The following is a 57256-nucleotide window of genomic DNA, read 5'->3' on the forward strand; positions in this document are numbered from 1 at the left end:
GCCGCCACTGTACGGCTGCGCACGGAAAGGTGGCGCCTGGCCCTCTAGGATGGGGTTTTAGTCACCCATCAAGGACATACCATGACCGCAGACCGCCACCACGCAGCCGCGCTCGCCGACCGGATCGGCTCGATGCGCTTCGCCATGTTCACCTTCCGCGACCAGTACGACCACCTGGTCAGCCAGCCGATGACCAAGCAGGACGTCGATGCCGAAGGCGGCATCTGGTTCTTCGTCAACTCGACCACCGAGCTGTGGGACAGCATCGCGCACCAGCCGGAAGTCAATGTCAGCTTCGCCGACAACGACAATAGCACCTATGTCTCGGTCAGCGGCCGCGCCGAGCGTGTCGTCGACCGCGCGCAGGTCGAGGCGCGTTGGAACCCGATGGTCCAGGCCTGGTTCCCGGCCGGGCCGGGAGACCAGCACGCGGTGCTGGTGCGGGTCGACCCGCACGCCGCCGAATACTGGGACTCGAACGACAGCAAGATGGTGCGCCTGTTCGCCATGGCCAAGGCGGCCGTGACCGGCACCCAGCCTGACGTGGACGGCGAGCACGGGACCATCAAGCTGTAATTCTTGCAGTAGGGCACGTACGTGCCTTACAGTAGCGCTCCCGAATCCTGGAGCGCACATCATGACCAGCCCGCTCGAACTGGCGGCCAACGCCTTCACGGCCGCCGCCATCCTGCTGGCCGGCCGCAACAACGTCCACACCTGGTGGACCGGCATCGTCGGCTGCACGCTGTTCGGCGTGTTGTTCGCCCAGAACCGCTTGTATGCGGACGTCGTGCTGCAGATGTTCTTCGTCGGTACCGGGGCGCTGGGCTGGTGGCGCTGGCTGCACGGAAATAACGGGGCGCCGCTGCCGATCACCCACGCCGGCTGGCGCAGCCTCGCATGGATGATCCCGGCCGGCATCGCCGCCACGGCCGCCTACGGCGCCTTGCTCCATTTCTATACGAATGCCTACGCGCCCTTCATCGATTCGGCGGTGCTGGTGTTCAGCGTCATCGCCCAGCTCCTGATGATGCAGCGGCGTATCGAGAACTGGCCGGTCTGGCTACTGGTCAATACCATCGCCGTGCCGCTGTACTACAGCCGCGGGCTGCACCTCACGGCCTTCCTGTACCTGTGCTTCTGGGTCAATGCGATCGTGTCCTGGGTCTGGTGGACCAGGCTGGCCAGGCGCGAGCGCGCAGGCACCTGATTACCGTTGGACCGGCGGCAGATCCCGCTCGTCCTGGTTGCCGCCCGTCTCAGGCGTACCGAGGCCGGTGTCCCGCACACCGGCCTGGCCGGACCGGGTGTCCTGGGCGCCGGGATTGGCATGGGTCATGGCTGCGTCGACCGATTCGGTCCGCGGCGCGGCATCGGTAGCGCCAGCGCCCTCGGTACCGTCCGGCGCATTGACGTAGGGGCCGGACTGGTTACGGGTCAGTCCCGGGCCGCCGTTGCCGCCGGTTTCAGTCTGGCTCTCGTGGCTCGGGGTGGCGTCTTGCTGGCCGCTGGTCTGGCCGCCGACGCCTACGGTGACGCTGTCGTCCTTGCCTGAGCCTGGATTGGATGTGGTAGTCATCGGGGTCTCCTCGAAGTATGAAATGGTGGAATCGATACCGCATTGTCGGGCAGGCTCGGCGCGCTCACTATCGGCCTGCAGGGCGGGCGGCTGTAGGACTCGACCGCCCACAAGGCCGATATTCGAGCAGCCTCAAGCATGATGCTTCCGCAATCGGCAGGGCCGATGCTATACTGTATATCCATACAGTTCTTGCCACTTCGTCCCATGCCCGCCTTCCTGCCGATCGACCTCGAGCCACTGCCCACCGAACATCCGGACCGGGCGGCGGCGAGTCGCCCGGACGCTGGCATCTTCTCCGGCGTGCACGACGAACCGGTCACCTCGGCCCGCAACGACGCCGAACTGGCGCGCGAATACATCTCGCACGGCGAGCTGAGCCCCAAGTCGATCGCCAACCTGCAGAAGGAGCTCTACCGCTTCCTGACCTGGTGCCGCGAAGAAGCGAAAAAGACCTTCCAGCAGATGAACGTGGCCGACCTGAACGCCTACAAGGAATTCATCCGTAACCCACCGCCGGAATGGGTATGCACGACCAAGTGGCCGCGCAACGATCCACGCTATCGCCCATTCTCCGGCCCGCTGTCCGACACCAGCCGGCGCCAGTCCATGATTGCCATCAAGGGCTTGTTGGCCTTCGCCGAGCACACCGGCTATCTGCGCCGCAACCCGGCGCGCCTGGTGCGCAATGTGCGGGCGCCGCATGCCGGCCGTATCACGCGCTACCTGACGCCGGCCGCGCTGGCCTATGCACTGGCGGCGGCCGAGGCGCGCGACGCCGATTCCGAAGCCGCGGCGCGCCAGCGCGCCCGCGATCGCTTCCTGCTGATCGCCTTCGCCCAGACCGGCGCCCGCCTCAACGAAATCGTCAGCGCGCGCATGGGTTCGATCTACAGCGAGGGCGACGGCCGCTGGTGGCTGGACGTCCTGGGCAAGGGCAATAAGCCGCGCCGGTTGCCGGTGCCGCCGGCCACGCTGGCCGCATACCGCGACTACCGGCGCGCCTTCGGCCTGCTGGAGCAGACCAGCCGCGGCGACCACATGCCGCTGGTGCTGTCGAGCCGCACGCGCGACCATGTGCGCGTCACCGACGAGGCGGCCTCCGAAGCACTGAAGGCGATCTTCCAGCAGGCCGCCGGCGAGGCGGCGGCCCGGGGCGATGGCGACAGTGCGTCCATGCTGCGCCAGGCGTCGCCGCACTGGCTACGCCACAGCATGCTGACCAACCACGCCAATAGCGGGGTGCAGCTCAAGACCCTGCAGGACACGGCCGGCCACGCCAATATCGCCACCACCGCCGGCTATCTGCACAAGACCGACAAGGAACGCCACGACGAAATCCTTGGCTCGGACGGCAAGGGCATCCTGTAATGTCAGACCGGGATCGACGAAGTCCCGCCATCCGAGCTGCCGTAATTCTGCAACTCGTCGAGTGACAGACGGCGCTCATTCAGCGCCGTCACGATCGAGCCCAGTTGCTCGTCGTCGGGCTGGATATAGATGATGCGCTGCTCGAGCAAGTTGTCCCAGTAGGGCGTGTAGGGCACGGCGGTCTCGGTCATCACCTTCGCCTTGAAGCTGCCATCGTGCAGCTCGCCGACCAGGGTAATGCGCGCGGTATCGGGGACGGTATTCTGGACCGTGATGTTCATGCTCATCCTTTGAATGATCAGTTCGTGTGAGTCCATTGTCACGCAGCCAAGGATCGCGTGCAAACCACGCACGGTCTGCCGTGCGCACCCCTGGGCCCAAGCTGGGTCGAACGGTCGATGGATTCGAACGCCATCGTCAAAATTATCCGCTTTTCAACATTGGCGATGGCGACCGATACTGGTCGCTGTCCAACCAACAGGGAATCAAGCAATGAACAAACTCACCTTCGCACTGCTCGCCGCAGGTTTAGTGTCCGCCGCGACCGCCCAGGCCCAGGCCGACCTGATCATCACCAACGGCAAGATCGCCACCATGGCCGGCGAGGGTGAGTTCGTCCAGGCGCTGGCGGTCAAGGACGGCAAGATCGCCGCCACCGGCAGCAACGAGCGAGTATTGCGCCTCAAGCAGAAGGACACCCGGGTCGTCGACGTTGGCGGGCGCACCGTGATCCCGGGCCTGAACGATTCCCACACCCACGTGATCCGCGCGGGCCTCAACTACAATATGGAAGTGCGCTGGGATGGCGTGCGCAGCCTGAAGCGGGCGATGGAAATGCTCAAGGAGCAGGCCGCGCGCACGCCCGAGGGCCAGTGGGTCAAGGTCGTGGGCGGCTGGAGCGAACACCAGTTCGAAGAGAAGCGCATGCCCACCCTGGCCGAGATCAATGCCGCGGTGCCCGACAAGCCGGTCTTCATCCTCTATTTATATGGCAAGGCGTTCCTGAACCGGAAGGGCATCGAGACGCTCGGCTATACCAGGGAGACAAAATACCTCGACGGCGAGCTGGAACTGGACGCCGCCGGCAAGCCGACCGGCCTGTTGCTGGCCAAGCCGAACGCCATGATCCTGTACTCGACCCTGGCCAAGACCAACAAGCTCGATCGCGCCGACCAGCGCAACTCGACCTTGCACTTCTACCGCGACCTGAACCGCCTGGGGATGACCAGCGCCGTCGACGCCGGCGGTGGCGGCCAGGCCTATCCGGACGATTATGGCGTGACGATCGAACTGGCGAAAGAGGGCAAGCTCAGTGTGCGCACCGCCTATTACCTGTTCGCCCAGAAGGCCGGCAAGGAGCTCGAAGACTACCAGCGCTGGATCGCGATGACCAAGCCGAACCGCAACGACCACCTGTTCTACGCCAACGGTTTTACCACTGAAGGCGCGGGCGAGAACTTGGTCTCGAGCGCGGCCGACTTCGAGAACTTCCTGGAGCCGCGTCCCGACCTGCCGCACCATATGGAAGACGAACTCGAACGCGTGGTCACCCTGCTGGTGAAGAACCGTTGGCCGTTCCGCATCCACGCCACCTATGGCGAAAGCATCGAGCGCGACCTGGCCGTGATCGAAAAGGTCAACCGCAGCACACCCCTGGCCGGCCTGCGCTGGATCGTCGACCACGCCGAGACGGTGACCGACGACCAGCTCAAGCGCATCAAGGCGCTGGGCGGCGGCGTGGCGGTGCAGAATCGCATGTACTTCCAGGGCGAAGCCTACCGCGAGCGCTACGGCGCCCAGACCCGGCAACTGCCGCCGATCCGCAAGATGCTCGAGCTCGGCCTGCCGGTGGGCCTGGGCACCGACGGCACGCGGGTGAGCAGCTACGGCCCCTGGCCGTCGATCTACTGGGCGGTCACCGGCAAGACGGCCGGCGGCCTGGCGACCTGGCAGGCGAAAGATGTGCTGTCGCGCCACGAAGCCCTCCAGCTCATGACCCGCGGCAGTGCCTGGATGAGCGGCGAAGAAGACGTGAAGGGCCGGCTGGTCGAAGGTCAATACGCCGACTTCGCCGTGCTGCCGCAGGATTACTTCACGATGGACGTCGAGAAGATCAAGGACCTGGAAAGCGTGCTGACGGTGGTGAACGGCCAGGTCGTGTACGGCGCCGGCCAGTTTGAAAAGCTGTCCCCGGCGCTGCCCGCGGTGTCGCCGGCCTGGAGTCCGGTGCGCCAGTTCGGCGGCTATCAGAACCGCTGACCCTGCTTGTATCAGGAGGAGGGGGGCTGAGGTTATCAACGTCTGGCCCTTGGCATTGATGTCGACCTTGGGAAAGGCGTCCGGGGCCAGCGGGACGATGCGATAGAGAACATTGGCCGGTAGGGGAAAAGGACCGGCGTTCAGCGGCGAGCGCCGGCTAGAGGGGACGTACCGGATCAGCGCAGGACGTTCGACGCGACTGCCCCTGGCCAATACCAATTGCCGTGCTCCTGGGCGCAAGCCTGGTGGAGAAGCGGTCGATGCAATGAGGGAGATGACGTCCGACGCGGATCTGCCGGTGGAGGAAGCCGGACCCGGACGACCGGATAAGTCGCGGTATCGACCGCTGTTAAAGCATGAGCTTCAATCGACATTAGCATATATATTGTCGAGTTCGATGCGGGATAGGGTCGCTACGCTTGTCTTGCGCTCCCGGCACGGGTAGAGTCCCCGACAGATCAAGAACAGGCCACACCCGATGAAAATCGCGCATATCTCTGCAGGAGCAACATCACACCGTAATGATGACCATGTGGCCGTCTTCGAGCATGCCGGCGCCACCGACATCCTGGTGATCGATGGCGGCACCTCGGTGGCCGAGCGCGACTTTCTCGATCCTGTTCAGGGCGACGTCGCGTGGTTCGTACACGCCTTCACGGATGCGCTGAAGCAGGAAGTAGCGCCCGGGCGCGGCCAGCAGGAATGCGTACATGCCGCGATCGGAGTGGTCCGCGCCGGGTTCGAGCAGATGGCTGGACCTGGCGCGATGCCGCTGCATGCATGGCCGATCGCGGCGATGACCTGGCTGCGCGTCGACCAGCAGGACAGCTCCCGGCGCGCAGCGTTATACAGCCTGGGCGACTGCACGAGTCTGCTGCGCACGGCGGCCGGCGGCTGTGTCGACCTCGATCCATTCGTGAATCCGCAGGACGCCGTACTGCAGGCCGCGATCGCGACACTGCGCGCAGAAGGTGTCAACGTCCCCGAGCAACGGCGCGAACGCATGCTGCCGATGCTGCGTGCGCGACGCGAGTTCCAGAATACACAGCCCGCGCCGACAGTACTATGCCTGGGTCCGAACGGTGCATTCCAGGCGCGCATGCAGAGCATCGACCTGGAGCCAAGAGCGAGCCTGCTGATCATGACCGACGGTTTCTACCGGCTGGTGGATCCTTATGGCCGTTACACGGATGGCGCGCTGATGGAGGCTTGTCTCGAACGGGGTTTGCCGGCGATGCTGGACGAGCTGCGCACGTATGAAGCGGTCGCCGGCGGCACGGGGGCACGCGCAGTCAAAGCGGCGGACGATGCGTCGGCGGTGATCTGGCGTGTGTAGCCGGATGGCGGTGTTGAGCCAGTCGGGGCGTGGGCGTTCGTGTTGGCGCCCCGGCTTTTGATGCACTGTAATCCTGGTGGCCAGAAAGCTTATTTGACATAATATAGATTATGCGAAGTTAGGCGTCGTCGAGGCCGGCGCTTGTCAGACCTACGCAAACGCAGCTTTTGGACGTAATTTTGATACTACCGTGGAACTAAATCTGTTAGCAATCTTCAACGGCTCCGTAATGACGGCAGACCCGTTCGCTGGCAATCCCGCAGAATCACGGTGCTTTGGTCGCGGACTCGTCTGAATCCTCGCTCCACTCCAGGTGCGCCTCCGGGTCGCGCCCCGTCGGATCGATCAGCAAGGAATTCTCGGAATCATGATCGTCGTGCTGGCAACAAGCCCAGGTGCTGCCCGCGATCGGGAACGCGTTCTTTTTCCCGGCCAGGATTTCCATGACCGCGTCCAGGTCGCGCTGCGTCATGCCTGCGTTTGCCACATGCTTGTAACGCTCGCGATTGCAGTCAACGCACGCCGGCAGCGAATTGTCCCGATTGGCCGCGAACCACCAGTCACTGCCGTGCGTTACGTCTACCTTGACCCCGCCCTTTGGGCGATAGTGCTCGATGTCAACCGGCCCGAAGGCGCCGAAGCGCCCTTCGCAGTACGCGGACTTCTTGTAAAACAGGTCACGCAAAGCATCGTCATGGCTTCGGCAAGAATCTGACGGTCGATGCTGTCGCCAATAACCGGGAGCCCGTCGAAGCTGCCGAGCAGGCGGTCCCGCTCGGCGCGTTCATCACGGCTCAGTTGCGCCACGCTGTGCACGGCTAGCTCGGCAAGACGCATCAGGATCAGTTCCTGACTAATGCGAGCGCGATCTCACGGCACAGGCCAAACAGGTACAAGGTCACCGCCCCGCGTATTCGGCTTCCTCGGACATCGCCCTGTCCAGCATGTCGTCGATCTACCTGTCCGTATAGGACTGATTTGCGCCATACGGCTATCGATCGCCGCGTTTCGCAAATTCCGCCAGTTGCTTGGAAGCGGGCCCTCCGATCTCCTTCATATAACGTCCATGCGCAGTTTCGAGCCAACCTGGGAGGGCCTCCGGAAGCGCCGTGAAAGAGTAGTCCCACGTGGAGGGATTGCCGGATGTTTGCATCGACGCACCTCTGAAGGTCAATTTGACGCCCGCCTGGTCGTAGACCTGGATGTCTCTCTGGCCTTCTAAATAAGAAGTCGCCTGGGTCGCTCCTAGCTTGAAAAGGTCAGGCAATGTTGGGAAAAGCTTCATTGTGGCGATCTGAACCCCGGAAAGGAGAACGGGTTTACCTGCCCATTCACTGCCGGCACGGGCATTGTCGGCACCAGAACGCATTTCCACGAGCGCTGTTCGCGTGTCATACATGTCAATCGGAATCCAACCCTTTGGCGTCAGGACCTCAATAAACTCGGGCAATACAGGTTTGTCTGTATTCAATGCATTGCCGTCCATAAAGTCGGCCCCTTCAATTACATTGGACTTTCCTATTGCCGCGTCGATATGGAAGCGAAGCATGAGTGGCTTGAGCGCCATCGGCGCACCCGATACCATTTGCCTTCGATCTTCATACTGGTTGATGTAGGGCCGGAAGGTGCTTGGAACCTTGGCAAAGGCCACCATGTTTGCCGAAGTCTTGACTGAGCCTTCCTTCTGATCCGCCGTGCTCATCGCAACTGAACCTCGATCAGATGCACCCATGTGTGGCTGTAGGCCAGATTCGCGAATGCCGGGAATATTGTTCAACTTGGTGACGTGATAACCATATATCGCGTGCTTACCGCCTACCCCGTCTTCTACGCGCATATCGCGGTCCTGGAGCTTGAAAACCGCGTGATAAGCGTCCGTGATCCGGGCATGAAATGCGATGGCGGGTTTGCGCAGTTCAGCGGGATCACCCCGACTACCTTGCCGCTTCAGGTGACTGCACGTTTCCTTCAATCGTTTAAAATCTATACTGACCGGGCGAAGAAGATCCTGGTCAGAAATCTCTCCTTCCAACGACCTGGCCTCTGCAAGAGCCCATTCCAATACTTGGCTGGCAAGCGATGAATGCGATGACATCTGGATGCGGAACAGTGCGGTGTTCACGATCTGGGGGGGAAGTCCGCTGCGAGCAACTGCATCGGCCACATCTTCAGGGTCATGCGCCAAGGCCAAGGAATCATGATCATTTGCAAAATTATACCTGGCGGTGGCAGTGTCCCAGTCAGGGAAACGGGCAATAATCTCTGGATCTGTCCCGAGACCGACCAGATTCTCGACAGACGATTCCGTTGCACCGAGCGCTTTGGACGCTCGCTCACGAATAATGTTTGCATCTTCGAATTCAACAGCGTCGATCACCAACATTCGCTGTGCGATGGGATGGCCGGGTAACGATACTGCGGGCGTTCGCGCGCGTGACATTGACACTGTGTTACGTGCGACATGGGCGCCCTCGAACTGCGCGGCTTTCGCGCCCATAATGTCGGCCTCTTTCTCCAGTGAAGGATCATCGTTGACTGCGCCCGCCTTCATCTGCAACGTAGGTCGAACCCGCCCCTGAGCTTGCTGTACTACATGCCAAAGCTCGTGCGGCAAATGCCTTTCCTGGCCCGTCGCAAGATGAATCTCACTGCCTTGCGCATAGGCATGTGCATTCAATTGCGCAGGTTGCGCAGAGTTATAATGCACCCTGACATGATCCATGCTCATGCCAGACAGCGATTCGATAGCGGATTTGAGGTTCTCCGGCAACCCTGAATTATTGGGCTTCGGCGTTACTGTTGCGGCTGCCACTGCTTCTTGCGGCACCGCTTCACTAATCAGTCTACCTTGCAGTGGCGCCTCTTGTTCCACACGCTGCATTTCGGGTCGTACCGCAGGTGGATTCATCATGGTGCTCATGGCTCTGAGCTGCATAGAGCGCCCGCTGTTTTGTGCGATCTGCTGAAAGGCCTTGAGTTGCCTGCTTTGTGCGCTTTTGTCGGCAGCTTCTTGCAACTGGCATCGCGCGCTTGCCTGAGGGCGTAAGTCGGTAAATTCGTTTTGGGTATTGCTAGTGTATGTTCGACTGCTTTGAGTCGCCGATAGGCCAGTGGGTAGCGCAGATCTTGGTTCCACTTCGGATTTTGCCGGTTGCAGTGGTGCGGCTGAACTCATGAAAGGTCTCACAAAGTAAAATGCAATCGGAAGATGCAAGTATTTTAACGATATAACTTAGGGAAAAAAACTATTCAAAAAATTTCAGACACCTCCGATACACAAATCGCACCTCCAGGAGTGGCGTTACCACGTTTCTATTGCAACCTCATCAACACGCGCTCAATGAGATATCTAGCAGCAGATCAGCTACTGATCAAGAACCTCATGCCCACTGGTTATGCAATGCGCATTTCGCTTAGCCAAGCACCCGGCGCCACTAGTCTCGCCAATTTCCTCCGGCTCCTGATCCGCGTCGCCGAAAGGAATTCTTTTCTACTTGGAATAATCCTCGAACTATACTCGCCAACGAAATGCGTTGAAGCCTTGCCTACGTCGTTTCGTCTCCGGTACTAAAAATTCGGGCTTGGATTTCCGGCATTTCGCAATTGCTCGCCTTAGCGTGCTATCACGGATACGAGCAAAGGTTCCCAGCGTCCTCTTCCTACCGCGAACCGTCCTGTTGACCCAGTTCTTAGCTCGTGACCGGGTCCTTGAATTATTTGGCAGTTATTGCCGAGTTGAGCGGCCGCCTTTGCTTCCGTCGATGCCAAAGACCTCGACCGCCGGCTTGCTCATAATGTTATGCACCATAGGTATGTTCCTTGACGGTCCCAGTAACGTGCCCTCGCCCGCAACTGCTCATCGTTAACCGCGAAGCTATTTTCTTAGCAAAAGAAATTTATATATGGAAATTATTTCCTGTGAGTATTAATATGTAGACTTAACCAACTTTCACCAATAATAATATGCGGAAAGTAAACTACCTCATTCCTGCCCTGCTCGTCAGTGCCAGCCTGCTCAGCGCTTGCGGCGGCGATACCAACCCGGTCAACGCCCCATTACAGCAACAGGAGATGCGTACTACGAGCCGAGCGGAGGCGCCGTCCAACCATGACGACGTGGTGCAACGCTTGTATGTCGGCTATTTCGGCCGCGCCGCCGATCCGGGAGGCCTGGCGTACTATGCCAAGCTTTACCGCGACGCCGGCGCGCCGACTACCGTGGTCGGCATGAATGAGGCCTATGGCAGCAGCTCAAAGATCCGCGCCCTGGTGGACAGTTTTGGCACCAGTGCCGAGTCAGCCGAACTCTATCCTGGGGACAATGCCACCTTCATCGCCGCGATCTACCGTAATATCTTCAATCGCGCCCCGGATCAGGCTGGCGCCGCCTACTGGACCGACTTGCTGGATCGCAAGCTGCTCACCCGCGCGAGCGCTGCGCTGGCCCTCATGTCCAGCGCTCGAGGCTCGGACGTTGAAGCCCTCAGCAAAAAGGCCATTGCGGCCCAGATCCTTACCGACGCACTCGCCAAAGACAGCCAGGGCACCAGCTACAGCAATGAAAAGATAACAGCCGTAGTGCGCCAGCTGATGAGCAACGTCTCCGATCGTTCGGACATGGACGCCTTCCGGGGCACCGTCGGCGCTACCCTCACCGTCATGCTGAAGAACGATTTCAGTTGCGCAGGCAACCCGGCTGCCGCCACGATCGGGCCTTTCCAGACCTATACGGGCGACTGTCTGGTCAGCTACCAGCTCTCCGCCGCTGAGATGAAATCCCTGGCAGACTACGACGGCAGCAGTTCCGCCTACAGCAAGGTTAATGCCATCGAAGACGCTGTGTCGGCGCAAGTCAAGGCGCAGTTCCAGGATAACTTCGACACCATTTTTTATATCTGGGATCTGGAGACCAAGCCGGCCAACGCACCCTACGGCTACTACCAGCCAACGGGGCAATGCACGCGGACGCCTTGCCCGAGATTACAAGGTACGATGACCATTCCGTTCTGGAACGATGCCTTGCGCGACAGCCCGCTGCTGCACGAGATCCTGCATCGCTACGCCAACAAGGCCCTCCCCAGCACTGACACCTCTCACTGGGGCTTCTCCTCGGTCGGTGGTCAACTGGGAGGCTGGGATGCCAGCCGTTTCCAGGCACTTGGGGATAACCAGTACCACGCGGCAGCGCCTCTGGTCTTTGTGCCGGGCACTCCAAAAGCCACCATCGACTACATCTATTCCATGCTTAACGCCTTCAGCGAATACACCTCCGGCGGCAATAGCGTGCCTTATGCACCACTGGAGTTGTACAGCATGGGCCTGATTCCTGCGTCGGAAGTGCCCGATGTCCAGATCGCCCAGTCGCCCGTCTGGGTGGATCGCGCCAAAGGCAACTTCTCGGCGACCGGCTTTACCAGTTATTCGGCCGATGCCTACGGCGACCTGATGGCCGCAGCCGGCCTGGCCAAGCCCGACCCCGCGAAGGCGATCCGCAACTACCGGGCCCTGGTGGTGGTGCTGACAGACAAGACCCAATTGACCAGCGACGTGGCCACCAAGCTCACCTCCAGCATCACCCAATTCACGATGCCGTCGGTGGCGGATAGTAGCTGGAGCCACAACGGCGTACTCCTGCTGCATAACTTCTGGATGGCGACGGGGGGCCGCGCTACCTATGCGATGAACCAGGCCAGCAGCTGGCGCAAGCAGGAAGCACCCACCTGCCAGATCACGGCAGACTACGGCACGGTCGCACCCGGCACCAATGTCCAGCTCAGCGCAAGCTGCGCGCCCACTGCCAGCGACTACATCTGGAGCCACCAAGGCTCCGGCATTAGCCAGAACGCCGCCGTGACGGTGAGCCCAACGCAGAGCACCATCTACACGATGAAAGGCGTCAACAGCTTTGGCCAGGGCGCGGCGGCTTCAGTGCGGGTGCAGGTGGTGCCGGGCTTGCCAAAAAATTTGCCTGGTGGGTACGTCTGGTATAACAACCGCGCCTGGGCGCCAGTGGCCCTTGGCGCGGCCAGGCTGAGCTACGCAAATGCCCTCGCCTATTGCAGCACGACGGCGCTGAACGATCAGACCGGCTGGCGCTTGCCTACCCGTGACGAGCTGGAAGGCTTGCTCAAGGCCGGCGTCACGCCGCCCTCGAGCGCGCAACCGATCGCCTGGACAAGCACGCCGTACTCCCCAACGGAGCAATATGTGCTGGATCTGGATTCGCATATCCTTTACCGCAGCCCTACCGCCAGTTTATCGGCGGCGATGTGCGTACGCTAAATATGCTCAGAGTGCTAGTGGGTAACTAGCACTCCTAGAGTTGCGGAATCGACGACCCATGCCGCCTTGCGCACGCCGATTGTCGATTCCGCATCTTCAGGAGTGGCGATAGGTGGCTTTCCGCCACTCCTGAAGATGCGATACGGCGTCGATTGACACTCCAGTGGTGGCGACTTGACCTGTGCGTCCGAGCTACGGGCCCAAGTATGCCTGTCAGGCGATCGCGGCTGGGATGAAAGCCGACAGCCTCACCTGACCAAACTCCCGCAGCAAGGCGCCCGCCGCCTGCGCCATTGCCACTTCGAGCGCACCGTTGATCGCCTGCTCCTGAGCACAGCCAGGATGATCGACGTTCGCACCGATAGCGAAGATCACCGGTTCCTCGAGCGCTTCGTACACATCCAGCACCGTTACGCTGTCGGGATCGACGGCTAGTACCCATCCCCCATTTCGCCCAGCCGTCGAACGTACGTAGCCGGCCTCCCGTAGCCCGCCCATCATGCGTCGCACCAGCACAGGATTTGTGTCGAGCACTACGGCCAATTCCTCGGAACTGGTCGTGCCCTTGCGTCCGTATATATGGACCAGCGCGTGCAACATGCGCGCCAGTCGAAAATCCGCTCTCATCGTTAATCCTCCTGCCCCAAGAATACCGCAACTCCGAAAGTTTCGGAATGTCGAATAATTTATTGCTACTCGAGAAGTATCATTTAAGCGACGACGACGTGAAACATTGCCCCTCCCGCCACTGTCAGCCGCTCTGCACCGACAGGCAGTACGAGCCCGCAAGCTTCAGCGACCCGTGCCGCATGAAATCGCACACACATCTCAATTCCATTCCCAGCGCATTGACGCTCGTCAGACGTATATGAGATTTTCAATAAATACCTTAAGCGGGAAACGGTCATGCTTGCGAACAAATTCAAGTCTGGTTTGACGTATGCGCTGATACTGGCGGCCGGCCTCGGAATCGGGCTGATCGCGCCACAACTCTTCAAGGCCTTCAAGCCCGCATACCGCACCGGTGACTATTCGGCCTACTACCCTGACGCGAACACCAGGGTCGTGGTCTACGGCACTGAAACCTGCCCCTATTGCATCCAGGCACGCGCCTATCTGCGCGAACGTGCCATTCCATTCATCGATCGGGACGTCGACAACTCGGACCAGGGACAGCGCGATTTCGCCGTGCTCGGAAAGCGCGTCGTGCCCGTCATCCTCGTTGGTGACCGTCTTCTGACGGGCTTTAACAAAAAGCATCTTGACGCCGCCCTCGTTAAGGCCGGCCATCCGGACGCCCGATAGGGCCCAGGACGCAGCGCTGTCGTTTTGTCGGAACGGCCGCGACCGACGGCGCGCCATTCTGCAGCAATCCCCGTCAATGCTTCAACCTTCATAGGGAGAAATGGATGAACAAGAAATTGGCTACCTTGATGTTTGCAGTTGGGCTCGGCGCCAGCACTTCGGTCTTTGCCTGGCAGGACGTCGACGCGTGCGTGCGTGGCTGCGGCCAGGTCCTGACCCGCTGCCTGGAATTCAGCACTAACGCCGCGGAGTCGGCTCAATGCCTGCAAGAGTTCAATGAGTGCCGGGACTGGTGCGGCTTCTAAAGTCACCTATCGAGACATGCCGCCCACAGGGGCGGCATTTTCTGACCACATGATGGTCGACCCATTTAGCAGTGGCTGGCAAGAGAACTACCCGGATCCTGTCAAGCAGATTCCGGTGGAATGAAAGCCGACAGCTTCACCTAACTGAACTCCCGCAGCAAGGCGCCCGCCGGCTGCGCCACCTCGAGCGCACCATTGATCGCCTGCCAATGCCCTTCTTGGCTAATCGCTTCGATGGTTGACTACTATCCCTTGGTTGCTATTGTGCATATTGTTATTTCATTCGCAGTCAGCGGTTTCGAATATATTTTTTGTTTCGATTTCAAGAGTTGGTTAGTTACGTTTTAAGGCAAGAGATAAGTGTCACAGCGGACGCAGCAGGATCTTGGTCGTCCTTCCCCACGCAAAGATTATTGCAGTCCGATATTTATTGAACGACAATGATTGCGCAATCAATTTATGGTAATGCTGTTCCCCGTCCTACTTGCCGCAACCGCGCGGGTTCACTTTTTCAAGGTCTTCATGATTTCTCTACGTACCCTTGCAGGCATCGCATCGTTAGCCGGACTGGCAGCCTGCTCGACCACTGACAGCCAAACCGCCGTCGGCAGCGCACCGGCAGGCCCCGGCCTCTTCGAGCGCTTCAGCTACGAAGGACGATCGCAGGAAACCGCAACGCCAACCGCCACCCAATACCGCAACCCGATCCTGTCCGGCTACTACCCTGACCCTTCCGTGCTGCGCGTAGAGGACGACTATTACCTGATCAACTCGTCGTTCACCAACTTCCCCGGCCTGCCGCTATTCCATTCGCGCGACCTGAGCACCTGGACGCAGATCGCCAACGTGATCACCCGCCCCTCGCAGGCGAACTTCCAGGGTCTGGGCTCGTCGCGCGGCATCTACGCCCCCGACATCTCGCACCACAAGGGCGTCTTCTACGTGGTCACCACCTGCGTCGATTGCGGCGGCAATATGGTCATGACGGCGACCAGGCCCGAAGGCCCGTGGTCCGAACCCGTCAAGCTGGCCTTCGGCGGCATCGATCCTTCGCTGTTCTGGGATACGGACGGCAAGGTTTACCTGGTCGGCAACGACGCGCCCGCCGAGAAGCCGCGCTACGACGGCCACCGCGCCATCTGGGTCCAGGAATTCGACCCGGCCGCGCTGGCAGTCAAGGGCGAACGCACGCTGCTGGTCAACGGCGGCGTCGACATCGCGGCCGAACCGAGCTGGATCGAAGGCCCCCATATCTTCCGCCGCGGCGCCTACTATTACCTGATCGCGGCCGAGGGTGGCACCGGCGACAACCACTCGCAGGTCGTATTCCGCTCGAACAGCGTGCGCGGCCCGTTCACGCCCTACGCGCACAATCCGATCCTCAGCCAGCGCAAGCTCGATCCGGCGCGCCCGAATCCGGTGACCTCGGCCGGCCACGCCAAGTTCGTCCAGGCCCCGAATGGGCAATGGTGGGCGACCTTCCTGGCCACCCGCCCCTACCGCGACGGCATGTACAACATCGGCCGCGAAACCTTCCTGCTGCCGGTCACCTGGAAAGACGACTGGCCGACGGTACTCGAGGACGGCAAGCCGATTCCCTTCGTCGCCGACCGGCCGGCGCTGCCGGCGCAGGCGCGCCCGGCCCTGCCGCTCTCCGGTGACTTCGCCTATGTCGACGAGTTCGACGGCGCGCGCCTGTCCGGCGCCTGGATCGGCGTGCGCACGCCGGCGGCGCCGTTCCACCGGCTGGAGGCGGGCCGCCTGGTGCTGGAGCCGCGCGGCCGGCTCGGTGACCTGGACGCCACGCCGGCCTTCCTCGCACGCCGCCAGCAGCACCATGTCGCCACGGTCAGCACCAGCCTGCGCTTCCGCCCGACCCGCGAAGGCGACCGCGCCGGACTGGTGGCCTACCAGAGCGACGCGTCGCACCTGTTCTACGGAGTGACCCGGGTCGGCCAGCGCGACGTTCTGGCCCTGACCGTGCGCGCCAAGTCCGACACCGACCGCGTGCTGGCCAGCGTACCGTTGGACGGCGAAGCGATCGACCTCGAGATCCGCGCCGACGGTGGCCGCATGGACTTCTTCTACACTGTCGGCGGCGTGCGGCGCGAGCTTCGCGCCGTGGTCGATGCAACCTTCCTGTCGACCAGCAAGGCCGGCGGATTCACCGGCACGATCATCGGCCCCTACGTCTGGCGCGCCGGCGCGAAGGGCGCGGCTTCGCCGTATTGACGAGGTCGCGGTCTCGTGGCCGCGGCTTGACGCGCGGCCAAAGTTATTCCTAACAAATTTGTTATGCGCTACCATTTTAAGTTAAGCAATGGTACGCTTACCGAACAACGTGTCTGAAGCATAACAATATCGATAGGAGGAGACTTGGAACAACATCCGCCAACAATCATGGCAGGCAGTCCCGCGCCCCGCGCGTTGACGACTGCCTGCCTGCTGGCCGCTGCGCTAGGCGCAACGCTGGCGACGGCGCCGGCTGCCGCGCAGCAGGCGACTCAAGCATCCGCACCCGCAGCGCAATCCGAAGGCCGCCAGCGCATCGACTTCAACGACGGCTGGCGCTTCACCCTGGGCGACCCGGGCGGCGACTCGACGCCCTACCTGTACGATGTACGCCCCGAGGTCAAGAAGTCGGCCGACGGCAAGGACGCCGATGCCAGGCCCGACCAGGCGGTACAGGTCGAGCGTAGCGGCGTGGCCCTGCTCAAGCCATGGATACTCCCGAGCGGCAATGCCTTCATCAAGGATCCGGCGCGCCGCCATGCCCGACCGGCCTCCGATCCATCCATCGATGCACCATTCGCGCGCCTGGGCTTCGACGACAGCGCCTGGACCCAGGTGCGCCTGCCGCACGATTGGGCGATCGCCGGCCCCTTCCTGGAAACCGGGCCGTATGGCGGCATGGGCCGCCTCAAGACCTGGGGCCCGGCGTGGTACCGCAAGACGCTCGAGCTGAGCGCGGCCGACCGCGGCAAGCAGATCTACCTCGACATCGACGGCGCCATGGCCTATGCCAGCGTCTGGGTCAACGGCCGCCTGGCCGGCGGCTGGCCGTATGGCTACAACTCCTTCCGCATCGACCTCACCCCTTACGTGACGCCGGGGGCCAGCAACCAGGTGGCGATCCGCCTCGACAACACGGCCGAATCGGCGCGCTGGTATCCGGGCGCGGGCCTGTACCGCAACGTCTGGATCACCAAGACGGCGCCGCTGCACGTCGGCCAGTGGGGCGTGCAGGTCACGACGCCGCAGGTGTCGAAGGAATCGGCCCAGGTGGCCTGGCGCGTCACCCTCGACAACAAGGGCGCCGCACCGGTCAAGGCCGACGTCGTCACCGAGCTGCTCGTGCTCGACGCCCAGGGCAAGCCGACCGGCAAGCCGGTGGCAACCGTGACGTCTGCTCCAGCGACCGTCGCGCCGGGCGCCAGCGCCAGCGTGGACGGCACGGCGACGCTGGCCCAGCCGCGCCTGTGGGGTCCATTGCCCACCCAGCAACCCCACCGCTACCTGGCCGTGACCACGGTGCGCCAGGATGGCCGCATCGTTGACCGCGTCGAGACGCCGTTCGGCATCCGCACGCTGCGCTTCGACGGCAAGGAGGGCGTGTTCGTCAACGGCGAGAAGATCGTCCTGCGCGGCGTAAACAACCACCACGACCTCGGCGCGCTCGGCGCAGCGTTCAATGTGCGCGCGGCCGAACGTCAGCTCGAACTGCTGCAGGTGATGGGGACCAACGCCCTGCGCATGGCCCATAATCCGCCCGACCCGCAGCTCCTGGCCCTGACCGACCGCATGGGCATCCTGGTGGTGAACGAGGTGTTCGACTCCTGGCAGCGCAAGAAGACGCCGCTCGACTTCCACCTGATCTTCGACGACTGGCACGAGCAAGATTTACGCTCGATGATCCGGCGCGACCGCAACCACCCGTCGATCATCATGTGGAGCATCGGCAACGAGGTCGGCGAGCAATACACCGACAAGGAAGGCGCTGCGCTCGCGCGCCGCCTGCACGGCATCTCGCGCGATGAAGACCCGACCCGCCCGACCACCCTGTCCATGAACTACGCCAAGCCGCACATGCCGCTGCCGGCCGAGGTGGACATCATCAGCCTGAACTACCAGGGCGAAGGCATCCGCCAGGATCCGGAGTTCGAGGGCACCGACCGCATCCGCACGCCGCCGCAGTATCCGGGCTTTCATCAGGCGTTCCCGGACAAGGTGATCCTCACCAGCGAATCGGCGTCGGCCTTCAGTAGCCGCGGCGTCTATTTCTTCCCTGTCCATCCCACCGACAGCTCGATCGTGCGCGACGGTCGCGGCGGCGACTCGAAGCTGCAGCAAGTGAGTTCGTACGAGCTGTATGCCGTCGATTTCGGTTCGTCGGCCGACAAGGTATTCGCCTCGCTCGACCGCCATCCCTATGTGGCCGGCGAATTCGTCTGGACCGGCTTCGACTACCTGGGCGAACCGACCCCATACTACGGCGCGCGCAGCTCCTACACCGGCATCCTCGACCTGGCCGGCTTCAAGAAGGACCGCTTCTGGCTGTACCAGTCGCGCTGGCGTCCGGACCTCAAGATGGCCCACATCCTGCCGCACTGGACCTGGCCGGAACGGGTTGGCCAGGTCACGCCGGTGCACGTGTTCACCTCGGGCGACGAGGCCGAGCTGTTCGTCAACGGTAAATCGCAGGGCCGCAAGAAGAAGGCGCCGTTCACCTATCGCCTGCGCTGGGACGACGTGAAATACGAGCCGGGCGAGGTCCGCGTGGTCAGCTACAAGGCCGGCAAGGAATGGGCGCGTGCCTCGGTGAAAACGGCAGGCGAAGCGGCGTCGCTGCAGGCCAGCGCCGACCGCGCGACGATCGATGGCGATGGCCGCGACCTGTCCTTCGTCACCGTGCGCATCGCCGACAAGGCAGGCGTCGATGTGCCGCGCAGCATGCAGCGGGTGCGCTTCACGGTCGAAGGCCCGGGCGAGCTGGTGGCCACCGACAACGGCGACCCGACCAGCTTCGAGCCGTTCCCCTCGGCCGAACGCGCCGCCTTCAACGGCATGGTGCTCGCCATCGTGCGCGCCAAGCCGGGCGCCAGCGGTCCGATCACGGTGCGGGCCACGGCCGCTGGTCTGGCGCCGGCGTCGGTGACGCTACAAGCAAGGCCGGCGGACAAGGCGATCACGACCCACCAGCGGCCGTAATCGCCGTCCTGGCGTCAACCCGCTTTGGCGTCGACCGGCAACGGTGCGTCGGGCGCCACCAGCCCTTCTTCTCGCAGCGCATGCCAGAAGGCGGGCGGGATGGCGGCCTGCAGCGCCAGCTGGTCTTCGGCCACCCGCTCTGGGCGGCTGGCGCCCGGGATCACCGCCGCCACCGCCGGATTGGCCAGCGCGAACTGCAGCCCGGCCGCCTTGATCGGCACCCCATGGCGCTCGGCCACTGCCTGCAGCCGCGCCACCCGGGCCAGGATCTCGGGTGAGGCCGGCTGGTATTCGAAATGCGTGCCGCCCACCAGCACACCCGAGCTGTACGGACCGCCGACCACGATTTCCACTCCGCGTTTCAGCGCCGCCGGCATCAGGCGCTGCAAGGCGCGTGCGTGGTCCAGCAGCGTATAGCGTCCGGCCAGCAGGAAGCCGTCCGGGCGTGCCTCTTCGAGATCGAGCGTCAGCTCGCACGGCTCGACCCGGTTCACGCCCAGGCCCCAGGCCTTGATCACGCCCTCGTCGCGCAGCCGGTCCAGGACCCGGAAGGCACCGGTGCGGGCCTGCTCGAAGTGCGACAGCCAGGCGTCGCCGTAGAAATCCTGGGCGATGTCGTGGACCCAGACGATCTCGAGCCTGTCGGTGCGCAGCCGCTTGAGGCTATCCTCGATCGAGCGCAGCGTGGCGTCGGCCGAGTAATCGTTGACGATGCGGTTCGGCCGGCCGTGCTCGAACAGGCCGCCCTTGTCGCCCAGTTCGCGCGAAGCCGGGTCCTCGACTTCGTCCAGGATCAGGCGCCCCACCTTGGTACTCAGCACGTACTCGTCGCGCGGGTACTTCGCCAGCAGCTCGCCCAGGCGGATCTCGGACAGGCCGGCCCCGTAGAACGGCGCCGTATCGAAATAGCGCGTACCTTCGCGCCAGGCAGCGTCAATGGTGTCGGCCGCCTCCTGCTCGGGGATCTTGCGGAACATATTGCCAAGCGGGGCCGTGCCGAAACCCAGCGGATTGCTTGGCAGCTTGTCTTTCAGGCTCATGATTGCTCCTCGTTGTCGTCGATGCTCCGGTGGATGATGGCAAGGTCCGGCCGCTGAGTCTAGTAAATGGTGGTCAATTCGGATGGTCAAATCGTTCAGGCCGCAGAACGGGTCCGCTTACGGAACTCGGCCGCCTTATGCCGGTTGCCGCACAGCGCCATGCTGCACCAACGCCGGCGATGCGATTTGGTGCGGTCATAGAACCACAGCACGCAATCGGGGTGCTCGCACTGGCGCACATACTCGAACTGCCCGTTGGCCAGCAGGTCCGCTACCGACTCGGCCACCTGGCCCAGCGCCTGTTGCGGCGACGGCGCGGGAAGCCGGCGCTCGAGCCGGGGGCCGTCCTCGTTCCACTCGAGCACTGGCGTCGACTGCATCATCGCCAGGTAACGGTTGATCCGCTCCGGATTACCCCGCTCGCCCTGCTTGCGCCGCTCGACCAGCTCGCGTGCGATCCTCCTCAGCTCCTTGGCGTCCTGCAACAGGGCATCCCCTGCCGTCCGGTCGCTCGCTGGGCCGACATCGATGCCACAGCGCGCCAGCCAGCGCAGCACATCATCCCCGCTGCGCCAGAAATCGACGTACAGCTCGCCGCTGCCTGCTTCGGTATTGAGCAGGTCGAGCGCCGGATGATCGGCCACCAGCAGCGGTTCGGTCAGGGCGGCTTCCTGTGTGTTCTCAAGCATGGTCTTCCTTTCGCAATAACCATCAACATTATACTTGAACGGTTACTGAAAGCGTGCCATACTGGACTCATAACCACTTACAAGCATTATTAAGGGTTACTTCATAAGCCAATACTTCATACTGGGAGTTCATCATGAAAAGCATTCTGAAACCAATCCTCATGGCGGCCGCGATCGGGAGCGCAGGCTCGGTCCAGGCTGTGGAACAGCCGCCCGCCGTGCGCTACGACACGGTCCAGGTCAAGGGCGTCGACGTGTTCTACCGCGAAGCAGGCCCGAAGGACGCGCCCGCCGTCCTGCTCCTGCACGGCTTCGGCGCCTCGTCGCACATGTTCCGCGACCTGATCCCGCAACTGGCCACCGGCTACCGTGTGATCGCACCCGACCTGCCGGGCTTCGGCCTGACGCGCGCCGACCAGTCGTTCAAGTACACCTTCGACAACCTGGCGGACGTAATCGATGCCTTCACCACCGCCAAAGGCCTGCAGCGCTATGCGATCTATGTGTTCGACTACGGCGCGCCGGTCGGCTGGCGCCTGGCGGTGCGCCACCCTGAAAAGATCACGGCGATCGTGAGCCAGAACGGCAATGCCTACGAAGAAGGCCTGAGCCCCGGCTGGGCGCCGATGCGGGCCGCCTGGGCCGACCCGACTCCGGCCAACCGGGAAGCCCTGCGCAAATTCAATACCCTGGACATGCTCAAGTGGCAATACGTCGAGGGCGTGAAGGACACGTCAACCGTCGCGCCCGACGGCTACCTGCTGGCCCACGAGGCGATCGAGCGCATCGGCGTCGATCCGCAAATGGACCTGCTGGTGGACTACGGCCAGAACATCAAGCAGTACGGCCAGCTGCACGCCTTCTTCCGCCAGTACCAGCCGCCGACGCTTGCCATCTGGGGCAAGAACGATCCCTTCTTTTTGCCGCCCGGCGCCGAGGCCTTCAAACGCGACAATCCGAAGGCGGAGGTGCGCTTCCTGGACACCGGCCACTTCGCGATCGAGACCCACGGCCCCGAGATTGCGCAAGCGATGCGCAGCTTCCTGGATCGCCACCTGGGCGCGCGCAAGTAGATCTAGGCACCGGCTTCGCCAAGATACTGGTGAATCTGGGCGACGACGGCCGCCCCTTCCCCCACCGCGGCCGCCACCCGCTTGGTCGAGCCGGCGCGCACGTCGCCGATCGCGAACACCCCGGGCATGCTGGTTTCCAGCATCTTGCGCGGTTTATCTGCAGCGACGGTAACGTCGCTGCCGGTACAGATAAACCCGTTGCGGTCGACCTCGATGTCGCTGCCATGCAGCCAGCCGGTGTTCGGATCGGCGCCGATGAACAGGAATACGTGGCGGATGTCATATTCTGTCTCCAGCCCGCTGCGCAGGTCGCGCACCTGCACCCGCTCGAGGCCTTTGTCGGTATCGACCAGCCCCGCGATCTCGGCGCAGGTATGCAGCGAAATATTGGGGGTGGCCGCGATGCGCTCGATCAGGTAGTTCGACATCGTCGCCGCCAGGCCGTCGCGCCGCACCAGCACGTGCACCCGGGCCGCATGCCCGGCCAGGAACACCGCCGCCTGGCCGGCCGAGTTGCCGCCGCCCACCAGGATCACCTCATGCCCCTTGCACAGGCGCGTCTCGAGCGACGAGGCCCAGTAATACACACCGCGTCCCTCGAGCCGCTTCAGGTTGGCCAGCGAGGGCCTCCGGTATCGCGCGCCGCAGGCCAGCACCACGCTACGCGCACGCACCGTGCCAAGGCCCTCGCACAAGGTCATGCGCAGCTGGTCTGAATCCCGATCCAGGCAGGTCGCCGACGCCGGAATCGCCACCTCGACGCCGAACTTCTCGGCCTGCACATAGGCGCGACCGGTCAGCGCCCCGCCCGAGATCCCGGTCGGAAAACCCAGGTAGTTCTCGATGCGGGCACTGGCTGCCGCCTGGCCGCCATACGAGAAAGTCTCGAGCACCACTACCGATAGACCTTCCGATGCCGCATACACGGCGGTGGCCAGGCCGGCCGGTCCGCCGCCGACCACCGCCACGTCCCAGACTTTTCCGGGATCGCATTCCTGCAGCAGGCCGATGCAGCGGCCCAGCTCGGCCAGCGAGGGGTTGCGTTTGGGTTCGCTGCCAGGGCAGAACACCAGCGGCCAGTCGTCCGGCCCCGGCCGCAGCCCTTCGGCCAGCGCCGCGGCGGCCGGGTCGTGCTCAGGATCGTGCAGGCTGTAGGGATGGGCGTTGGACGACAGGAAGCGCTCGAGGTCACGGATGCCGGGGTGGCCATGCGGCGCAACGATCACCGGCCCGCCCGAGTTCCTCTGCATCAGGATCACGCGGCGCAAGATGAGGGAGCGCACAATGCGCTCGCCCAGCTCGGCCTGCGCAACCAGCAACATGCGCAGCGACTCGGACGATAGCGCCAGCGTCTCGAGTTCGCCCACGGCCCAGCCGTCTTCCATCGCCGGACGCCCGGCCAGTTGTCCCTCCTCGCCGCTGAACTGGCCGGGGCCCAGCAGCGCCATCGCCTCGTTCACGCCGAGCCCGTCATGGCGCCGCAGCAGCAGCTGGCCACGCAGGATGAACAGGATGGCGGGCCTGGCCTGGCCGGCCGCGAACACGGCTGCGCCGTCGCGGTAGCGCTGCTGCGTGCCGAACTGGCGCACGTGCTCCAGGTCGGCCTCGTCCAGCACGGGATAGATCTGGTGGCGCCGCTTCTCCAGGTTCGGGGTGGGCAGCGGCGCCAGGATGGGCGTAGCGCTCATGGCGTGGCCCGCGGCACGGCGATGCCGTCGTTCGCGCGCAGGCCGATGCGCGCGGGGCGGCCGGGGATGCCGCCGGACCTGGCCAGCAGCGGCGGACTGGCGCCAACCCGAACATCGTCCAGCGCGGATTCCAGCCGGGCCAGGCGCCGGCGCATCTCCGGCGCTTCGCCATCGGCCTCCAGCTTGTCGAGCGCATAGGCGCGGGTGGCGCCGAACAGGCGGTACAGCACCACCGCCCCGTGCGGGTCGGCCGCCAGCAGCGACTTCTCGACCAGGTTCGCCACGCCGTCGACGACCTGGCAGCCAGTGAGCGCGCCGCCGGCCATCAGCATCGTCGCGGCGTCCAGGGTGAAGGGGCCCGAGAAGACCGACAGCGCGCGCAGGATCAGGCGTTCGTCCTCGGGCAGGAAGTCATAGCTCCAGTCGAGCGCCGCCGCCAGGGTGCGGTGGCGCCGCAGCAGGGTGTGGCGTCCGCGCGCCAGCAGGCGGTAGCGCTCGTCGAGCCGGGCCGCCAGTTCGCGCGCACCGAGCGCATCCAGGCGCGTGGCCGCCAGCTCGATCGCCAGCGCCAGGCCTTCCAGGCGGCGGCAGATCTCGGCCACTGCCGGCGCATCGGCATCGTCGAGGCGATAGCCGCCCCGGCATTCGGCCGCGCGCTCGACGAACAGCCGCACTGCCCCGAACGCCAGCGCCTGGCTGGCCGACAGGGACGCCGCGCCCGGCGCGCTCGCCGGAGGACAGGCGAGCGGCGCCAGCCGGTGCACGCCCTCGCCGCCGACACGCAGCGGCTCGCGGCTGGTCGCGAGCACGCTCACACCGGGCGCGTGCGCCGCGATCAGCTCGGCCAGCAGCGCGCTCGCTTCCAGCACGTGTTCACAGCTGTCCAGCACCAGCAGCAGGTGCTCGCCCGCCAGGCCGGCCAGCAGCGCCGGCACCGGGTCGCCGGGACCGAGTTCCAGGCCCAGGGCCGCCGCCAGCGCCTGCGCCACGCATTGCGCATCGCGCGCCGGCGCCAGATCGACGAAACAGATGCGGCGTCCCTGGCGCTGCAGCGCCGCCTCGGCGACGGCCAGCGCCACGGTCGTCTTGCCGATGCCGCCCGGACCGACGACGGTCACGATGCGGCGCTGCCCCAGGGCGCCGAGCAGGCTGGTCACGGCGTCGGCGCGGCCGATGGCGCGCGTACCCGTCGCCGGCAGATTGTGCATGGGGACGCCTGTGCACCGCGGTCGCGGCTGATGCTGCGGCGCATGCAGGGCCAGGCTGACCGGGGCCACGAAGCGGTAGCCCCGCCCGGTGACGGTGGCCACGTAGTCGGTGGCCGGTTCGCCGCATGCGCGCTGGCCCTGGTCCAGGGCCCGGCGCAGCGCCGACAGCTGGACCTTGAGATTGCTGTCCTCGACCACGCTCCGGGGCCATGCGCGGGCGATCAGTTCCTGCTTGGTGACCACCTCTCCGGCCCGCTCGGTCAGCACCGCGAGGATCTCCAGCGCCCGGCTGCCGACCCGCACCGGCGTGTCGCCGCATGTCAGCCGCTGGCGCGCCGGCACGAAGCGGAAAGGTCCAAACAGGTATTCGCGCTCGATGTCGTTAGGCGCCGCGCCCGGCATTCCGTGATTGGGTTCCATATCCATAAGAGACTCCGGAGTGACCATGCCTGTCCAGTAAGTTTGCGTCTTTTCCGGTAAAAGTCACACCATTTTTTTACCTTTTCCGCTTGACCACAATTTACTTTTTTACCATATATGCGGCTGCTAGGCTGGAACACGTCTGCGCTTGATCAGCTGGCCGGCCTGGTCGAGGAACGCGCCGAGGAGCTGGCGCGCATCCTGGTCAAGGAGATGGGCAAGCGCATCTCGGAAGCGCGGGCCGAGGTGCAGATCACCGCCGCCATCGCCCGCTACTACGCCGAGAATGGCGAAAAATTCCTGGCCTCGCACAAGCTCGACACGTCCAAGGGCGACACCTGGATCGAATACCACGCGCTGGGCGTGATCGTCGCCGTCGAGCAGCCGGACGACGTCGACATCAATGAGATCGTGCTGCGGCCGACAGCCCAGGAATTCTGAACGCGCAGTTCCCTCCTGGCTGGCCTTGCGCGCCGGCCAATCTTTCTCCTATCCCGCAGTCGCCCCACAGCCGTCCAGCACCTTCAGCTGTTGCGCGCGCATGAAGCTGCAGCAGATCAGGATCTCCCGCATCAAATAGACGAAGGCGACGATCAGCGCCAGCATGCCGCCCACGAAGCACAGGGCGATGTACTGGTCGAGCGGCAGGTCGGTGGTGTCTCCCAGGAAAAGCATAGCGATCACGACGCAGATCAGCAGCCCGCAAGCGGTGCTGGCCGTGATGCCGACGTTGATCAGGCGCGCACGGTAGTACAGGCTGAGCAGCTCGCCCACGCATTCGTTTTCGGGATTGACCTTCAGGCGGTCTTCCAGCACCCGGCTGCGGTCGATCAGGCGGCCCAGGCGGTTGGTCAGCACGATCAGCATCGTGCCCACCCCGGCCAGCAGGAACACCGGCGCGATCGCGAGCTGGATGGCTTCACCGATGTCGCTGAGCTGGAGGTTCATGGGAACGACGTGAGGACAGACATGCTGCAAGTGTAGCAGCAGAGCATGCGAGGTCGCGCTTCGCCTCTTCCTTATGGCGGAGCAGGCATGCCAACCATCGTTATCGCAACTCCAGGAATATCATTTCCCCGCGCACGCTTGAGCACCTGCCGGACGAGCTAACTCTTATGCAAATGATAAGATGAAATTTTTGTAAGACAGTTGCCATGTACTCCGAAATGTCCTCCACTCGGGAGCCCCTCGTGGCGCTCCTGCGCACCGCGCTGTCCTCCCTGCAGGATGCGGCGCCAGCGACCGCATTGAAGCGGCTCGCCGCACTTCGCCTGGACCGCCTGCCCCTGCCCGGCCACGGCGCCACGCTCGATCGCTGGCGCGCGCTGGCCGCCGTCGGCGCCCACGACCTGGCGCTCGCCAAGCTGTTCGAAGGACATACCGACGCCCTGGCCATCCTCCATGAGGCGGGAGTCCACGGCGGCGCCGACGACGCGCTTTGGGCCACCTGGTGCGCCGAGCCGCCCGATGCGCGCCTGGCGCTGTCGCCCGGCAGCGATGGTGGGATGCGCCTGGACGGGCGCAAAGCCTGGTGCTCGGGGGCGCGCGACGTGACTCACGCGGTGGTGAGCTGCTGGCGTCCGGACGGCGCTGCGATGCTGGCGGCGGTCGACCTGCGCCAGGCCGGCGTCACGGTCACCGATGACGGCTGGAACGCCGTCGGCATGGCGGCCAGCGGCAGCGTCGACGTACGCTTCGATAGCGTCCAGGCCCGGGGGCTGGGCGGCCCGGGCTTTTATGTCGAACGCGCCGGTTTCTGGCATGGCGGCGCGGGCGTCGCAGCCTGCTGGTTCGGCGCCGCGACCCGTCTCGCCGAGGCTTTGCGCAAACGCGTGGCCGGACGCGGCGATCCCCACCGCCTCGCGCAACTGGGCGGGGCGGCGGTGGCGCTGCAGGGGAGCGCGGCGCTGATGCGCGAAGCCGCGGCGCGGATCGACGGCTCGCCGCAAATCAAGGCCATGGGCGATGCGCTGTCGGTACGCCTGAGCGTCGAGGCCAGTGCCGGCGTGGTGCTGGCCGCGGCCGGACGCGCGCTGGGCGCCGGTCCGCTGTGCAAGGACGCGGCGCTGGCGCGGCTTTACGCCGACCTGCCGGTCTTCATGCGCCAGAGCCACGCCGAACGCGACCTGGAAGCGCTCGGGCGCCTGGTGAGCGAATCAGACAATGAGTCGGGAGCAGCGCCATGGACACTGTAGCGCGCTCGCGCCATATCGCCGGCGCCGGCACCACGGCCGCGGCCTGGCGCCTCGCTTCGGAGCTGGCGACGGCGCCGTCCACGGCCCTCGATCTGCTCGTACCGCCCGGCACGCGGGTCGTCGTGGTCGCGCCGCATCCGGACGACGAGATCCTCGCCTGCGGCGCCTTGCTGTACATGCTGGCGCAGCGGGGCGACGCGCCGCTGGTGGTCGCCGTTACCGATGGCGAAGCGAGCCACCCCGGCTCGCGCGACTGGCCGCCGGCGCGCCTGCGCGCGCAGCGCAGTCACGAGACCGTGGCCGCGCTGGCCTGCCTGGGCCTGGCGCAGCCGCGCATCGAGCGGCTCGGCATTCCCGATGGCGGTGTCGAGGCGGCCGAGCAGGTACTGGCCACGCGCCTGGGCGCGCTGCTGCGACCGGGCGACCTGCTGATCACCACCTGGGACCACGACGGCCACCCGGATCACGAGGCCACGGCGCGCGCCTGCGTTGCTGCAACGCGTGAGCATGACGCCCGCCTGCTCCAGGCGCCGGTATGGGGCTGGCACTGGAGCGCACCGGGCGATGGGGCGATGCCCTGGTCGCACGCCCGCAAGCTCGCGCTGCCGGCCGATGCACTCGAGCGCAAGCGCGCCGCGCTGGCCTGCTTCACCAGCCAGGTCGAGGGCGACGCCAGCACCGGCGCTGCCCCGATCCTGCCGGCTTTCGCCATAGAGCGCGTACTCCACCCCTTCGAACTGTTCTTCGACTGCCATGACTGACACCCGCCTGCGCCACTTCGAGGCGCTGTACAGCGCCAGCGACGATCCCTGGAACGTGCGTGGCGCCTGGTACGAGCAGCGCAAGCGCGCCATCCTCCTGGCCAGCCTGGCCAAGCCGCACTACCGCAATGCCTTCGAACCCGGTTGCGGCAATGGCGCCTCGAGCGCCGCGCTCGCGCCGCGCTGCGAGCGCCTGCTGGCCAGCGACGGTGCGGCCGCCGCACTGGATGCGGCGCGCAGGGATGTGCCGCCAGCGCTGGCCGGCGCTATACGGTTCGAGCAGCGCCGGCTTCCTGACGACTGGCCCGATGGCGAGACCTTCGATCTGATCGTCATCAGCGAGCTGGCTTATTATTTTCCGCTGCCAGAAGCCACCGCGCTGCTGGCCCGCGCCGCCGCCGGCCTCGCGCCCGACGGCGAGCTGGTGATGTGCCATTACCTGCACGACTTCGACGATCGCGCTTGCAGTACGGAGGCGCTGCACCGGGCCGCCGGCGATATTCCGGGCCTGCGGCGGCGCATGGTTCATCATGACCAGGATTTCGTGCTGGAGACCTGGTCAGCGCATGGAGGCCACCCATGATCGGCGTCGCCATTCCCGCCCACGACGAGGAAGCCTACCTCGACGCCTGCCTGCACGCTCTACTGCGCGCGGCGTGCCATCCGGCGCTGGCGGGAGAGGAAGTGCGGGTCTGCGTCGTGCTCGATGCCTGCAGCGACCGCTCGCTGGACGTCGTCGCCACCCATGAGGCGCTATTCGACGCGGCAGGTTGCCACCTGGAGTGGCGCGAAATCTCGGCGCGCCAGGTCGGCGCCGCGCGCGCCGCCGGAGCACGGCGCCTGCTGGAGCATGGCGTGCGCTGGCTGGCGTTCACCGATGCCGACACCTGCGTCGCGCCCGGCTGGCTGGCCGCGCAGATCGCGCTTGATGCCGATGTGGTGTGCGGATCGGTCGGCGTCGAGGACTGGTCGGCGCATGGCGAACAGTCCTCCGTGCTGTGCGAGCGATTCAGGGGCGACTACCAGGACCGCGACGGCCATCGCCACATCCACGGGGCGAACCTTGGCGTGAGCGCCGAGGCCTATCTGGCGGCAGGCGGATTCGCCTGCGTCGGCTGCCACGAAGACGTGCTGCTGGTACGGGCACTGGAAGGCATTGGCGCCCGTTTCGCCTGGAGCGCGCAACCCAGGGTCGTCACCAGCGCCCGCATCGACGCGCGGGCGCGCGGCGGATTTGGCGACACGCTGCGGGCATTGGCCATTGGCCTGCTGCCCGTCAACGCCGCTCCCTAGCCTAGGCGGCCCACTGACCGAGACGGGCCAGCTCCGGGCGCGCCGTACGGCCCGCCGCGACGCGCATGCCGTCGCCCAGCAGGCGTGCCGCCCAGCCGAACACCGTGTTCTGGCTCACCACGGCGCGCAGCGCGCGCATGCGGTCCGTCTGCTCCTGCGGCGGCGTGTCCAGCGCGCGGCCGATGGCGCGGGCGATGCCGCCGATGTCGCGCGGCTCGACCAGCAAGGCCTGCTCCAGCTCGGCCGCAGCGCCCGCCTGGCGGCTGAGCACCAGCACACCGCGCAAGTCGTTGCGCGCCGCTACGAATTCCTTGGCCACCAGGTTCATCCCGTCGTGCAGGCTCGTGACCAGGCACACGTCGCTGGCACGGTAGCAGTCGGTGACGGTGGCCGCATTGGCGCTGGCCGCGTGCAGCACGACCGGCTGCCAGGTGTCGTTGCCGAAGCGGGCATTGATCCTCGCGGTCAGCGCCTTCACCTGGCGCGAGATTTCCTGATAGGCCGGCAAGGCGCCGCGGCATGGCGCGCCGATCTGCAGCAGGCTCACCTGGCCCAGCAGTTCCGGGCGCTCCTCCAGCAGCAGTTCGAAGGCCTGCAGCCGCTCCGGAATGCCCTTGGTGTAATCCATGCGATCGACGCCGACCAGCAGGCGCACTCCTGGCGCAATGCCGAAACGGCGCCGGACGTCGTCACCCAGGCCGGGCGCCGGCAGCTCCTGGCGGCCGGGCCAGGCAATCGAGATCGGATAGGCATCGACGTGGGCGGCGCCGACGCCGTGCGCGCAGGCGGCGCGCGCCAGCTTGAAATTGTCCCGGTCGGCCGGGGTCTGCAAGCCAACCACCGTGCTGGCCAGCAGGCCGGCCATCACCTGTTCGCGCCATGGCAGGCGCGCCAGGCGTTGCGGCGCCGGGAACGGAATGTGCCAGAACAGCACGATGACGGCATCCGGCAGGCGCTCGCGCACCATCTGCGGCACCAGCGCCAGGTGGTAATCCTGGACCAGCACCACCGGACGCGCAGTCGCGGCTTCGGCCACCACCGCCTCGGCGAAGCGGCGGTTGACCCGCACATAATGCTCCCAGTCGGCGGCGCGGAAGGTCGGCTCGACGTCGGTGCGGTGGCACAGCGGCCACAGGCCCTCGTTGGACAGGCCCTCGTAATAGCCAGCCACTTCGTCCTCGTCCAGCCACAGGCGTCGCAGGCGGTACGGTGCGTCGAGATGTTCCTTGCGCACGTGATCATGCTCGTCGCAAGTGGCGCGGTCGGCATCGCCGCTGCCGTGGGCTATCCAGCAGCCGCCTTCCTTGGCTAGCACGGCTTCGAGCGCCGTGACCAGGCCGCCGGCGGGGCGCTGGGCGATGACGCCGTCGGGCGTATGGGAATGGATGCAAGGGGCGCGGTTCGAGACGACGATCAGGTCGTCGCCGCAGCCCAGTTGTTCGAGCAGACGGGCCAGGTCGGTGCTGTCGCGCACGTCGGCCGGGGTGAGCAGGCTGCGCTCGTGGCGGCGGCGATCCGCGGGCAGCCCGTCTGGAAGATGCGTCGGTAGATGCGCTGGATTGCCGCGCACCCGCGTGGTGGGGTGGGTTTGGTATCTCGCTGTCATGCAAACAGCTTAATATATTAACGTTTCGCCCCACCGTGCGCCAACGTACTCAAACTGACAATTTATCTCGCGGCAACAATCAAGGCGCGATGTAGTGGTCCAGCAGCAGCGCCGCGAACAGCAGCGCCAGGTACATGATCGACCAGGCGAAGGATTTGCGGGCGATCTGGTCGCTGTAGCGCTTGTGCACCAGCCAGCCGTAGCGCAGGAACACCGCGTTCAGCGCACAGGCCGCCACCAGATACACCACCCCGCTCATGCCCACCGCCCACGGCAGCGCGGTGCCGGCCGCCAGCGCCAGGCTGTAGCGCCACACCTGCAGGCCGGTATGCGCCATGCCGTGGGTGACGGGCAGCATCGGCAGGCCCGAACGCGCGTAATCGTCGCGGCGGTACATCGCCAGCGCCCAGAAGTGCGGCGGCGTCCACAAGAAAATGATCAAGACCAGCAGCCAGGCTTCCATCGGCACGGCATTGGCGACCGCGGCCCAGCCCAGCGCCGGCGGCATGGCGCCGGCGAAGCCGCCGATCACGATGTTCTGCGAGGTGTTCGGCTTGAGCAGCAGCGTATAGATGAAGGCATAGCCGACGAAGGTGGCCAGCGTCAGCCACATCGTCAGTGGATTGACCCGGGTATACAGGAGCGCGGCGCCGGCGCCGCCCAGCACCAGCGAAAACACGACGGTTTGCAGCGGGCCCAGGCTGCCGCTGGCGGTCGCGCGGCGCGCGGTGCGCGCCATGCGGGCATCGATTCGCGCTTCGAGCAGGCAATTGACTGCGAACGCGGCGCCGGCCAGCAGCCAGATGCCGACGCCGCTGTACAGCAGCACGCCCCAACCGGGGAAACCGTCGCTGGCCAGCAGACTGCCGATGACAGCGCAGAACACGGTCAGCATCGTGACCCGCGGCTTGGTCAGCGCCCAGTACTGAGACCAGTAGCGGGCCAGGCCGGCAGCGGTGCCGTCGCCCGGCCCCGCCGTTTCTAAATCTACAACTTTAACGTTCGACATGATCGCTCGACCGCGGTGCGAAGATGGCGGTCCTTACCCAAAACCCGACATCCTAGAGGAAATCGCGGTGCAGACATACGGGCAAAATGTCCCAGTTGCCGTATATGCTATGGAATTTGGGCTAATTAGCCTGCTTCTTCGGACGCGACCGCCCGCGCACGCACGATTCCGGGGATGCGCTTCCGTGGCATTTGATGCATGAAAACCACATGCTGGGCCATGCAGAGCGCGACATAGGCCAGCAGCTCGCACAATTCCTCGAACGCCTGGGCGCTGAGGATCACCCTGTCGAGATGACAGGACATATGGCCTTCGGCGCAGGTCGACCCCATGGCGCCCGCCAGCATGACGATCAGGACTACCCAGGGTACTCGCCGGGCGAACGCGGCCCGCAGCGGGCCGTCGATCCGGTGGTACACGGCACTGATCAGCAGCGCCGCCAGCAGCACGGCGACGGCGGGCCGGACCAGGGGCTGGAACCACAGCGCCATCCCGGCCATGGTGTCGGCGGCGGAGGAATGGTCAGGCAACCATGCCCTGCCCCAGCTGAGCTCACGCCCGGCCAGCAGCAGCCAGACCGGCGCGACCCACAGCGCCAGCATGGCGACGCGCGCCGGACGGGAGCGCACATACGTCAGGAGCGCCAGCACGCAGCCGGCGCACAGCACCAGCACCTGCAGGCTTTCCAGCGGGCCGCCCTCACGCGCCCAGGCGGCGGGCAGCACCAGACTGGCCGGATAGCAGGCGGCCAGCGCCGCCAGCAGCGCCCATTCGCCGCGGCCATCCGGCAACCATGAAGGACTTTGTCGCATATCCGCTCCAATCGCATGAGGCCGCCGTTCCCCTTGTCGGGAACCTGTCGGCAATCAGGCGATTGTACGGAACGGCTCCATGCGCACGATTGGTTTTACACGAAACTACCACCAATGGTTGTTGTTTCCACGTTAACCATCGTACCCGACGCCTCTTCAGTGTCCGGCGTGGGCCGGCTTGGCGGCGCTGTTCAGGGCTTTCACGGGCGCCTGGATCTCGACCCGCTCGCGCTTGCCGTCCTTGCCCTCGAAGACCAGGGTGAACGGCACGGTATCGCCCTCCTTCACCTGGGCTTTCAGGTTCATCATCATGATGTGATAGCCGCCCGGCTTGAGTTCCACCGTCTTGCCGGCCGGCAGATCGACCGACTGCACCTGGCGCATGCGCATGACGTCGCCCTGCATCGCCATCTCGTGCACTTCGACCGTCGGGGTCAGCGGCGAGCTGGCCGACACGAACTTGCTGTCCTTGGCCGCTTGCAGCTGCATGAAGGCGCCGGTCGCCTTTTGTTGCGGAACGGTGGCGCGCACCCAGACGTCCTTGACGCTGACATTGGCCTGGGCCTGGGCCGAACTAGCGACGGCAGCCAGCATGGCAGCGGCAGCGACGGTGCGGATGAAATGGTTCATGGTGTTCTCCTTGAATGATCTAAATAGGTGCAAGTCAGGCGGCATGCAGCAGCTTGCGCACGTCGGCAGCGTACTCGATCGCCGACTGGCTGTGCGAAAGTTTCAGGCGCAGCTTGCCCTTGGTGTCGAAGGCATAGGTGACCGAGGTATGGTCGATGGTGTAGGAATCGCCGGTCGGCACCTTCTGGTAGATGACCTTGAATTCCTTCGCGGTCTCGGCCAGGCGCTCCTGGTCGCCGTACAGGGCGAGGAAGGTCGGATCGAAGGCGGCCGTATAGGCGTTCAGGACCTCGGGCGTGTCACGCTCCGGGTCGACGCTGACGAACAGCACCTGCAGGCGATCGCCGTCCGGTCCCAGCAGGGTCTTGACCTCGGCCGCGCGCGCCAGCGCCGTCGGGCACACGTCCGGGCATTGGGTGAAGCCGAAGAACACCAGCACGACCTTGTCCTTGAAGTCGGCCAGCGTGCGTTCCTGGCCGCTGGGATCCTTGAGGCGGAAATCGCGGCCGAAATCGGCGCCGGTGATGTCGGTGCCGTTGAAACTGACCGAACTGCCCATGCTGCAGCCGGCCAGGGCGCCCAGTGCGAGGGCCGCGCCGGACAGCACGAAGGCGCGCCGCGAGGCGATGCTTGAAACTCGTTGACTCATCTTGCTACTCCTGGATACTTCCCGATGAGCGCGCGGCGTGCGGACGCAAACCCCATGGGCCGCCCCGCGCCGCGCGCGTAAAGACTGCGCCGGCGGTGTGGCCGGCTTGAAGAGATCAGGAGTGCGCGGGCGGCCCGCGTGGCGGCAGCGGTGCACCGGCCGTGGCGGCGACGTGGAAGGCGGCGGGCACGAGCACCGCCGCGGTCGCCGGCAGCGGCGGCGGGACGCACGGGGCCGTCGGCAGCGGCGGCACGGCGGCGGGCAGGCACAGCGGGCAGTCGAGGGTATGCCCCTTGGCGTGCACGGCGGCCCCGTCGCGATCGACGAGGACGACCTTGACGCCGCCCTCGGAACACACCAGCGCCATCGCGGCCGGCTGCACCATGGGGGCGGCACTGGCGGCGCCCAAGGTGAGGACGAACCAGGCCAGGACCAATCGGACCAGCATCGACGATGTGCGCAAGATGTGCATGACCTTCGATTATTGGTGATGACCTCCACTCCCGTCAACGCCAAAAGCTGCATCCAAAAGCTCTTCCATTGTGTAGATCATGACGCATGCCCTTGACACGTATTGACGAGCCGGATATCTTAACGTTAAAAGTTGCCTTAGAGCAATTCACCCTTGGTATCAAGGGGGGAGGTACGAGAACTCGGCCACAGGCACGCGGAAATAGCAAGACCTGCACGGTGCGGACGGCGGCTGCCGCCGGTGCAGGATCCCAATCAAAAATTGATAACCAAGGAGTATCAAATGAACCTACTGCCTCGCGGGCAGTCTTCAGGCCGCAACCGCATGCCCGGCCTGCCCCTCGCGCTCATGATGTTGCTTGCCGGTTGCGGCGGTGGCGGAGATGGCGATTCGCCCATGTCTTCCATGCAAAGTGCCAGCAAGAGCCTGTTCCGCGCCTTTTCCGGCGCGGCCGAGCAGCCTGAAGCCCCGCTTACCCCGATCAAGGCGACCGCGACATCGCGCGAGCGCGGCGATCTCGACGCCCAGTACGCCATCGACGGCGACCGCAATACACGCTGGGGTAGCGAATTCACCGATAAACAGCACTTCACCCTCGAATTCGCCGAAAGCGCGGTGATCACGCGCGTGCGCATCGACTGGGAGAACGCGCACGCCCGCGACTACGAGCTGCAGGTGTCCGAGGACGGCGACAGCTGGACCACGATCAAGACCGTCAACGATAGCCAGGGCGGCGTCGAGGACCTGACCGGCCTGAACGGCCAGGGCAAGTACCTGCGAGTCAACGGACTCAAACGCGCCGGGCAGTATGGCTACTCGATCCTGGAAATCCAGGCCTTTACCGGCACCCCGGCCGAACCTGGCACGCCGCCGACCACGCCCGACCCGGAGATCCCGATCGACCTGAGCAAGCCTGGCGTCATCGTCAAGCCGGCCGGCGCGGTATCGTCGGAGCCGGAAAACGGCGGCCTGTCGGCCAGCATGGCGATCGACGGCAAGCTCAACACGCGCTGGGCCAGCAAGCCGAAGGAAGACAATGGCTGGATCCAGTTCGACTTCGCCTCGCCCACCCCGATCGGCTACATGAAGCTGCACTGGGAAAACTCGTATGCCAAGGAATACTCGCTGTCGACCTCGAACGACGGCAAGACCTGGACCGAGCTGCGCGTCGTCAGCGACGGCAAGGGTAAGGAAGAGGAATTCTTCAACCTGAACGCGGTCGCCAAGCACGTGCGCCTGCAGGGCCTGCGGCGCGCCACCGACTACGGATACTCGCTGTGGGAAGTCGAGTTCAAGACCCCGGGCAGCGACAATACCGTGCCCGAGGCGCCGACCTCGGCCGTGGCCTTCCCGGCCAACGGCAATGGCTTGACCCCGCTGCCAGGTTCGAACGAAGCGCTCGAATCGCTGCAGTTCACCCTCGCCGACGGCACCCTGGTCACGCGCTTTGGTGCGCGCGGCAAGGCGCGCCATGGCCGCGAGCGCGGCGAGGAGTGGAACGAGATCGGTTCGCCATACCCGAACCAGACGGTCGATCCGGCCACCGGCCAGGCGGTCGACAAGGGACCGGGCAATCACCTGACCTTCGTGCCGCTGTATTACAAGAACCGCACCTGGGGCGTCGAGATCATCGACCGCAGCCGCGTGCCGAACAACACCAGGCCGGTGCTGACCGTCAACCAGTACACCACGGTGCCTTTCCTGAGCGGCGGCGTGGCGTTCTTCCGTGGCTTCGACCAGCCGAACTCCACCGGCTACGGCTGGATGGCGCCAGGCCAGCTGGTTAACGACCAGATCAAGGTCTGCCCGACTACGCCTTATCCGCGCAATAACACCTTGTTCAACCCGAACCTGGCCAACGGCGACTGCACCCTGCAGCTGTGGAACTATCCGGGCCATACCGCCCTCAATTCGGATGGCTTCCCGAACGGCACCCACGTTCCCGCACGGCGTCTCGTGGCGGGCGACGTGATCGAGGTCTCGCCGTCGTACTTCACCACCCAGGCGGCGCTGTCGGCCCTCGGCGACACCGGCAACATCCGCTACTACTCGACCGAGTGGACGTATGTGGTCGGCGAAGGCCTGCGTCCATGGTATGGCGTGCAACCGCGCCTGATGAACGCCCCGCTGCCGTTCGAAACCTTGTCTGGCGGCATCGGCTCGGTCTCGTACAACTATAGCGACAATGGCGCGTTCATGTTCCAGCAGCCGTACAACAACGTCGGCATGCAGAATATGCAGCGCTTCGTCGAAGGCCGCCGCCTGCTGCATACCAGCTTCAGTACAGGCGAGCATAACGAGTCGGGCAACGAGAAATACCAGGCGGTGGTCGGACTGCAAGGCAAGACCTTCGGCCAGGAGACCTGCGTGGCCTGCCATGCGAACAATGGCCGCAGCCCGGCCCCGGTCGACAAGCGTCGCCTGGACTCGATGAGCGTGCGGGTCGCTACCATCGGCACCGACGGCGCGCAACTGCCGCATTCGGTGTATGGCGCGACGGTGCAGATGAACGCCCTGTCCAGCGCCGGCACTCCGCAGAACTGGGGCACCGGCGTGCGGGTCGACGGCTTCGAGACCAAGACGGTCGCGCTGGCCGACGGCACGGTCGTCACCTTGAGCAAACCGAAGCTCAAGTTCGACGGTCCGACCCCATCCGTGGTGTCGCTGCGCTCGGCCCAGCCGATGATCGGCGTCGGCCTGCTGGAGGCCGTGCCTGAAGCCGACATCCTGGCGCGCGTGCGCACCACGCCGGACCAGGATGGCGTCAAGGGCACCGCCAACTTCGTGTTCAACCCCGAAACCGGCGCGGTCCAGCTGGGCCGCTTCGGCTGGAAGGCATCGAAGGCCACGCTGCGTCACCAGACCGCCAGCGCGCTGCTGCAGGACATGTCGGTGACCTCGCCGGTCTACCCTAGCCTGAGCTGCGACAACAACCCGGCCGGTTGCGCCACGGCGCCGAAACAGCGCGGCATCTCGGAGACCGACCTGACCAAGATCTCGCACTACCTGGCCCTGCTCGCGGTGCCGGCGCAGCGCAGCCTGGCCAGCGGCTTCCCGAAAGGCGTCGCGCCGATCAAGGAACTGGACGTCGACACGGTCAAGGTGGCGGCCGGCGCCAAGCTGTTCGAAGCGATGCGCTGCGTGGCCTGCCACACGCCGTCGATGAAGACCGGTTCGAACCACCTGTTCGCGGAACTGCGTGACCAGACCATCCGTCCGTACTCCGACCTGCTGCTGCACGATATGGGTCCGGAACTCGCCGACGGCTACACCGAAGGCCAGGCCGGCGGCGGCATGTGGCGCACCCCGACGCTGTGGGGTATCGGCCTCTCCGAAGCGGTCATGGACAAGGAAGGCAAGGTCGGCTACCTGCACGACGGCCGGGCGCGCAACCTGACCGAAGCCATCATGTGGCACGGCGGCGAAGCGGCCGCCGCCCGCAACCGCTTTGCCAAGCTGAACAAGGCCCAGCGTGACGAGTTGATGGCGTTCCTGCGCTCGCTGTAAGCGTAGTACGACTATCGTGAATGGCGCCGGGAGTGATCCCGGCGCCATTTTTCATTTCCACGCCAGACTTGACGCGATATATGGAACGTATACAATCAATATACAAATCATATACGGAGTATCCCCATGGGCATCGTCAACATCGAAGACGACCTGCACGACCAGGTCCGCCTTGCCACCAAAGTCTCGTGCCGCTCGATCAACGCGCAAGCCGCGTTCTGGATCAAGATCGGCATGCTGTGCGAGACCAATCCCACCCTCAGCTTCAACGAGATCGTGCAGCGCGAGCTGGCCGCCGCCGGCGTATCGGCGCCACCCCTCACCCTGAGCGCGGCATGACCAAGCAACCGCATGAGCTGGCGCTGATGGCCGAATCCGGGCGCCTGCTGGCCTCCGTGTTCGGGATGCTCGACAAGCTGTCCCTGGCCGGCATGACGACCCTCGAGGTCGACACGCTCGTCGAACACTTCATCGTCGACGAACTCGGCGCACGGCCGGCCAGCAAGGGCCAGTACGAATACGGTTTCGTGCTCAACTCGTCGATCAACCATGTGGTCTGCCACGGCGTACCGTCGACGACCGACGTGTTGAAGGACGGCGACATCGTGAACTTCGACATCACGCTCGAAAAGAACGGCTATATCGCCGACTCCAGCAAGACCTATCTGGTCGGCGATGTCGACCTGGCCGCGCGCCGGCTGGTGCAGACCACCTACGAGGCAATGTGGAAAGGCATCCGCGCGGTGCGGCCCGGCGCCACCCTGGGCGACGTCGGCCACGCGATCGAGCGCCACGCCAAACGCAATGGCTGTTCGGTCGTGCGCGAATACTGCGGCCATGGCATCGGCCGCGAGATGCACGAGGAACCGCAGGTGCTGCACTTCGGGTCGAAAGGCGCGGGTCTCAAGCTGCGCGAGGGCATGGTGTTCACCATCGAGCCCATGCTCAATCGGGGTGGGCGCAGCGTGCGCACCGAGGACGATGGCTGGACCGTCGTGACGCGCGACGGGTCCTTGTCGGCGCAGTTCGAGCACACGGTGGCCGTCACGTCCAGCGGTGTCGCGGTGCTGACCCTGCGTCCCGAAGAACGCGCGATGGTCGCGCTCTAGAACACCAGCATGCGCCAGCCAGGCGCGCTGCCCTGCTCGACGAAGGACACCATGCCTTCGACGCCGGCGCAGTGCGGCGCGAGTGCCGAACGATCGGCGCCGCTGGCGTGCAGCGCCTGGGTGCAGGCGCGGATCTCCACGCCCAGATCGACGCTTGCCTCCAGGTGACGTGAGATCGGCCACTGCTCGGCGCCGAAGCCGGTCAGGCGCGCCGCATTCTGGGCCAGCAGCCATTGCACCGACTGGCTCGAGAACAGCATCTTGACCCGCATATCGAGCGCCGCCGCGGCTTGCGCGGTCATGAAGGGGGTGGCGAGCAACTCTGGCCGTGACAGGTCGCAGGACCAGACCAGGATGGCCAGCCCGCGCTCCTGCGTGCTCACGGCTTGATCCAGTCGTCGGTCGGCTCGAGCCGCATGCGGCGCTCGGCCTGTTCGGCAAGCAGGGCGCCATGCGCCAGCCGGGCGCGGTCGCCCTCCCAGTCGCTGGCCTGGATCACACAGATCCAGCCCTTGCCGTACGGGTCCTGGTTGATGAGTTCGGGCTTGTCTTCAAGCGCCTCGTTGATCTCGACCACGGTGCCGGAGACCGGCGTCTTGATCGTCACCACCGTCTTGCTCAGCTCGACCACACCCATGGTCTTGCCCTGCTCGAGCTCGTTGCCGACCGACTTCGGCCGGCACATATAGAAATAATTACCGCTGATCTTGACGCCGAAGGCGCTGACGCCGACCTGCATGCGGCCGTCGCCCAGGTCGCGGCACCACATATCGTTCTCCAGATCGAAATAGCAGTCGTCCGGATAATCGAAGCCGAGGATGATCATGGTAGCCAGGGGAATAAAGTCATGGCGGAAGGATGCGGGAGTCGAACCCACCCGGCGACGCATGGCGCCACCAACTGGGTTTGAAGCCCAGCCGCCCCACCAGGGACGATTTCCTTCCGAAGAGCCCGCATTTTACCGCGTGCGGGCAATTCAATCCAGTGCCGGGCTGGAACGTCGCTCGAGGATCTGCAGTTTGCCGAGCACGCTCGCCACCTTGGTGGTGATGACGTCGATCGCCGGGCCGTTCGCGCCGTGCGGCAGGATCATGTCGGCGCTGCGCCTGGTCGGTTCGATGAACTGCTTGTGCATCGGACGCACCGTGTCCATGTACTGGCCGACGATGCTATCCAGCGAGCGGCCGCGTTCGGCGACGTCGCGCTGCAGGCGGCGGATGAAACGCACGTCCGGTGCAGTGTCGACAAAGATCTTCAGCGACATCATGTCGCGCAAGTCGGCATCGTACAGGGCGAACAGGCCCTCGATCACGATCACCGGGGCCGGCTTGACGGGAATGGTCTGGTCGGTGCGGTTGGACACGGTGAAGTCATAGATCGGCATCGCGATCGACTCGCCGTTGCGCAAGGCGCGCACATGCTCGACCAGCAGCGGCCAGTCGAAGGCGTGCGGGTGATCGTAGTTCTGCTCGCGCCGCTCTTCCATGGTGAGATGGGTCTGGTCGCGATAGTAGTCGTCCTGCATGACGACGGAGACGAGATCGGTGCCGAACGAGGACAGCACTTGCTGCGTCACCGTCGACTTGCCACTGCCGCTGCCGCCGGCGACGCCAATGACGAAGGGTACAAAGGGTTGCGAAGGATTCTGATTCATCCCGCCATGATACCGGAGCGGCGTGCGTTTCGACAGGGGCGGCGCGGGCCCACACCTTCCGTTTGTCATTACACCGTCATGCACCTCGCTTACCTTGGCGAAGTTGCAAGCCATATCGGCGAGACAACAAACAGCGGCAATTTTCATTACCCATTAGCAATCACCCATTTCCGGACAATCTCATGACTTCACGCCGCAGATTCCTGAGCAGCAGTGCCCGCGCCGGCATCGCCGCCGCCACCTACGCCGCCTTCCCGCCCGCCATCCAGCGCGCGCTCGCCATCCCCGCCAACAATGCCACAGGCACCATCCGCGACGTCGAGCACGTGGTGATCCTGATGCAAGAGAACCGCGCCTTCGACCATTATTTCGGCACACTGGCCGGCGTACGCGGATTCGGCGACCGCTTTCCGATCCCCCTGCCGGAAGGCCGCAACGTGTGGCAGCAGCGGATGGGCAACGGCAACCTGATGATGCCCTTCCACCTCGACGGCAGCAAGGGCAATGCCCAGCGCGCCAACGGCACGCCGCACGACTGGCTCGACAGCCAGCTGGCCTGGGACAACGGCCGCATGGACCAGTGGCCGCGCTACAAGAACCCGATCTCGATGGGTTATTTCAAGGACAGCGAGATCCCGTTCGCCTTCGCGCTGGCCAATGCCTTCACCTTGTGCGATGCCTACCACTGCTCCATGCACACCGGGACCGACGCCAACCGCTCGTTCTTCCTGACCGGCACCAACGGCGCCGTCCCGACCGGCACCGCCTTCGTCACCAACGAGTGGGATGCGATCGATGGCGTCGCCGCCGGCGTCAACACCGGCTATACCTGGACCACCTATGCCGAACGCCTCGAAGCGGCCGGCGTCAGCTGGATCAGCTACCAGAACATGCCCGACGAGTGGGGCGACAATATGCTGGGCGCCTTCCGCCAGTTCAAGCGCGCCAATATCGCCTCGGGCTATCCGGTGTCCAGCGGCGGCGCGCCGGGCCAGCCCTATACCAATACCGGCCAGTCGCTGCCTTATAAAGCCTATGACGCGGCGACCGACAACGCCAACAATCCGCTCTACAAGGGCATCGCCAACACCCTGCCCGGCACCCGGCCCGAACAATACCTGGACGCCTTCAAGCGCGACATCCGCGAGGGCAAGCTGCCGGCGGTATCGTGGATGAACGCACCGTCGATCTACTGCGAGCATCCCGGCCCATCGAGCCCGGTGCAGGGTTCCTGGTTCCTGCAAGAGGTGCTGGACGCCCTGACCGCCAACCCCGAGGTCTGGAGCAAGACCGTCCTGATCGTCAACTTCGACGAGAACGACGGCTATTTCGACCACGTGCCCTCCCCCTCGGCGCCATCGCCCGACGGCAAGGGCGGCTACGCCGGCAAGACCACGCTGGCGGCCAGCGACCTGGCGCACGAGTACTACACGCATCCGCGCCCGGCGGGCAGCACCAAGCAGCCGGCGCCCGACGGCCGCGTATACGGCCCCGGCCCGCGGGTGCCGATGTACGTGATCTCGCCATGGAGCCGTGGCGGCTGGGTCAACTCGCAGGTGTTCGACCACACCTCGGTGCTACGCTTCCTGGAAGCACGCTTCGGCGTGAAGGAGCCGAATATCAGCCCGTTCCGCCGCGCCGTGTGCGGCGACCTGACCAGCGCCTTCAACTTCGTGTCGCCCAACGACGAGGCGCTACCGGTGCTCGCCGGCCGCAAGAGCAAGGGCGAGGCCGACGCCCTGCGCGCCGCGCAGCAGCGCCTGCCGCAGGTGCCCGCGCCGGCCGCGCCGCAGATGCCCGTGCAGGCCGCGGGGACACGCCCCTCGCGCGCGCTGCCGTATGAGCTGGCGACCACCTGCGAGGTGCAGCCTGGCGCCACGATGGCTGCCGCGCGAGTGGCGCTAACCTTCAGCAACACCGGCCGCCAGGGCGCCGTGTTCCACGTCTACGACCGCAAGAACCTGGCCGCCATCCCGCGCCGCTACACGGTCGAGGCGGGCAAGTCGCTGGCGGATGTCTGGACGCCCGCGGTCGGCGGGGCTTACGACTTGTGGGTACTGGGACCGAACGGCTACCACCGCCATTACACCGGCAGCGCGCTGCGCGCCGTGGCGGCGGGTCAGCCGCGACCCGATGTCCAGGTGCGCTGCGACGCCGCGACCGGCGAACTGGTGCTGCGCCTGGTGAACACCGGCGCGGCGCCGTGCACCTTCGTCCTGGGCGCCAACGCGTATGCGCAGCTGCGGCAGCAGCACACGCTGGCGCCGCGCACCGAACTGACCGTGCGCATTCCTGTGGCGGGCAACGATTACTGGTACGACTTCAGCGCCACCGTATCCGGCCAGCCCGACTACCTGCGCCGCTTCGCCGGCCGCGTCGAGACCGGCCGCCACACAGTCAGCGACCCGGCGCTGGGCCGCGCCTGAACACACTATTGAAAGGAATTCTCATGCAATCGATCATTCGCAATTTCGTAGTCGGCGCCGCCATCGCCCTGTGCGTCCCCTTCGCCTCGGCCGCCGTGCTGAACTTCGACGACATCGTCGGTCCCGACGGTTTTGCCGCCGTGCCCGGCAACTACGGCGGCCTGGACTGGTCGGCGTCCGGCCTGAACGTGTTCACCGCGGACGGCGCGCCCTTCACGCCGCATTCGGGCCAGGGCCAGGTGACGACGGACTGGATCGACGGCGGGCCGATCGCGAGCACCATCCGCTTCCTGGCGCCGACGGTGTTCAACGGCGCCTGGTTCTCGGGATACGAGGACAGCAGCGTGCGCTTCGACCTCTACTTTGGCGGCCAGCTGGTGGCCAGCTCGGCCGCGCTGCAACTATCGAGCACGTCGGCCTTCCTGGATGCCGGCTGGGCCGGCGCGATTGATTCGGTGGTCGTGCGCACCGGCGCCCAGGGCTCCTACGCGATGGACGACTTTACTTTCGCGGATGCCACAGAGGTGCCGGAGCCGGGCATGCCGGCCCTGCTGCTGGCCGGCGTCGGCGGCCTGCTAGTCCTTCGTCGGAAACAGCAAGGTCCCCGGCCGTAACAGGTGCACGTCGCCGACCCGGCGCAAGAAACCGATCCGGTCGAAGAACTCGAGGATCTGGATCGCGCGCTTGCGGCCGAGTCCCGTCTCGTCGCGGAAACGCGCCGCTGTGACCTGGCCCTGAGGATCCTCGTGCGCCAAACGGCGCACCAGATCGGCGGCATCCTGCATCACGGCCGGGTGGTAGAACAGGTCTTTCACGATCTGATAGACGTCGCCGCCGCGCGCCATGCGGCCCAGCACCTGGCGCACCTGCACTTCGGGCAGGCGCGCGGTCTGGGCGATGTCGCGCACCCACGGTGGGTCGTAGCGGCCGTCCAGCAGTTTCGGCAGCGCGTGTTCTGCCACCACCTGCTCGGCCGCGCGCAAGGCCACGCCGTGCTCCGGCAAGTGCAGGAAACCGTTGCGGCGATTGATGCTTCCGGCCGCGATCATGTGCTCGGTCAGCTGCAGCCACAGCGCCTCCGGCATGCGCGGTGCGGCCAGGCGGCGCGCGCGCAGCAGGTCGGGGCCGATCTCGTCCGGGTATTTCGCATGGAAGTCGCCCAGCACGCGCAGCAGGCCGGCCTCGTTTTCCTGCAGCCGCGCGCGTGAAACAATCCATTCGCCGCCGGCGCCGACCACGATATCCGGCACCTGCTCCAGGTCGAACGGCCAGCGCGCCAGGCCACTGCTCCTCAGCCAGGTCGCACCGTTGACGCCATACGGCGCCTGCACCAGCGCACCAAGCAGGCGGGTCATTGGATCGTCGGCGCGCTGGGTCTCCAGGTAGGCCAGGCGTTCCGGCGTCTGACGGTAGCGCACCGGCCCCAAGGGATCCAGCACCGATCCACCGGCCACGGTGCGGATCGCCGAGGCGTCGCGCAAAATAAACCGATCGCCGTGCCACACGTTGGCCGGCTTGTGCAGCACCAGCTGCGCCGGCGCCGCGGCGCCCGGCGCGATCGATGGCTGGCCCAATACGGCCACGGTGGCCAGGCAATCCTGGGTCGCCGCGTGCAGGTGCACCAGGGTACCCGAACGCAGTGCGCGTTCTTCGGTGGCGGCCACCTGCAGCCAGACGTCGATACGCTGGGTGGTGAGCGCAATCGCCGGGTCGCACAGCACCTGGCCGCGCAGCTCGTCGCTGCGTTCCAGGCCGGCCAGGCCGACGGCGCAGCGCTGGCCGGCCTGGGCTTCCTGGGCCGTCCGGCTATGTACCTGGAGGCTGCGCACCCGGTATTCCTTGTGCGGCGTGGCGGCCAGCGATAGGCCATCGCCGATGGCGACCTTGCCTGCCGAGACGCTGCCCGCGACCACGGTGCCCACGCCGTCCAGCGTAAACGCGCGGTCCAGGCCCATGCGGAATCCTGCGCCAGGCACGCCATCGCCAGGCGCCGCCCGCAGCGCCTCAACCAGCAATGCGCGCAAGCCATCGATGCCGTCGCCGCGGATGCTCGACACCTGCAGCACCGGGTAATCTTCGAGGCCGGCGCTGGCCAAGAGGCCCGCGACCGCCGCCTCGGTCTCGCGCAGGCGGTCGGCGTCGACGCGGTCGATCTTGGTGATCACGGCCGCGCCGCGTCGCACGCCCAGCAGGGAGAGGATGGTCGCATGCTCGATCGTCTGCGGCATCGGGCCGTCGTCGGCCGCGATCAGCAGCAGGCCGAAATCGATCCCGCTGGCGCCCGCCACCATGGTGTGCACCAGTTTTTCGTGGCCCGGCACGTCAACGAAACCGATGCGGCCGCCATCCTCGAGCGGCATCCAGGCGTAACCCAGCTCGATCGTGATGCCACGCTTTTTCTCTTCCGGCAGGCGGTCGGCGTCGATGCCGGTCAACGCGCGCACCAGCGCGGTCTTGCCGTGGTCAATATGTCCGGCAGTGCCGACGATCATGCGAAATCCTTTACGTTCTTATGCTTCGACGAGGGCCGCGCGCAATGCGCCCAGTTGCCCCAGCAGCTCGGCCGGGTCGTCGATGCAGCGGCAGTCGAGCAGCAAGCGGTCGTCGGCGATGCGGCCGATCACCGGCAGCGGCAACTCGCGCAGCGCTTCGGCCAGGGCGTCCAGCGCCGTGCCCATGCCGCGCTTGCCGGCCAGGTTCGGCGCGATCGCCAGCCCGCTCGACGGCAGGCGGTCGATCGGCAGCGAACCGGAACCGATCTGGCTCACCATCGTCTCCAGCGTCACTGTGTAGCGCGGCGCCAGGGCCTCGCGCAGCGGCGTCAGGATGGCATTCGCGGTCGCGCCCACCTGCTCTTGCGTGCGGGTCAGCCAGCGCAGGGTCGGCAGCTCGCGCAGCAGCAGCTCGGGCTGCAGGTACAGCCTCAGGGTCGCTTCCAGCGCCGCCAGCGGCAGCTTCGACAGGCGCAGCGCGCGCTTCATCGGGAATTTGCGGATGCGGGTGACGAATTCCTTCGAGCCGACGATCAGGCCGGCCTGTGGTCCGCCCAGCAGCTTGTCGCCCGAGAAGGTGACCACGTCGCAGCCGGCCGCCAGCATCTGCTGCGGCGTCGGTTCCTGCGGCAGGCCGTACTTGCCCATGTCGATCAGCGAACCGCTGCCCAGGTCGCTGACCAGGGCCACGCCGCGGGCACGCGCCAATGGCGCCAGCTCGGCTTCGGACACCGAACTGGTAAAGCCCTGCACGGCGTAATTACTGGTGTGGACCTTCATCAGCAGCGCGGTGCGTTCGTTGATCGCGCGTTCGTAGTCCGCCAGGTGGGTGCGGTTGGTAGTGCCGACTTCGACCATGTGGGCGCCGGCGCTGGCCATCACGTCGGGCATGCGGAAAGCGCCGCCGATTTCCACCAGCTCGCCGCGCGAGACGATTGCCTCACGCCCGCCGCCCAAGGCAGCTAGCGACAGCAGCACGGCGGCGGCATTATTGTTGACCACGGTCGCGGCTTGGGCGCCGGTGATCTCGCACAGCAGGCCTTCGACGATGCTGTCGCGATCGCCGCGCGAGCCGCTGGCGAGGTCGTATTCGAGGTTGTTCGGGCCGGCCATCATCGCGACCAGGTGGTCGATTGCCGCTTGCGGCAGGACGGCGCGTCCGAGATTGGTATGGATGACCGTACCGGTCAGGTTGATCACGCGGCGCATCTTCGGCGCCAGGCGTTCGGCAATGCGCCCGGCCAGCATCTGGCCGAGCGCCTCCGGCAGCAGCGCGCTCGCGGAGAGCCTGCCTGCCAGGGCCTGCGCGCGCAGGCTATCGACTTGCGCGCGCGCTTCCGCCGCGACCAGGGTATGGCCGTGAGCGAAAACCTGCGCCTGCACGGACGGCAGGCGCAGCAGTTTATCGATCGAAGGCAGATCCTTGACTGTCGCCTTCGAGCCGTGGACCACGGACTCGTCAAGCGACATGGTCAATGACTCCCTGGTTGATCGTTTTCCGGAACGTCGTCTTCGCCGCCCGTGAGCAGCAGCAGGTTGACGCCATGCGGCTGGAAGCCCGCCTCCGACACCAGGATGTCCAGTGTCAGGGTCGCCACGTCGTCCGCCACCGGATCGACGTGGAGATCTCTTTCCATGCGCACGATCTTGAGGTAGTGGCCGCACTCGTCGCAGGTTTCGGCCTGGACCGATGCCTGCGCAGTATCTTCCTGCGCGCCATCGGTGGCCACCGCCTGCAGCGAATGGTAGTGGATGCCCTTGGTACTCTGGCAGTGGCTGCACTTGACCCGCACCATATGCCACTGCGTCGAGCACAGTGCGCAATTGAGGTAGCGGAAGTGGCTGCCACCGGCATCCAGGCGCGTGACCGACGAGGTCGGCAAGCTGCCGCAGCACGGGCACAAGGTCACGTCGAGCGTGCGCCCGAACGGTTCCTGGCGCGCCGCGCCGTGGGCTTTCTGGATTTCCAGCACCATATGGGTCCAGTAGACCTGCAGGCCTGCCGCCACCAGTGGCGCCGCACTCATGTCCAGGCCGGCTGCGCCTTGCAGCAGCAGTTCGGCTTGTCCCTCGAGATGGTCGTCACTGGCGGCCAGCAAGGCCTGCACGGCCGCCTGGGCCGGGCTGCCCGCCAGGCGCGGGACCAGCAGCTCCAGCATGCGGCGCATGGCCCCACGCCAGGCCGGGTCACGCGGCCACAGCGGCGCCGGCAGCGGCGCCTGGGCGGCGCGGCCGGCGGCCAGCAAGTCGTCCTCGCTGGGAAGCGCAACTTCGGGATAGTCCTGCAGGACTTCATGCTGGACGTGCGCCAGTTCGGCGGCGAACAGCATGAAGTCGCGCATCGCATGCCCGGCCGCCAGCTGACGCAGGCGGGTTTCACGGGTGGCGAAGAGCTCTGCCCGCACCGGGAGGTGCAGGTAGGGCATCTGCTGCCCGGACCGGACCGCGATTTCTTCCGGGCTGAGCAGCGGTGTTGCTTTGGTAACACTCATAGAGCAGTGAAGTCCTTAAGGTTTCTTGCGCGTGGCACGATCTTGCGTAGCTTGCGTGACTTCCTTATACCACAGCGGATGGTGCGACTTCGCCCAGTCCTCATGCACGGTGCCACGGGTCATGGCGCGGAACGAGCCCTTGACCCAGATGGCGGCGTACACGTGGATGATCACGCTGAGCACCAGCGCCAGGGCCGCCACCGCATGCACCAGCATGGCGGCACGGCGCAGCGGAATCGGGAAGAAGTCCGCGAACCATGGCTGCCAGAACATGAAGCCGGTGATCAGCAGCAGCACGAGGCTGATGGCGAACACCCAGAACACGCCCTTCTGGCCGGCGTTGTACTTGTGCACCGGCGGCATGTGATGCTCGTCGCCGGTGGTCACCATCTTCGGCGCCTTCTTGACCCATTCCGTATCGGCACGGGTCCAGAAGTTGTCGCGCACCACGGCAAAGAACAGGAACACGAAGCCCAGCACCATGAGCAGCCCGAAGAACGGGTGCAGCACACGGGTCCAGTAGCCGCCGCCGAAGAAGACGCTGAAGAAGTACATCGAAGGATGGAACAATGCCAGCCCGGTCAGACCCGCGCAGATGAACAGCAGGGCCACGGCCCAGTGGTTCATCCGCGTGCGGTCGCGATAACGAGTGATAAACATGTTCTTCTCCTTAAACGCGCGTATCTTCGCGCTGGTCTGCGTCGGGCGTCGGCTGCACTGGCGGTTCGTCCACATGGGTCTCGATCGGACCCACTTTCATGTAGTGGAAGAAACCAGCCACGGCGGCGCCGATCATCGCGGCCACGCCCAGCGGCTTGGCCACGCCCTTCCACAGCGCCACGGTCGGGCTGATGGTCGGGTTCTCAGGCAGGCCGGCGTACAGGGTCGGCTTGTCGGCGTGCTGCAGCACGTACATCACGTGCGTACCGCCGACGCCGGCCGGGTTGTACAGGCCCGCGTTCTGGTAACCGCGCTCCTTCAGGTCGACCACACGGTCGGCTGCGTAGTCGATCATGTCCTCTTTGGTACCGAAGCGGATGGCGCCGGTAGGACAGATCTTGACGCAGGCCGGTTCCATGTTCACTGCCACGCGGTCCGCGCACAGCGAGCACTTGTAAGCCTTCGAGTCCACCTTGCTGATGCGTGGCACGTCGAACGGGCAGCCGGCAACGCAGTAGCCGCAGCCGATGCAGTTCTCGCTGATGAAGTCGACGATGCCGTTGGTGTACTTGACGATCGCGCCCGGCGCCGGGCAGGCCTTCAGACAGCCCGGTTCGTCGCAGTGCATGCAGCCGTCCTTGCGGATCAGCCACTCCAGGCGGTCACCCTCGTCTTCCGTCTTGCTGACGATTTCCGAGTACTTCATGACCGTCCACGACTGCGGCGTCAGGTCGCGCGGGTTGTCGTAGGTACCATTGGTGTCGCCGACGTCGTCGCGCAGATCGTTCCACTGCATGCACGCCACCTGGCATGCCTTGCAGCCGATGCAGCTCGAGACGTCGATCAGCTTGGCGACTTCCGGCTTGTGGGTACGCGCCACCGGCGTCGTCGCGGTCGTTGCCGACCGCGCTGCAATATCGAGAGATTGTAGTGAAGACATGACTTAAACCCTTTCGATATTGACCAGGAACGACTTGAACTCAGGCGTCTGGGTATTCGCATCGCCCACGAACGGGGTCAGCGTGTTCACCAGGAAGCCCGGCTTGGTCAAACCGACGAAGCCCCAGTGGTTCGGCAAGCCCACCGTGTCCACCTTCATGCCATCGCAATCGAGCTGCGGAATGCGCTTGGTGACGACGCACTTGGCCTTGATGTAGCCGCGCATCGACGACACCTTGACCATATCGCCATTGCTGATGCCCTTGGCCTTGGCCAGTTCCTCGCCGATTTCCACGAACTGCTGCGGCTGGATGATCGCGTTGGACAGCACGTTCTTGGTCCAGTAGTGGAAGTGCTCGGTCAGGCGGTAGCTGGTCGCGACGTACGGGAAGTCCTTCGCGGTGCCGAATGCTTCCATGTCGCCCTTGAACACGCGCGCCGCTGGATTGGCACGGGCTTTCGGGTTTTTCGGGTGCATCGGGTTGACCGGGAACGGCGACTCGAACGGCTCGTAGTGCTCAGGCAGCGGACCTTCGGCCATGCCGGTCGGCGCGAACAGGCGCGACACGCCTTCGGCCGTCATGATGAACGGCTGCACACGGTCTTCGTCGCCCGGATTCGCATCGGGACGGATGTCCGGAATGTCGGAACCGGTCCAGCTGGTGCCATTCCATGCGATCAGGTTGCGGTGCGCATTCCACGGCTTGCCGGTCTTCGGATCGGCCGACGCGCCGTTGTACAGCACGCGGCGGTTCGCAGGCCATGCCCAGGCCCAGCCCAGCGTATTGCCGATGCCGTAAGGATCGGCGTTGTCGCGGTTGGCCATCTGGTTGCCGGCCTCGGTCCACGAACCGGCATAGATCCAGCAGCCGCTCGCAGTGGTACCGTCATCGCGCAGCACGCCGAAGCCCGGCACCTGCTGACCCTTCTTGAGGATGATCTTGGACGGATCCTTGGCATCCGGGATGTCGGCCAGCGCCTTGCCGTTGAATTCCTTGGCCAGCTCTTCTGCCGAAGGGCTGTGCGGAATCTTGTACGGCCAGGACAGGTTCACCATCGCATCAGGGAAGGCGCCGCCATCCTTGATGTACGCATTCTTCATGCGGGTGAACAGGTCGGCGATGATCTCGATGTCCGGCTTGGCTTCGTACGGCGCTTCGCCGCCCTTCCAGTGCCATTGCAGCCAGCGCGACGAGTTCGACAGCGAACCGTCTTCCTCGGCGAAGCAGGTGGTTGGCAGGCGGAACACGGTGGTCTGGATCTCGGCCGGATTGACGTCGTTCGACTCGCCGAAGTTCTGCCAGAACTCCGAAGTCTCGGTGTTCAGCGGATCCATCGTCACCAGGAATTTCAGCTTCGACAGGCCGGCGATGATCTTCTTCTTGTTAGGGAAGGAACCAACCGGATTGAAGCCCTGGCAGATGTAGCCGTTCAACTTGCCCTGACCCATCAGCTCGAAGGCCTGCAGCACGTCGTACAGCTTGTCGATCTTCGGCAGGTAGTCGAAGGCCCAGTTGTTTTCCGCGGTCGCGGCATCGCCCCACCAGGCTTTTTGCAGGCTGACGAAGAACTTGGGATAGTTCTGCCAGTAGCTCATCTGGTTCGGACGCAGCGGCTTGAGTGCGCGCGGCTTGTAGTAGGTCTCCAGATCCTGCTCGTTGTCGGTCGCCAGGGACAGGTAGCCCGGCAGCGAGTTCGACAGCAGGCCCAGGTCGGTCAGACCCTGGATGTTGGAGTGGCCGCGCAGTGCGTTCAGGCCACCGCCGGCGACGCCGACGTTACCCAGCAGCAGCTGCATGATGGCGCCGGTACGGATGATCTGACTGCCCTGGCTGTGTTGCGTCCAGCCCAGCGCATACAGGATCGTCATGGCGCGGCCCGGCGCGGCGGTCGACGAGATGTACTCGCAGACTTTCAGGAATTGCTTGACCGGGGTACCGGTGATCTTGCTGACCTGCTCAGGGGTGTAGCGCGAGTAATGACGCTTCATCACCTGCAGGACGCAATTCGGGTCTTGCATGGTCGGATCGACCTTGGCGAAACCGTCTTCACCCATGGCGTAGCCCCACGACTTGTTGTCGTAGCGGCGCTTGGCTTCGTCGTAGCCGGAGAAGATACCGTCTTCGAACGAGAAGTCGGGACCGACGATGAACGACGCGTTGGTATAGCTCCGGACGTATTCGGTCTGGATCTTGTCGTTACTCAGCAGATAATTGATGACGCCGCCCAGGAAGGCGATGTCGGAGCCAGCGCGGATCGGCGCGTAATAGTCGCTCATGGCGGCCGAACGCGTGAAGCGCGGGTCGACCACGACCAGCTTGGCTTTATTGTGATGCTTGGCTTCGATCACCCACTTGAAACCGCAAGGGTGAGCTTCGGCGGCATTGCCGCCCATAATCAGAACTACATCGGCATTCTTGATGTCAACCCAATGGTTGGTCATCGCTCCTCGTCCGAACGTCGGGGCCAGACCGGCCACCGTAGGTCCGTGTCAAACGCGAGCCTGGTTATCGAAGACGAGCATGCCCATCGAACGCATCGCTTTGTGCGTGATGTAGCCCGTTTCGTTGCTCGCCGCGGACGCACACAGCATACCGGTGCTGGTCCAGCGGTTGACGAGTTTGCCTTCGGCGTTGGTCGCGATGAAGTTGGCGTCGCGGTCGTCCTTCATGAACTTGGCAATGCGCGACATCGCCTGGTCCCACGAAATGCGCTTCCATTCCTTGCTGCCCGGCTCGCGGACTTCAGGATACTTGAGGCGGTTCGGGGAGTGCACGAAGTCGAGCAGGCCAGCGCCTTTCGGGCACAGGGTGCCGCGGTTCACCGGGTGATCCGGGTCGCCTTCGATATGAATGATGTCCGAGGTGACGTTCTTTGCGCCGTCGCCGATGCTGTACATCAGCAGGCCGCAGCCCACCGAGCAGTACGGACACGTGTTGCGCGTCTCCTTGGCCTTCGCCAGTTTATAGTGCCGGGTCTCGGCCATTGCCGGCAGCGGCGAAAAGCCGAGCGCGACGATGGTGGACGCGGCCAGTCCCGCACCGCTTACGCGGAGGAACTGCCTACGATTCATGCCCATCTAGGTTCTCCTACTAGTAATGGATTGCGCACGCCGCAAAAGGATGTGCCGGGGTCAACGCCCCGGCATGCTGATCCGATCGCGACGCTGCCACCGTCAGGTGGCGTGCGCGCCTTGCTACGTCGCCGGTCGTGTTACTTGGCCGGCGGCGTCGTTGCCTGGGTGGCGCCATCGCCACCGGTCGGTTCGGAAGCACCGCTGTCGCGGGACTTGCCTGCATCCTGGCCAGCGACCACGCCGCCGATGGCGGTGCCGCCCTCACCCGGACCGGTGCCCGGAACCGCATCCGGCGTGGTGGCCGGCTCGGCCACGATGGCCGCGTGCGGATCGGGATTCTGGGTGGCGACCGCGGCCGGCGAGGCCGGATCGGTCGGCGCCGGCGACGCCTCGACGTCGGCCTTCTTGCCACACGCCGACAGGGCGAGCACGGCGGCCAACACGCCGGTGCTCAACAGGATGCGATTCTTGATATATGAGTTATGTTGCATTGCAATATCCGTTGACTTTGAGATATATCAGAAATATATATGAATTGATGAACGCTACAAATAAGTATTTTACGCAATGTATACAATTTCTGCGTGAGTTTAGGTGAGAATTGAACCGCGCTTGTCGTGCTAACCTCGCCGCCTGCCAGTTAATGTAAAGACGTTTCGCCGCCATCGCCCTTGCGCGCGCCACCACCACGCCGCCGCGCCGCCGGGGATGGCGCCGCCGATTCCCCATGGCCCGCAGTTGCCGCCGGCGCCACCCTTTCCTCGACATCGAGCAGGCGGGTCTCGGCCAGCCGCCAGCCCTCCTCGCCCATGCGCAGCAGCGTACTCCCCTTCATCCGCACGAGATGGCCCTCCACCTCGGCTTCGCTCGCATGCCAGCGCAGGCTGGCCTGCCCGCCGCCCTCGATCGTGATCACGTCCGGCGCCACCAGGCCGCCGGCCATGCGCGCATGCCCCGGCAAATACGGCATGGCCTGGGCCAGGCGGTCGCTGGGCCTGGCCCCCATCATGCCCACCTGCCCGGCCAGGGTCTCCCACAAGGCGCCGGATTGGGCGCGCAGCGCCAGGTAGCGCCCGGCCTGCTCCCGCCCGTGCGCCAGCAGGGCCTGGGCCAGTTGCGGGTCGCGGTCGAATTTGGAGAACAGTCCCAGCTCCTTGCGCACCGCGCCGCCGACCGCCTCGCCGTCGAGCACGATGCGCACCACCTCGATCGGCTTGTCGTGGGGCCGGAAACGCTGGCCCGGATCGTCGAGGCGGGCATTAACGGCTTCGATGAAGGCCACTTCCGCAGCAGTGAGCCCGCGGCCAGCTCGTGCGCTTTCGACCAGGCCGCGATCCAGCCGCCAGAAGCCAACCTGGCCCGCAGGTCGTGCTCGATCGCGGCCTGGCGCGCCTGCAACCGTTCGCGCTCGGGCGGCGTATCGGCCATGCGCGCCTCGAGGGCGATCGCCTGCCAGCGCTTGATCTCTTGCGGGATGCTGCAAAAGTCGCCGATGGCGCCGACCAGGTCGAAGTCGACGTGCGGCGCGATCGACTCGCGCAGCTGGAAATAGGGACCGCGGATCCAGCTGCCCAGCGGCGGCCACATGGCGGTCAGCATCGGCCAGGTCGCGGTGGCGAAGGTTTCGATCTCGCGCAGCGGCGATAGATAGGGACTCAGCTTGAGATCGACCTGGGACAGGCTGCCGGCCCACTGGCCAATGTCGTTCAGCAGGCGTTCGCCGGGCGCGATAGCGCAGTTCGCGTCCCAGAAGCGCTCGAGCCCGGCCTTGGCTGCCTCAGGGCCGCCCAGCAGGTAGCCATACCAGGCCAGCAAGGCGCTGATGGCGCCGCCCGAGGTGCCGCTGATGCCGGTCAGGCGCAGCACGTCTTGCGCTTCGTCGGCCAGTTTTGCCCGCCCCTGGCTGGTCGCCAGCTCGGCATTGCGAAACTGCGGCAGCAACACCGGCAAGGCGCCGGCGGCAAAGGCCGCGTGACTGCCGCCGCCCTGGCAGGCGATGGCGATGTTTTTGATAGGCATGATGTCCTCCCTCGTCTGAATCGACACTCGAGGCAGGCATTCGCCCATGGAAGAAGCGCAGGCACCGGAAACGCCGGCCTGTCGCTTTTAGGCAGTTGGTACGCCGCACAGTTCCACGCTCGGTCCGGCGCAGGCATCGAAAAGCGGCCGCGATGATAACGATTTCATCAGAATCGCAACGTTATCAATAAATATTTACAAGAAGCCCAAAAAACCCAATGATTGCGCCAAACATTAGGTGTTATATTTACTGACAGGTTATGCGGCTGCGGACTGCCGGCAACCTCGGTAGCACCTGAAAAGAATCCCACAGACGGGTTCTTCACAACAAAGACGGAGACACAACATGAGACAGTTGAACAAGTCGGCCATTGCCGTGGGCGTCGCACATCTGTGCTGGTTGTCGGCAGCCTTCGCCCAGGAACCCGCGCCAGCGGCTCCCCAGGTAGTCACGGTCACCGGCCAGCGCGCCGCCCTCGACAGCGCCCAGCAGCTCAAGAAGAACTCGGACGAGGTCGTCGATTCGATCGTCGCCGAGGACATCGGCAAGCTGCCCGACAAATCCATTACCGAAGTGCTGCAGCGCATACCGGGCGTGACCATCGACCGCACCATGTCGCGCGCCGATCCCGAACACTTCTCGGTCGAAGGTTCGGGCGTGTCGATCCGTGGCCTCTCCTGGGTACGCTCCGAACTGAACGGGCGCGATTCCTTCTCGTCCACCGGTGGCCGGGCCCTGAACTTCGAGGACGTGCCGCCTGAGCTGATGGCCGGCATCGACGTCTACAAGAACCCCTCGGCGGAACAGATCGAAGGCGGGATCTCGGGCCTGGTCAACCTGCGCACCGCCCTGCCGTTCGACATCAAGGGCCAGCGCATCTCAGGCAGCATCGAAGGCACGTATTCCGAGCTCAAGAAAGGCAAGGCCCGCCCCGCCGGCTCGCTCCTGTATTCGAACCGCTGGCAGACCGGCATCGGCGAGTTCGGCGCCCTGGTCAACTTCGCCAGCTCGCGCAGCGTGACCCGCACCGACGCCTTCCAGGTCGAACCGTATTATCCGGTCGCCGGCGCCGAGCCGGGCCGCACCGTGTGGATCCCGAAAGGCGCGCAGTGGCGTACGCTCGACTTCGACCGCAAGCGCCAGGGCACCTACGGCGCGCTGCAGTGGAAGAAGGACAATACCCTCAAGAGCCACCTGACCTGGTTCCGCTCCAAATACGATATGCGCTGGGACGAGAATGCGCTGTTCTCGGCCGAAGGCACGCCGACCAATCTGCGCGTGTCGAACGGCGTGTACGACGCCAACGGCGCCTTCCTGAGCGGCACCATCACCAACCCGACCGCCGGCAGCATCGAGTACGCCAATAACGCCCGCACCGCGACCCGCGACTCGGTCACCACCGACATCGCCTGGAACGTCGAATGGAAGCCGGCCACCAACTGGACCTTCACCTCGGACTTCCAGCACGTGAAGGCGCGTTCGGAAGGCTTCGATTCGACGGTGGCCCTCGGCACGCTGATGCCGGAGCTGAACCTGGACGTGACGGGCTCGCTGCCGCGCATCACCTTCAGTCCGGCGCAGGCGGCGGCGATGAGCGATCCCAATAACTTCTTCTGGGCCTTCTCGCAGGAACACCTGGACCGTAGCGTGGCCGAGCAGAAGGCGTGGAAAGGCGACGTCAAGTACGACTT

50 protein-coding genes and 1 tRNA gene (1 of these 51 running past the window's edge) are annotated in these 57256 nt (G+C 65.0%); 22 read left to right on the plus strand and 29 right to left on the minus strand.

The features are described from left to right. Positions 1-81: 81 nt before the first annotated feature. Together SOM28_RS21850 and pnuC are read left to right on the plus strand one after the other, a co-directional pair. Positions 82-576, plus strand: coding sequence for a pyridoxamine 5'-phosphate oxidase family protein (locus SOM28_RS21850; RefSeq protein ID WP_123071074.1), 495 nt, complete (start codon positions 82-84; stop codon positions 574-576). A 61-nt stretch (positions 577-637) separates the two neighbouring features. Further along, positions 638-1210: a nicotinamide riboside transporter PnuC gene (gene pnuC / locus SOM28_RS21855; protein WP_320469428.1), complete on the plus strand. Its 573-nt coding sequence runs from the start codon at positions 638-640 to the stop codon at positions 1208-1210. Here the strand turns inward: pnuC and SOM28_RS21860 are convergent, their stop codons facing one another. Continuing rightward, positions 1211-1579 carry a hypothetical protein gene (locus SOM28_RS21860; RefSeq protein ID WP_320469429.1) on the minus strand — a complete coding sequence of 123 codons (369 nt, stop codon included), beginning with the start codon at positions 1577-1579 and terminating at the stop codon, positions 1211-1213. A gap of 192 nt (positions 1580-1771) precedes the next feature. On the opposite strand from SOM28_RS21860, the gene SOM28_RS21865 reads away from it, so the two are divergent. Then, a complete protein-coding gene (locus SOM28_RS21865; RefSeq protein WP_320469430.1) occupies positions 1772-2950 on the plus strand; it encodes a tyrosine-type recombinase/integrase in 1179 nt (392 codons plus the stop codon). Between the two features lie 2 nt (positions 2951-2952). Here SOM28_RS21865 and SOM28_RS21870 read toward each other — a convergent pair whose 3' ends face one another. Then, the gene (locus SOM28_RS21870) at positions 2953-3231 is read right to left on the minus strand and encodes a hypothetical protein (protein ID WP_123071071.1); all 279 of its coding nucleotides are present in this window, start codon (positions 3229-3231) and stop codon (positions 2953-2955) included. Positions 3232-3442: 211 nt separating this feature from the next. Between SOM28_RS21870 and SOM28_RS21875 the strand changes: the two genes are divergently transcribed. Further along, the gene (locus SOM28_RS21875) at positions 3443-5209 is read left to right on the plus strand and encodes an amidohydrolase (RefSeq protein WP_320469431.1); all 1767 of its coding nucleotides are present in this window, start codon (positions 3443-3445) and stop codon (positions 5207-5209) included. 478 nt (positions 5210-5687) lie between these two features. Further along, positions 5688-6545 (plus strand): hypothetical protein, encoded by an 858-nt coding sequence (locus tag SOM28_RS21880; protein WP_320469432.1) that lies wholly within the window; start codon positions 5688-5690, stop codon positions 6543-6545. A 265-nt stretch (positions 6546-6810) separates the two neighbouring features. On the opposite strand, the gene SOM28_RS21885 is transcribed toward SOM28_RS21880, so the two are convergent. Beyond that, positions 6811-7230 carry a hypothetical protein gene (locus SOM28_RS21885; protein ID WP_320469433.1) on the minus strand — a complete coding sequence of 140 codons (420 nt, stop codon included), beginning with the start codon at positions 7228-7230 and terminating at the stop codon, positions 6811-6813. A gap of 306 nt (positions 7231-7536) precedes the next feature. Further along, a complete protein-coding gene (locus tag SOM28_RS21890) occupies positions 7537-9561 on the minus strand; it encodes an eCIS core domain-containing protein (protein WP_320469434.1) in 2025 nt (674 codons plus the stop codon). A gap of 947 nt (positions 9562-10508) precedes the next feature. On the opposite strand from SOM28_RS21890, the gene SOM28_RS21895 reads away from it, so the two are divergent. Next, positions 10509-12827, plus strand: coding sequence for a DUF4214 domain-containing protein (locus tag SOM28_RS21895; RefSeq protein WP_320469435.1), 2319 nt, complete (start codon positions 10509-10511; stop codon positions 12825-12827). A 213-nt stretch (positions 12828-13040) separates the two neighbouring features. Here the strand turns inward: SOM28_RS21895 and SOM28_RS21900 are convergent, their stop codons facing one another. Further along, positions 13041-13454 carry an Rrf2 family transcriptional regulator gene (locus SOM28_RS21900; RefSeq protein WP_320469436.1) on the minus strand — a complete coding sequence of 138 codons (414 nt, stop codon included), beginning with the start codon at positions 13452-13454 and terminating at the stop codon, positions 13041-13043. Between the two features lie 279 nt (positions 13455-13733). Here SOM28_RS21900 and SOM28_RS21905 point away from each other — a divergent pair, with 279 nt between their 5' ends. The 4 genes from SOM28_RS21905 to galB all read left to right on the plus strand — a co-directional run bounded on the left by SOM28_RS21905 (position 13734) and on the right by galB (position 19645). Continuing rightward, on the plus strand, positions 13734-14132 hold the full coding sequence (locus SOM28_RS21905) for a glutaredoxin family protein (protein WP_320469437.1): 399 nt from the start codon (positions 13734-13736) through the stop codon (positions 14130-14132). Between the two features lie 104 nt (positions 14133-14236). Continuing rightward, positions 14237-14437, plus strand: coding sequence for a hypothetical protein (locus tag SOM28_RS21910; RefSeq protein ID WP_320469438.1), 201 nt, complete (start codon positions 14237-14239; stop codon positions 14435-14437). A gap of 522 nt (positions 14438-14959) precedes the next feature. After that, positions 14960-16669: a glycoside hydrolase family 43 protein gene (locus SOM28_RS21915; RefSeq protein ID WP_320469439.1), complete on the plus strand. Its 1710-nt coding sequence runs from the start codon at positions 14960-14962 to the stop codon at positions 16667-16669. A 168-nt stretch (positions 16670-16837) separates the two neighbouring features. Next, positions 16838-19645 (plus strand): beta-galactosidase GalB, encoded by a 2808-nt coding sequence (gene galB, locus SOM28_RS21920; protein ID WP_320469440.1) that lies wholly within the window; start codon positions 16838-16840, stop codon positions 19643-19645. Between the two features lie 14 nt (positions 19646-19659). On the opposite strand, the gene SOM28_RS21925 is transcribed toward galB, so the two are convergent. Beyond that, positions 19660-20685 (minus strand): aldo/keto reductase, encoded by a 1026-nt coding sequence (locus tag SOM28_RS21925; protein WP_320469441.1) that lies wholly within the window; start codon positions 20683-20685, stop codon positions 19660-19662. A 95-nt stretch (positions 20686-20780) separates the two neighbouring features. Then, positions 20781-21374 (minus strand): CGNR zinc finger domain-containing protein, encoded by a 594-nt coding sequence (locus SOM28_RS21930; RefSeq protein ID WP_320469442.1) that lies wholly within the window; start codon positions 21372-21374, stop codon positions 20781-20783. Positions 21375-21508: 134 nt separating this feature from the next. Here SOM28_RS21930 and SOM28_RS21935 point away from each other — a divergent pair, with 134 nt between their 5' ends. Continuing rightward, the gene (locus tag SOM28_RS21935; RefSeq protein WP_320469443.1) at positions 21509-22447 is read left to right on the plus strand and encodes an alpha/beta fold hydrolase; all 939 of its coding nucleotides are present in this window, start codon (positions 21509-21511) and stop codon (positions 22445-22447) included. 2 nt (positions 22448-22449) lie between these two features. Here SOM28_RS21935 and SOM28_RS21940 read toward each other — a convergent pair whose 3' ends face one another. After that, positions 22450-24135 (minus strand): FAD-dependent oxidoreductase, encoded by a 1686-nt coding sequence (locus tag SOM28_RS21940; protein WP_320469444.1) that lies wholly within the window; start codon positions 24133-24135, stop codon positions 22450-22452. After that, the gene (locus SOM28_RS21945; protein WP_320469445.1) at positions 24132-25769 is read right to left on the minus strand and encodes an ATP-binding protein; all 1638 of its coding nucleotides are present in this window, start codon (positions 25767-25769) and stop codon (positions 24132-24134) included. Before SOM28_RS21945 ends, SOM28_RS21940 begins: the two co-directional genes overlap by 4 nt. Before the next feature lie 111 nt (positions 25770-25880). Here SOM28_RS21945 and SOM28_RS21950 point away from each other — a divergent pair, with 111 nt between their 5' ends. Next, positions 25881-26204 (plus strand): aldehyde dehydrogenase family protein, encoded by a 324-nt coding sequence (locus SOM28_RS21950; RefSeq protein WP_320469446.1) that lies wholly within the window; start codon positions 25881-25883, stop codon positions 26202-26204. A 48-nt stretch (positions 26205-26252) separates the two neighbouring features. Here SOM28_RS21950 and SOM28_RS21955 read toward each other — a convergent pair whose 3' ends face one another. Further along, positions 26253-26711 (minus strand): DUF2721 domain-containing protein, encoded by a 459-nt coding sequence (locus tag SOM28_RS21955; RefSeq protein ID WP_320469447.1) that lies wholly within the window; start codon positions 26709-26711, stop codon positions 26253-26255. A 242-nt stretch (positions 26712-26953) separates the two neighbouring features. Here SOM28_RS21955 and SOM28_RS21960 point away from each other — a divergent pair, with 242 nt between their 5' ends. Genes SOM28_RS21960 through SOM28_RS21975 form a run of 4 tightly spaced genes read left to right on the plus strand, consistent with a single transcriptional unit; the run spans position 26954 to position 30012 of the window. After that, the gene (locus SOM28_RS21960) at positions 26954-27958 is read left to right on the plus strand and encodes an acyl-CoA dehydrogenase family protein (protein ID WP_320469448.1); all 1005 of its coding nucleotides are present in this window, start codon (positions 26954-26956) and stop codon (positions 27956-27958) included. Further along, positions 27946-28719, plus strand: coding sequence for a PIG-L deacetylase family protein (locus SOM28_RS21965; RefSeq protein ID WP_320469449.1), 774 nt, complete (start codon positions 27946-27948; stop codon positions 28717-28719). Before SOM28_RS21960 ends, SOM28_RS21965 begins: the two co-directional genes overlap by 13 nt. Further along, entirely contained in the window at positions 28712-29302 is a 591-nt protein-coding gene (locus tag SOM28_RS21970) for a methyltransferase domain-containing protein (RefSeq protein WP_320469450.1), read from the plus strand. The genes SOM28_RS21965 and SOM28_RS21970 overlap by 8 nt, the downstream gene beginning before the upstream one ends. Then, positions 29299-30012, plus strand: coding sequence for a glycosyltransferase family 2 protein (locus SOM28_RS21975; RefSeq protein ID WP_123071461.1), 714 nt, complete (start codon positions 29299-29301; stop codon positions 30010-30012). The genes SOM28_RS21970 and SOM28_RS21975 overlap by 4 nt, the downstream gene beginning before the upstream one ends. Before the next feature lies 1 nt (position 30013). Here the strand turns inward: SOM28_RS21975 and SOM28_RS21980 are convergent, their stop codons facing one another. From SOM28_RS21980 to SOM28_RS22005, 6 genes are all read right to left on the minus strand, one after another. Further along, the gene (locus tag SOM28_RS21980) at positions 30014-31618 is read right to left on the minus strand and encodes an alpha,alpha-trehalose-phosphate synthase (UDP-forming) (RefSeq protein ID WP_123071462.1); all 1605 of its coding nucleotides are present in this window, start codon (positions 31616-31618) and stop codon (positions 30014-30016) included. A 79-nt stretch (positions 31619-31697) separates the two neighbouring features. Then, complete coding sequence (gene cyoE / locus SOM28_RS21985) at positions 31698-32627, minus strand: heme o synthase (protein ID WP_320469451.1); 930 nt, start codon at positions 32625-32627, stop codon at positions 31698-31700. Positions 32628-32752: 125 nt separating this feature from the next. Next, a complete protein-coding gene (locus SOM28_RS21990; protein WP_320469452.1) occupies positions 32753-33439 on the minus strand; it encodes a hypothetical protein in 687 nt (228 codons plus the stop codon). A gap of 156 nt (positions 33440-33595) precedes the next feature. Further along, complete coding sequence (locus SOM28_RS21995; RefSeq protein WP_414675195.1) at positions 33596-34069, minus strand: copper chaperone PCu(A)C; 474 nt, start codon at positions 34067-34069, stop codon at positions 33596-33598. A 34-nt stretch (positions 34070-34103) separates the two neighbouring features. Further along, positions 34104-34718, minus strand: coding sequence for an SCO family protein (locus tag SOM28_RS22000; RefSeq protein ID WP_320469453.1), 615 nt, complete (start codon positions 34716-34718; stop codon positions 34104-34106). A 115-nt stretch (positions 34719-34833) separates the two neighbouring features. After that, the gene (locus SOM28_RS22005) at positions 34834-35190 is read right to left on the minus strand and encodes a DUF2946 family protein (RefSeq protein WP_147934276.1); all 357 of its coding nucleotides are present in this window, start codon (positions 35188-35190) and stop codon (positions 34834-34836) included. A gap of 396 nt (positions 35191-35586) precedes the next feature. Here SOM28_RS22005 and SOM28_RS22010 point away from each other — a divergent pair, with 396 nt between their 5' ends. From SOM28_RS22010 to map, 3 genes are all read left to right on the plus strand, one after another. Beyond that, entirely contained in the window at positions 35587-38697 is a 3111-nt protein-coding gene (locus SOM28_RS22010; RefSeq protein WP_320469454.1) for a di-heme oxidoredictase family protein, read from the plus strand. Between the two features lie 126 nt (positions 38698-38823). Next, a complete protein-coding gene (locus SOM28_RS22015; protein ID WP_123068662.1) occupies positions 38824-39036 on the plus strand; it encodes a ParD-like family protein in 213 nt (70 codons plus the stop codon). Further along, a complete protein-coding gene (gene map, locus SOM28_RS22020; RefSeq protein ID WP_320469455.1) occupies positions 39033-39806 on the plus strand; it encodes a type I methionyl aminopeptidase in 774 nt (257 codons plus the stop codon). Before SOM28_RS22015 ends, map begins: the two co-directional genes overlap by 4 nt. Here map and SOM28_RS22025 read toward each other — a convergent pair. The 4 genes from SOM28_RS22025 to udk all read right to left on the minus strand — a co-directional run bounded on the left by SOM28_RS22025 (position 39803) and on the right by udk (position 41460). Beyond that, positions 39803-40189: a DsrE family protein gene (locus SOM28_RS22025; RefSeq protein WP_320469456.1), complete on the minus strand. Its 387-nt coding sequence runs from the start codon at positions 40187-40189 to the stop codon at positions 39803-39805. The genes map and SOM28_RS22025 overlap by 4 nt on opposite strands. After that, positions 40186-40695, minus strand: a complete 510-nt coding sequence (locus SOM28_RS22030; protein WP_320469457.1) for a glycine cleavage system protein H — start codon at positions 40693-40695, stop codon at positions 40186-40188. The genes SOM28_RS22025 and SOM28_RS22030 overlap by 4 nt, the downstream gene beginning before the upstream one ends. Then, positions 40655-40750: transfer RNA gene (locus SOM28_RS22035), tRNA-Sec, on the minus strand. The genes SOM28_RS22030 and SOM28_RS22035 overlap by 41 nt, the downstream gene beginning before the upstream one ends. Before the next feature lie 32 nt (positions 40751-40782). Beyond that, positions 40783-41460, minus strand: a complete 678-nt coding sequence (gene udk / locus SOM28_RS22040) for a uridine kinase (RefSeq protein ID WP_320469458.1) — start codon at positions 41458-41460, stop codon at positions 40783-40785. A gap of 182 nt (positions 41461-41642) precedes the next feature. Here udk and SOM28_RS22045 point away from each other — a divergent pair, with 182 nt between their 5' ends. After that, positions 41643-43886 (plus strand): phosphocholine-specific phospholipase C, encoded by a 2244-nt coding sequence (locus SOM28_RS22045; protein WP_320469459.1) that lies wholly within the window; start codon positions 41643-41645, stop codon positions 43884-43886. Between the two features lie 23 nt (positions 43887-43909). Further along, complete coding sequence (locus SOM28_RS22050) at positions 43910-44500, plus strand: PEP-CTERM sorting domain-containing protein (protein ID WP_123068656.1); 591 nt, start codon at positions 43910-43912, stop codon at positions 44498-44500. On the opposite strand, the gene selB is transcribed toward SOM28_RS22050, so the two are convergent. The 9 genes from selB to SOM28_RS22095 all read right to left on the minus strand — a co-directional run bounded on the left by selB (position 44462) and on the right by SOM28_RS22095 (position 55564). Then, positions 44462-46378 (minus strand): selenocysteine-specific translation elongation factor, encoded by a 1917-nt coding sequence (gene selB, locus SOM28_RS22055; protein WP_320469460.1) that lies wholly within the window; start codon positions 46376-46378, stop codon positions 44462-44464. The genes SOM28_RS22050 and selB overlap by 39 nt on opposite strands. An 18-nt stretch (positions 46379-46396) precedes the next feature. Beyond that, positions 46397-47848: an L-seryl-tRNA(Sec) selenium transferase gene (selA, locus tag SOM28_RS22060; RefSeq protein WP_320469461.1), complete on the minus strand. Its 1452-nt coding sequence runs from the start codon at positions 47846-47848 to the stop codon at positions 46397-46399. Between the two features lie 2 nt (positions 47849-47850). Further along, positions 47851-48870, minus strand: coding sequence for a formate dehydrogenase accessory protein FdhE (gene fdhE, locus SOM28_RS22065; protein WP_320469462.1), 1020 nt, complete (start codon positions 48868-48870; stop codon positions 47851-47853). Between the two features lie 15 nt (positions 48871-48885). Next, the gene (locus tag SOM28_RS22070; protein WP_123068652.1) at positions 48886-49530 is read right to left on the minus strand and encodes a formate dehydrogenase subunit gamma; all 645 of its coding nucleotides are present in this window, start codon (positions 49528-49530) and stop codon (positions 48886-48888) included. A gap of 10 nt (positions 49531-49540) precedes the next feature. Next, positions 49541-50470, minus strand: a complete 930-nt coding sequence (fdxH, locus tag SOM28_RS22075) for a formate dehydrogenase subunit beta (RefSeq protein ID WP_320469463.1) — start codon at positions 50468-50470, stop codon at positions 49541-49543. Positions 50471-50473: 3 nt separating this feature from the next. After that, positions 50474-53548: a formate dehydrogenase-N subunit alpha gene (fdnG, locus tag SOM28_RS22080; RefSeq protein ID WP_320469464.1), complete on the minus strand. Its 3075-nt coding sequence runs from the start codon at positions 53546-53548 to the stop codon at positions 50474-50476. A 134-nt stretch (positions 53549-53682) separates the two neighbouring features. Next, a complete protein-coding gene (locus SOM28_RS22085) occupies positions 53683-54036 on the minus strand; it encodes a hypothetical protein (protein ID WP_320469465.1) in 354 nt (117 codons plus the stop codon). Between the two features lie 149 nt (positions 54037-54185). After that, positions 54186-54554 carry a hypothetical protein gene (locus tag SOM28_RS22090; RefSeq protein ID WP_320469466.1) on the minus strand — a complete coding sequence of 123 codons (369 nt, stop codon included), beginning with the start codon at positions 54552-54554 and terminating at the stop codon, positions 54186-54188. Further along, on the minus strand, positions 54551-55564 hold the full coding sequence (locus SOM28_RS22095; RefSeq protein WP_320469467.1) for a patatin-like phospholipase family protein: 1014 nt from the start codon (positions 55562-55564) through the stop codon (positions 54551-54553). Before SOM28_RS22095 ends, SOM28_RS22090 begins: the two co-directional genes overlap by 4 nt. Positions 55565-55910: 346 nt before the next feature. Here SOM28_RS22095 and SOM28_RS22100 point away from each other — a divergent pair, with 346 nt between their 5' ends. Beyond that, a protein-coding gene (locus tag SOM28_RS22100; RefSeq protein ID WP_320469468.1) for a TonB-dependent receptor crosses the window boundary here: on the plus strand, positions 55911-57256 show its 5' end (the start). It continues 1648 nt past the right edge of the window; the window shows 1346 of its 2994 coding nt (coding positions 1-1346); the start codon lies at positions 55911-55913; its stop codon lies off the right edge, out of view.

Source organism: Massilia sp. CFBP9026, from assembly GCF_034045165.1.
Classification (GTDB): Bacteria; Pseudomonadota; Gammaproteobacteria; order Burkholderiales; family Burkholderiaceae_D; genus Telluria; species Telluria arenae.

Excerpts from the sequence above, each read along its gene's own strand:
- SOM28_RS21900 (WP_320469436.1), bottom strand. The coding sequence starts at position 13,454 with ATGAGAGCGGATTTTCGACTGGCGCGCATGTTGCACGCGCTGGTCCAT.
- fdhE (WP_320469462.1), bottom strand. The coding sequence starts at position 48,870 with ATGAGTGTTACCAAAGCAACACCGCTGCTCAGCCCGGAAGAAATCGCG.
- pnuC (WP_320469428.1), top strand. The coding sequence starts at position 638 with ATGACCAGCCCGCTCGAACTGGCGGCCAACGCCTTCACGGCCGCCGCC.
- SOM28_RS22085 (WP_320469465.1), bottom strand. The coding sequence starts at position 54,036 with ATGCAACATAACTCATATATCAAGAATCGCATCCTGTTGAGCACCGGC.
- SOM28_RS22090 (WP_320469466.1), bottom strand. The coding sequence starts at position 54,554 with ATGATGGGGGCCAGGCCCAGCGACCGCCTGGCCCAGGCCATGCCGTAT.
- SOM28_RS21940 (WP_320469444.1), bottom strand. The coding sequence starts at position 24,135 with ATGAGCGCTACGCCCATCCTGGCGCCGCTGCCCACCCCGAACCTGGAG.
- SOM28_RS21930 (WP_320469442.1), bottom strand. The coding sequence starts at position 21,374 with ATGCTTGAGAACACACAGGAAGCCGCCCTGACCGAACCGCTGCTGGTG.
- SOM28_RS22015 (WP_123068662.1), top strand. The coding sequence starts at position 38,824 with ATGGGCATCGTCAACATCGAAGACGACCTGCACGACCAGGTCCGCCTT.
- SOM28_RS22010 (WP_320469454.1), top strand. The coding sequence starts at position 35,587 with ATGTCTTCCATGCAAAGTGCCAGCAAGAGCCTGTTCCGCGCCTTTTCC.
- SOM28_RS21965 (WP_320469449.1), top strand. The coding sequence starts at position 27,946 with ATGGACACTGTAGCGCGCTCGCGCCATATCGCCGGCGCCGGCACCACG.
- SOM28_RS21990 (WP_320469452.1), bottom strand. The coding sequence starts at position 33,439 with ATGCGACAAAGTCCTTCATGGTTGCCGGATGGCCGCGGCGAATGGGCG.
- SOM28_RS21910 (WP_320469438.1), top strand. The coding sequence starts at position 14,237 with ATGAACAAGAAATTGGCTACCTTGATGTTTGCAGTTGGGCTCGGCGCC.
- selB (WP_320469460.1), bottom strand. The coding sequence starts at position 46,378 with ATGATCGTCGGCACTGCCGGACATATTGACCACGGCAAGACCGCGCTG.
- SOM28_RS22070 (WP_123068652.1), bottom strand. The coding sequence starts at position 49,530 with ATGTTTATCACTCGTTATCGCGACCGCACGCGGATGAACCACTGGGCC.
- cyoE (WP_320469451.1), bottom strand. The coding sequence starts at position 32,627 with ATGTCGAACGTTAAAGTTGTAGATTTAGAAACGGCGGGGCCGGGCGAC.
- SOM28_RS21950 (WP_320469446.1), top strand. The coding sequence starts at position 25,881 with ATGCGGCTGCTAGGCTGGAACACGTCTGCGCTTGATCAGCTGGCCGGC.
- SOM28_RS21850 (WP_123071074.1), top strand. The coding sequence starts at position 82 with ATGACCGCAGACCGCCACCACGCAGCCGCGCTCGCCGACCGGATCGGC.
- SOM28_RS22045 (WP_320469459.1), top strand. The coding sequence starts at position 41,643 with ATGACTTCACGCCGCAGATTCCTGAGCAGCAGTGCCCGCGCCGGCATC.
- galB (WP_320469440.1), top strand. The coding sequence starts at position 16,838 with ATGGCAGGCAGTCCCGCGCCCCGCGCGTTGACGACTGCCTGCCTGCTG.
- SOM28_RS22095 (WP_320469467.1), bottom strand. The coding sequence starts at position 55,564 with ATGCCTATCAAAAACATCGCCATCGCCTGCCAGGGCGGCGGCAGTCAC.
- selA (WP_320469461.1), bottom strand. The coding sequence starts at position 47,848 with ATGTCGCTTGACGAGTCCGTGGTCCACGGCTCGAAGGCGACAGTCAAG.
- SOM28_RS21880 (WP_320469432.1), top strand. The coding sequence starts at position 5,688 with ATGAAAATCGCGCATATCTCTGCAGGAGCAACATCACACCGTAATGAT.
- SOM28_RS21875 (WP_320469431.1), top strand. The coding sequence starts at position 3,443 with ATGAACAAACTCACCTTCGCACTGCTCGCCGCAGGTTTAGTGTCCGCC.
- map (WP_320469455.1), top strand. The coding sequence starts at position 39,033 with ATGACCAAGCAACCGCATGAGCTGGCGCTGATGGCCGAATCCGGGCGC.
- SOM28_RS21945 (WP_320469445.1), bottom strand. The coding sequence starts at position 25,769 with ATGGATATGGAACCCAATCACGGAATGCCGGGCGCGGCGCCTAACGAC.
- SOM28_RS21975 (WP_123071461.1), top strand. The coding sequence starts at position 29,299 with ATGATCGGCGTCGCCATTCCCGCCCACGACGAGGAAGCCTACCTCGAC.
- SOM28_RS21860 (WP_320469429.1), bottom strand. The coding sequence starts at position 1,579 with ATGACTACCACATCCAATCCAGGCTCAGGCAAGGACGACAGCGTCACC.
- SOM28_RS22050 (WP_123068656.1), top strand. The coding sequence starts at position 43,910 with ATGCAATCGATCATTCGCAATTTCGTAGTCGGCGCCGCCATCGCCCTG.
- udk (WP_320469458.1), bottom strand. The coding sequence starts at position 41,460 with ATGAATCAGAATCCTTCGCAACCCTTTGTACCCTTCGTCATTGGCGTC.
- SOM28_RS21895 (WP_320469435.1), top strand. The coding sequence starts at position 10,509 with ATGCGGAAAGTAAACTACCTCATTCCTGCCCTGCTCGTCAGTGCCAGC.
- SOM28_RS21980 (WP_123071462.1), bottom strand. The coding sequence starts at position 31,618 with ATGACAGCGAGATACCAAACCCACCCCACCACGCGGGTGCGCGGCAAT.
- SOM28_RS22005 (WP_147934276.1), bottom strand. The coding sequence starts at position 35,190 with ATGCACATCTTGCGCACATCGTCGATGCTGGTCCGATTGGTCCTGGCC.
- SOM28_RS21905 (WP_320469437.1), top strand. The coding sequence starts at position 13,734 with ATGCTTGCGAACAAATTCAAGTCTGGTTTGACGTATGCGCTGATACTG.
- SOM28_RS22030 (WP_320469457.1), bottom strand. The coding sequence starts at position 40,695 with ATGCGTCGCCGGGTGGGTTCGACTCCCGCATCCTTCCGCCATGACTTT.
- SOM28_RS21870 (WP_123071071.1), bottom strand. The coding sequence starts at position 3,231 with ATGAACATCACGGTCCAGAATACCGTCCCCGATACCGCGCGCATTACC.
- SOM28_RS21955 (WP_320469447.1), bottom strand. The coding sequence starts at position 26,711 with ATGAACCTCCAGCTCAGCGACATCGGTGAAGCCATCCAGCTCGCGATC.
- SOM28_RS21925 (WP_320469441.1), bottom strand. The coding sequence starts at position 20,685 with ATGAGCCTGAAAGACAAGCTGCCAAGCAATCCGCTGGGTTTCGGCACG.
- SOM28_RS22000 (WP_320469453.1), bottom strand. The coding sequence starts at position 34,718 with ATGAGTCAACGAGTTTCAAGCATCGCCTCGCGGCGCGCCTTCGTGCTG.
- SOM28_RS21935 (WP_320469443.1), top strand. The coding sequence starts at position 21,509 with ATGAAAAGCATTCTGAAACCAATCCTCATGGCGGCCGCGATCGGGAGC.
- SOM28_RS21995 (WP_414675195.1), bottom strand. The coding sequence starts at position 34,069 with ATGAACCATTTCATCCGCACCGTCGCTGCCGCTGCCATGCTGGCTGCC.
- SOM28_RS21915 (WP_320469439.1), top strand. The coding sequence starts at position 14,960 with ATGATTTCTCTACGTACCCTTGCAGGCATCGCATCGTTAGCCGGACTG.
- SOM28_RS21970 (WP_320469450.1), top strand. The coding sequence starts at position 28,712 with ATGACTGACACCCGCCTGCGCCACTTCGAGGCGCTGTACAGCGCCAGC.
- fdxH (WP_320469463.1), bottom strand. The coding sequence starts at position 50,470 with ATGTCTTCACTACAATCTCTCGATATTGCAGCGCGGTCGGCAACGACC.